Annotated in this window: 46 protein-coding genes and 2 pseudogenes (1 of these 48 running past the window's edge); 25 read left to right on the forward strand and 23 right to left on the reverse strand. The window is 60.2% G+C overall.

Going from position 1 to position 57,671, the window contains the following annotated elements; translation table 11 throughout:
- Together SE91_RS36925 and SE91_RS05825 are read left to right on the forward strand one after the other, a co-directional pair.
- The coding region (locus SE91_RS36925) for an Ig-like domain-containing protein (protein ID WP_245318347.1) at window positions 1-1,330 on the forward strand (1,330 nt) is incomplete at its 5' end.
- 640 nt (window positions 1,331-1,970) lie between these two features.
- Entirely contained in the window at window positions 1,971-2,912 is a 942-nt protein-coding gene (locus tag SE91_RS05825) for a GDP-L-fucose synthase family protein (RefSeq protein WP_061846901.1), read from the forward strand.
- A 216-nt stretch (window positions 2,913-3,128) separates the two neighbouring features.
- Here the strand turns inward: SE91_RS05825 and gmd are convergent, their stop codons facing one another.
- Complete coding sequence (gmd, locus tag SE91_RS05830; RefSeq protein WP_061846902.1) at window positions 3,129-4,220, reverse strand: GDP-mannose 4,6-dehydratase; 1,092 nt, start codon at window positions 4,218-4,220, stop codon at window positions 3,129-3,131.
- A gap of 382 nt (window positions 4,221-4,602) precedes the next feature.
- Here gmd and SE91_RS36005 point away from each other — a divergent pair, with 382 nt between their 5' ends.
- A complete protein-coding gene (locus SE91_RS36005; RefSeq protein ID WP_156489474.1) occupies window positions 4,603-4,812 on the forward strand; it encodes a hypothetical protein in 210 nt (69 codons plus the stop codon).
- Between the two features lie 869 nt (window positions 4,813-5,681).
- A complete protein-coding gene (locus SE91_RS36010; RefSeq protein ID WP_156489475.1) occupies window positions 5,682-5,849 on the forward strand; it encodes a hypothetical protein in 168 nt (55 codons plus the stop codon).
- A gap of 520 nt (window positions 5,850-6,369) precedes the next feature.
- Here the strand turns inward: SE91_RS36010 and SE91_RS35075 are convergent.
- Both SE91_RS35075 and SE91_RS05850 read right to left on the reverse strand, forming a co-directional pair.
- Window positions 6,370-7,695 carry an ERF family protein gene (locus tag SE91_RS35075; RefSeq protein ID WP_245318355.1) on the reverse strand — a complete coding sequence of 442 codons (1,326 nt, stop codon included), beginning with the start codon at window positions 7,693-7,695 and terminating at the stop codon, window positions 6,370-6,372.
- Window positions 7,679-8,503 carry a YqaJ viral recombinase family protein gene (locus SE91_RS05850; RefSeq protein ID WP_156489476.1) on the reverse strand — a complete coding sequence of 275 codons (825 nt, stop codon included), beginning with the start codon at window positions 8,501-8,503 and terminating at the stop codon, window positions 7,679-7,681. The genes SE91_RS35075 and SE91_RS05850 overlap by 17 nt, the downstream gene beginning before the upstream one ends.
- A gap of 105 nt (window positions 8,504-8,608) precedes the next feature.
- Here SE91_RS05850 and SE91_RS35080 point away from each other — a divergent pair, with 105 nt between their 5' ends.
- Together SE91_RS35080 and SE91_RS38220 are read left to right on the forward strand one after the other, a co-directional pair.
- Window positions 8,609-8,833 (forward strand): helix-turn-helix domain-containing protein, encoded by a 225-nt coding sequence (locus SE91_RS35080; RefSeq protein ID WP_349541329.1) that lies wholly within the window; start codon window positions 8,609-8,611, stop codon window positions 8,831-8,833.
- A gap of 346 nt (window positions 8,834-9,179) precedes the next feature.
- A pseudogene (locus tag SE91_RS38220) lies at window positions 9,180-9,442 on the forward strand (IS5/IS1182 family transposase); the annotation flags it as partial.
- A gap of 421 nt (window positions 9,443-9,863) precedes the next feature.
- Here SE91_RS38220 and SE91_RS37995 read toward each other — a convergent pair.
- The 3 genes and pseudogenes from SE91_RS37995 to SE91_RS05860 form a co-directional block, all read right to left on the reverse strand.
- Window positions 9,864-9,998 carry a hypothetical protein gene (locus SE91_RS37995; RefSeq protein WP_283806220.1) on the reverse strand — a complete coding sequence of 45 codons (135 nt, stop codon included), beginning with the start codon at window positions 9,996-9,998 and terminating at the stop codon, window positions 9,864-9,866.
- Window positions 9,999-10,447: 449 nt separating this feature from the next.
- Window positions 10,448-11,292, reverse strand: a pseudogene (locus SE91_RS05855) (metal-dependent phosphohydrolase).
- 760 nt (window positions 11,293-12,052) lie between these two features.
- Window positions 12,053-13,696: a winged helix-turn-helix domain-containing tetratricopeptide repeat protein gene (locus SE91_RS05860; RefSeq protein WP_156489477.1), complete on the reverse strand. Its 1,644-nt coding sequence runs from the start codon at window positions 13,694-13,696 to the stop codon at window positions 12,053-12,055.
- Window positions 13,697-13,833: 137 nt separating this feature from the next.
- Between SE91_RS05860 and SE91_RS05865 the strand changes: the two genes are divergently transcribed.
- The 3 genes from SE91_RS05865 (at window position 13,834) to SE91_RS05875 (ending at window position 16,193) form a co-directional block, all read left to right on the forward strand.
- Complete coding sequence (locus SE91_RS05865; protein ID WP_156489478.1) at window positions 13,834-14,154, forward strand: hypothetical protein; 321 nt, start codon at window positions 13,834-13,836, stop codon at window positions 14,152-14,154.
- Window positions 14,155-14,196: 42 nt separating this feature from the next.
- Window positions 14,197-14,976: a methanethiol S-methyltransferase gene (mddA, locus tag SE91_RS05870; protein WP_061850999.1), complete on the forward strand. Its 780-nt coding sequence runs from the start codon at window positions 14,197-14,199 to the stop codon at window positions 14,974-14,976.
- 1,007 nt (window positions 14,977-15,983) lie between these two features.
- Window positions 15,984-16,193, forward strand: coding sequence for a hypothetical protein (locus tag SE91_RS05875; protein WP_061846908.1), 210 nt, complete (start codon window positions 15,984-15,986; stop codon window positions 16,191-16,193).
- 555 nt (window positions 16,194-16,748) lie between these two features.
- Here the strand turns inward: SE91_RS05875 and SE91_RS36020 are convergent.
- Complete coding sequence (locus SE91_RS36020; RefSeq protein WP_156489479.1) at window positions 16,749-17,138, reverse strand: hypothetical protein; 390 nt, start codon at window positions 17,136-17,138, stop codon at window positions 16,749-16,751.
- Window positions 17,139-17,899: 761 nt separating this feature from the next.
- On the opposite strand from SE91_RS36020, the gene SE91_RS05880 reads away from it, so the two are divergent.
- From SE91_RS05880 to SE91_RS05900, 4 genes are all read left to right on the forward strand, one after another.
- Window positions 17,900-18,727: a hypothetical protein gene (locus SE91_RS05880; protein WP_061846909.1), complete on the forward strand. Its 828-nt coding sequence runs from the start codon at window positions 17,900-17,902 to the stop codon at window positions 18,725-18,727.
- A gap of 41 nt (window positions 18,728-18,768) precedes the next feature.
- Complete coding sequence (locus tag SE91_RS05885) at window positions 18,769-19,716, forward strand: hypothetical protein (protein WP_061846910.1); 948 nt, start codon at window positions 18,769-18,771, stop codon at window positions 19,714-19,716.
- A complete protein-coding gene (locus SE91_RS05890; RefSeq protein ID WP_156489480.1) occupies window positions 19,703-20,053 on the forward strand; it encodes a hypothetical protein in 351 nt (116 codons plus the stop codon). The genes SE91_RS05885 and SE91_RS05890 overlap by 14 nt, the downstream gene beginning before the upstream one ends.
- A gap of 1,148 nt (window positions 20,054-21,201) precedes the next feature.
- Entirely contained in the window at window positions 21,202-21,480 is a 279-nt protein-coding gene (locus SE91_RS05900; protein ID WP_008561304.1) for a hypothetical protein, read from the forward strand.
- Window positions 21,481-21,526: 46 nt separating this feature from the next.
- Here SE91_RS05900 and SE91_RS05905 read toward each other — a convergent pair whose 3' ends face one another.
- Complete coding sequence (locus SE91_RS05905) at window positions 21,527-22,264, reverse strand: metallophosphoesterase family protein (RefSeq protein ID WP_008561302.1); 738 nt, start codon at window positions 22,262-22,264, stop codon at window positions 21,527-21,529.
- A 615-nt stretch (window positions 22,265-22,879) separates the two neighbouring features.
- Here SE91_RS05905 and SE91_RS05910 point away from each other — a divergent pair.
- A complete protein-coding gene (locus SE91_RS05910) occupies window positions 22,880-24,310 on the forward strand; it encodes an undecaprenyl-phosphate glucose phosphotransferase (RefSeq protein ID WP_061846913.1) in 1,431 nt (476 codons plus the stop codon).
- Window positions 24,311-24,364: 54 nt separating this feature from the next.
- Here SE91_RS05910 and SE91_RS05915 read toward each other — a convergent pair whose 3' ends face one another.
- The 4 genes from SE91_RS05915 to SE91_RS36025 all read right to left on the reverse strand — a co-directional run bounded on the left by SE91_RS05915 (window position 24,365) and on the right by SE91_RS36025 (window position 28,283).
- Complete coding sequence (locus SE91_RS05915) at window positions 24,365-24,652, reverse strand: hypothetical protein (protein ID WP_008561297.1); 288 nt, start codon at window positions 24,650-24,652, stop codon at window positions 24,365-24,367.
- A gap of 403 nt (window positions 24,653-25,055) precedes the next feature.
- Window positions 25,056-27,293 (reverse strand): Wzz/FepE/Etk N-terminal domain-containing protein, encoded by a 2,238-nt coding sequence (locus SE91_RS05920; RefSeq protein ID WP_008561296.1) that lies wholly within the window; start codon window positions 27,291-27,293, stop codon window positions 25,056-25,058.
- 31 nt (window positions 27,294-27,324) lie between these two features.
- Window positions 27,325-27,738 (reverse strand): hypothetical protein, encoded by a 414-nt coding sequence (locus SE91_RS05925; protein WP_245318358.1) that lies wholly within the window; start codon window positions 27,736-27,738, stop codon window positions 27,325-27,327.
- Window positions 27,739-28,043: 305 nt separating this feature from the next.
- A complete protein-coding gene (locus SE91_RS36025; protein ID WP_156489481.1) occupies window positions 28,044-28,283 on the reverse strand; it encodes a hypothetical protein in 240 nt (79 codons plus the stop codon).
- Window positions 28,284-28,492: 209 nt separating this feature from the next.
- Here SE91_RS36025 and SE91_RS05930 point away from each other — a divergent pair, with 209 nt between their 5' ends.
- The 4 genes from SE91_RS05930 to SE91_RS05945 are packed head-to-tail and all read left to right on the forward strand — an operon-like array spanning window position 28,493 to window position 33,250.
- Window positions 28,493-29,704, forward strand: a complete 1,212-nt coding sequence (locus SE91_RS05930; RefSeq protein WP_245318360.1) for an acyltransferase family protein — start codon at window positions 28,493-28,495, stop codon at window positions 29,702-29,704.
- A 7-nt stretch (window positions 29,705-29,711) separates the two neighbouring features.
- A complete protein-coding gene (locus tag SE91_RS05935; RefSeq protein WP_008561290.1) occupies window positions 29,712-31,049 on the forward strand; it encodes a hypothetical protein in 1,338 nt (445 codons plus the stop codon).
- 9 nt (window positions 31,050-31,058) lie between these two features.
- A complete protein-coding gene (locus tag SE91_RS05940) occupies window positions 31,059-32,165 on the forward strand; it encodes an acyltransferase family protein (RefSeq protein WP_061846915.1) in 1,107 nt (368 codons plus the stop codon).
- On the forward strand, window positions 32,162-33,250 hold the full coding sequence (locus SE91_RS05945; RefSeq protein ID WP_061846916.1) for an acyltransferase family protein: 1,089 nt from the start codon (window positions 32,162-32,164) through the stop codon (window positions 33,248-33,250). Before SE91_RS05940 ends, SE91_RS05945 begins: the two co-directional genes overlap by 4 nt.
- Before the next feature lie 18 nt (window positions 33,251-33,268).
- Here SE91_RS05945 and SE91_RS05950 read toward each other — a convergent pair whose 3' ends face one another.
- Together SE91_RS05950 and SE91_RS05955 are read right to left on the reverse strand one after the other, a co-directional pair.
- A complete protein-coding gene (locus tag SE91_RS05950; protein WP_245318362.1) occupies window positions 33,269-34,384 on the reverse strand; it encodes a glycosyltransferase family 4 protein in 1,116 nt (371 codons plus the stop codon).
- A gap of 1 nt (window position 34,385) precedes the next feature.
- Window positions 34,386-35,219 carry a polysaccharide pyruvyl transferase family protein gene (locus SE91_RS05955; protein WP_082813675.1) on the reverse strand — a complete coding sequence of 278 codons (834 nt, stop codon included), beginning with the start codon at window positions 35,217-35,219 and terminating at the stop codon, window positions 34,386-34,388.
- A gap of 109 nt (window positions 35,220-35,328) precedes the next feature.
- Here SE91_RS05955 and SE91_RS05960 point away from each other — a divergent pair, with 109 nt between their 5' ends.
- Window positions 35,329-36,810, forward strand: a complete 1,482-nt coding sequence (locus SE91_RS05960) for a lipopolysaccharide biosynthesis protein (RefSeq protein WP_197489428.1) — start codon at window positions 35,329-35,331, stop codon at window positions 36,808-36,810.
- A gap of 27 nt (window positions 36,811-36,837) precedes the next feature.
- Here SE91_RS05960 and SE91_RS05965 read toward each other — a convergent pair whose 3' ends face one another.
- The 7 genes from SE91_RS05965 to SE91_RS05995 all read right to left on the reverse strand — a co-directional run bounded on the left by SE91_RS05965 (window position 36,838) and on the right by SE91_RS05995 (window position 49,215).
- Window positions 36,838-37,962, reverse strand: coding sequence for an acyltransferase family protein (locus tag SE91_RS05965; protein WP_061846919.1), 1,125 nt, complete (start codon window positions 37,960-37,962; stop codon window positions 36,838-36,840).
- 252 nt (window positions 37,963-38,214) lie between these two features.
- A complete protein-coding gene (locus SE91_RS05970) occupies window positions 38,215-42,123 on the reverse strand; it encodes a hypothetical protein (protein ID WP_061846921.1) in 3,909 nt (1,302 codons plus the stop codon).
- 571 nt (window positions 42,124-42,694) lie between these two features.
- Complete coding sequence (locus SE91_RS05975; protein WP_061846922.1) at window positions 42,695-44,086, reverse strand: hypothetical protein; 1,392 nt, start codon at window positions 44,084-44,086, stop codon at window positions 42,695-42,697.
- Window positions 44,083-45,360, reverse strand: coding sequence for a glycosyltransferase family 4 protein (locus SE91_RS05980; protein ID WP_061846923.1), 1,278 nt, complete (start codon window positions 45,358-45,360; stop codon window positions 44,083-44,085). Before SE91_RS05980 ends, SE91_RS05975 begins: the two co-directional genes overlap by 4 nt.
- A gap of 34 nt (window positions 45,361-45,394) precedes the next feature.
- Window positions 45,395-46,735: a hypothetical protein gene (locus tag SE91_RS05985; protein ID WP_061846925.1), complete on the reverse strand. Its 1,341-nt coding sequence runs from the start codon at window positions 46,733-46,735 to the stop codon at window positions 45,395-45,397.
- Window positions 46,735-47,874: a glycosyltransferase gene (locus SE91_RS05990; RefSeq protein WP_061846927.1), complete on the reverse strand. Its 1,140-nt coding sequence runs from the start codon at window positions 47,872-47,874 to the stop codon at window positions 46,735-46,737. The genes SE91_RS05985 and SE91_RS05990 overlap by 1 nt, the downstream gene beginning before the upstream one ends.
- 237 nt (window positions 47,875-48,111) lie before the next feature.
- Window positions 48,112-49,215, reverse strand: coding sequence for a glycosyltransferase family 4 protein (locus tag SE91_RS05995; RefSeq protein WP_061846929.1), 1,104 nt, complete (start codon window positions 49,213-49,215; stop codon window positions 48,112-48,114).
- Between the two features lie 184 nt (window positions 49,216-49,399).
- On the opposite strand from SE91_RS05995, the gene SE91_RS06000 reads away from it, so the two are divergent.
- Together SE91_RS06000 and SE91_RS06005 are read left to right on the forward strand one after the other, a co-directional pair.
- On the forward strand, window positions 49,400-50,290 hold the full coding sequence (locus SE91_RS06000) for an aldose 1-epimerase family protein (protein WP_061846930.1): 891 nt from the start codon (window positions 49,400-49,402) through the stop codon (window positions 50,288-50,290).
- Window positions 50,291-50,505: 215 nt separating this feature from the next.
- Window positions 50,506-51,321, forward strand: coding sequence for a response regulator transcription factor (locus SE91_RS06005; RefSeq protein ID WP_061846931.1), 816 nt, complete (start codon window positions 50,506-50,508; stop codon window positions 51,319-51,321).
- Window positions 51,322-51,343: 22 nt separating this feature from the next.
- Here the strand turns inward: SE91_RS06005 and SE91_RS06010 are convergent, their stop codons facing one another.
- Complete coding sequence (locus SE91_RS06010) at window positions 51,344-52,144, reverse strand: transglycosylase SLT domain-containing protein (protein WP_061846932.1); 801 nt, start codon at window positions 52,142-52,144, stop codon at window positions 51,344-51,346.
- 48 nt (window positions 52,145-52,192) lie between these two features.
- Entirely contained in the window at window positions 52,193-53,329 is a 1,137-nt protein-coding gene (locus SE91_RS06015) for an alpha/beta hydrolase family protein (RefSeq protein WP_061846933.1), read from the reverse strand.
- A 172-nt stretch (window positions 53,330-53,501) separates the two neighbouring features.
- On the opposite strand from SE91_RS06015, the gene pgm reads away from it, so the two are divergent.
- The 4 genes from pgm to SE91_RS06035 form a co-directional block, all read left to right on the forward strand.
- A complete protein-coding gene (gene pgm, locus SE91_RS06020) occupies window positions 53,502-55,148 on the forward strand; it encodes a phosphoglucomutase (alpha-D-glucose-1,6-bisphosphate-dependent) (protein WP_061846934.1) in 1,647 nt (548 codons plus the stop codon).
- Window positions 55,149-55,414: 266 nt separating this feature from the next.
- Window positions 55,415-56,464, forward strand: a complete 1,050-nt coding sequence (locus SE91_RS06025) for an aromatic ring-hydroxylating dioxygenase subunit alpha (protein ID WP_061846935.1) — start codon at window positions 55,415-55,417, stop codon at window positions 56,462-56,464.
- A 3-nt stretch (window positions 56,465-56,467) separates the two neighbouring features.
- Window positions 56,468-57,220 carry a GntR family transcriptional regulator gene (locus SE91_RS06030; protein WP_061846936.1) on the forward strand — a complete coding sequence of 251 codons (753 nt, stop codon included), beginning with the start codon at window positions 56,468-56,470 and terminating at the stop codon, window positions 57,218-57,220.
- Between the two features lie 10 nt (window positions 57,221-57,230).
- Window positions 57,231-57,671 carry the 5' end (the start) of a PDR/VanB family oxidoreductase gene (locus SE91_RS06035; protein WP_061846937.1) on the forward strand. The gene runs 540 nt beyond the window's last position, so 441 of the gene's 981 nt are visible here — the first part of the coding sequence; the start codon lies at window positions 57,231-57,233; its stop codon lies beyond the right edge, outside the window.

A 57,671-nucleotide genomic window follows, 5' to 3' on the forward strand; every position in this document is an offset into this window, starting at 1 on the left:
GGCCGGAGCCACGATCCAGGTGTTCGACGGGGCGAAGCAAATCGGGACTTCGACCGCGAATGCGAACGGCGCCTGGAGTTTTGCTACCAGCACGCTGGTTGATGGCAACCATGCTTTCACGAGCAAGGCGGTGGACGCGGCGGGCAACGTCAGCGCAGCGTCCAAGGCGCTGACCGTGACGGTGGACACCGTGGCGCCCTCGGCTCCGACGGTGGCGTCGTTCTCTCCGGACAGCGGAGTGGCGGGCGACGGTATCACCAATGCCAACCACGTCACACTGACGGGAATGGCGGCGGCCGGAGCCACAGTCCAGGTGTTCGACGGGTCAAAGCAAATCGGGACTTCGACCGCGAATGCGAACGGTGCCTGGAGTTTTGCTACCGGTACCCTGGCCGACGGCGTTCACGCATTTACCAGCAAAGCGATTGATGCCGCCGGCAACCACAGCGCTTTGTCTGCGGAGTTCGATTTGACGGTGAACTCAACTTGGTCCGGTTCAGTCACTTCGCTCGGTCAGGTCAATGGCCATGGTGAAGCGATGTCGACTGAACTTGTCACTCTCGAGGGAAATACCGCCAAGACAATCCGTCTCGACTCGAAGGGGTTCATGCTCGGCGCTGAGGTTTGGGCATCTGATGGAGCAAGTACCACAACCACGTATTTCGACGATGCTTGGCACCGGACAAAGGCCGATGTCACCACTGTGAGTGGCAATCAATCTCAAACCGTACATTTGGACGCCGACTGGCACGTAGTTGGTGCGGAATTGACGACGGTGAATGCGAATAGCGCCACGACTGTTCAGTTCAATGCCGCGTGGCAGCAAATTGGAGCGGAAATATCGACGATCAATGGCTCGACGAGGCAGACCCTCTATTTCGACGAAAAATGGGTCATGACCGGAGCGCAGATTACTACTGTTGAGGGCAACGCCACTACTCTCATGTCCTTCGATACGAACTGGAAAATGACTGGTGCAGTGGTGTCGACCCCGGATGCCGCCACATCTTTTGATGGAAATTGGCATCAGACACCGAGCAGTTCGTCCGCCGGACGATCGGATCTCACTGTAATGAGTGGCACCGCGGAGAACGATGTCTTTGTCTTCCACGGCGAGTTTGGAAACAACGTGATCAGAAACTTCCAGGCGCTTGGTGCAAGCCACGATGTCATCCAAATCGACCAATCGACTTTTGGCGATTTCGGCGCAGTCATGGCGAACGCTGTGCAAAGCGGCGACCATGTGGTCATCACGGCGCACGAGGGCTCCATCATTCTCGAGGGAATGCAACTCGCGGACTTACACCGCTACGATTTTCACCTGGTTTAGGAGGACGCGTTAGAGAGCCGTGGATGATCGAAACCAGATGCACGTCGACAAGTTGCGAGCTTAGGGCCGTTTGTATGGCCGATAGCTCTGGTCCGCCCGTTTGCCCTTGAACCCATTCGGCCGGATAGTTCTCGTGAACGTCGTCTTGGCACCACCCTGTCTTAGCTATGGCGATCTCGGTGATCGAGGCCAAGCCAATTTCGCCGGTTCTTCGATTGCACTCTGGGAGAACACGAACGGCTTGGATGAGCTAGCCGTGCGGATCACTGGCAATTGACAGGTCTGGACGACGAGGTAAATAGCGGAAAGAATCCCCGACAGATACCGTTCGAGTTTACCTTTTCAGCGGTCCGGGGGTTGACCGAAGCATCCGACATATTCAAAAAGGGATATATCTTAGCTCGGCGCGGTGCACTCAGCTGAATATTTCATGCTGCGATCGCTATTGTTTGAACAAGGAATGGCATGCAAAAGCAGGTCGCTTTAATCTCGCGGCTGGCGGGACAGGACGGCGCTGATCTTGCTGAACACCTGATCTCATTCTTCCATACCAAATCACGTCCCGTGTGGAACATTCGTTCGAATACCAGTCTGCGGGGGAGGCGCGGCCAGGGTTCCCACGGCGAACTGGGAGGTCACGATGGCCGCTGCTCCATTTGAACTGAAGGGTAAGACCGTCTACGTCGCTGGCCACAACGGCATGGTGGGAGCGGCATTGACGCGCCGGCTTGCGAGGGAGGACGTTCGTCTCGTTACGGTCGATCGTAGCGAGGTCGATTTACGCGACCAATCCATGGTGTTCCGCTGGTTCGCTCAGGTGCGGCCGCAGTTGATCTTTCTTGCCGCAGCCAAGGTCGGTGGCATCGTCGCCAATGATACTCTGCGCGCTGAGTACATCTACGACAACATCGCTATCGCGGCGAACGTGATTCACGCGGCGCATCTTAATGGTGCAGAAAAACTGATGTTCCTGGGTTCGTCCTGCATATATCCAAAGCTTGCTGCGCAACCCTTGCGTGAAGATTCGGTGCTGACGGGGCCCCTCGAGCCAACCAACGAGCCTTATGCAATTGCGAAGATCGCTGGGATTAAGATGGTGGAAGCTTATCGCAGCCAGTACGGTTCTGACTTTATCAGTGTAATGCCGACAAACCTTTATGGTCCCGGCGACAATTATCATCCGGAATATAGTCACGTCGTTGCTGCCTTGATTCGCCGCTTCCACGAGGCGAAGTTGGCAGGCGCAACAAACGTCACGATCTGGGGCACGGGCGCGCCGCGTCGCGAATTCCTTTACGTGGATGACATGGCAGATGCCTGCGTGCACCTGATGAAGACTTTCTCAGGTCCCGAGCTTGTCAACATTGGCGTGGGGAAGGACATCACGATTGCCGAATTCGCGCGCATCGTTGCCGCCATCGTCGGCTATCGCGGAGAGGTAACGTTCGATCATTCGCGCCCTGACGGCACGCCCCGTAAAATGCTCGATGTTACCCGCCTGGAGAAGCTCGGCTGGCGTGCCCAGACTTCACTCAAGGATGGGATCGAACTCGCCTACCGGGCCTATCTGTCGGCTGGGTAACTCCTGCTAAGCTCAGTTGCAGAAGCGGCCCGTAGGCTTCGTCCATGTCGCATGGAATGGCGCGGAATCGCAGGATTACCTCGCGCGAATCCCGCAGGCGATATCGGCCGGAGATAGTAGTTCGCTCGCAGCTCTTATCGTTGGTGTTGACAGAGCTCTCGCGTAACGCACCAACATGCTTGCCTTATAGATCTCCGTGCATCAGTGAGGCTTGGACTATTCATGCCTGGCGAAGTAGCGGAATCCGTGTTTCTTGATGATCTCGTCGCGCTTGGCGGATTCGAGGTCTTCCTTCATCATTTCTCGAACGAGGCTTTCGAACGACGTCTTGGGCTCCCAGCCGAGCTTCTGCTTGGCCTTTGATGGATCACCGAGGAGTGTCGCGACCTCGGTGGGACGGAAGTAGCGCGGATCGACCGAAACAACGCATTTTCCCGTAGCCGCGTCGTATCCCTTTTCGTCGACGCCGCTTCCTTCCCATCGAATTGTCATGCCGATTTCGTTTGCGCCGACGTTGACAAAATCTCGGACAGAGTGCTGCACGCCCGTAGCAATCACGAAATCCTCCGGCTTTTCCTGCTGCAGCATCAACCATTGCATTTCGACATAGTCACGCGCGTGTCCCCAATCGCGCAGGGCGTCCAGGTTGCCCAGATAAAGCCGCTCCTGCAGACCAAGATGGATGCGCGCCAAAGCACGCGTAATCTTTCGAGTAACGAAGGTTTCGCCCCGGACCGGAGATTCGTGGTTAAAGAGAATGCCGTTGCAGGCGTACATCTCGTAGGCCTCACGGTAGTTTACCGTGATCCAATAGGCATAAAGCTTGGCGACCGCATACGGTGAGCGGGGATAGAAGGGCGTGGTCTCCTTTTGGGGAATCTCCTGGACCAATCCGTACAGTTCAGACGTTGAGGCCTGATAGAAGCGCGCCTTCCTCTCCAGGCCGGTAATGCGCATAGCCTCAAGGATGCGCAAGGTGCCGAGGGCGTCGGAATTCGCCGTGTATTCGGGTTCCTCGAAAGAAACGGCAACGTGGCTCTGCGCCGCGAGATTGTAGATCTCGTCCGGCTGCACCTGACCAACGATCCGGATCAGACTGGAGGAATCCGTAAGATCGCCGTAGTGAAGCCGGAAAGGGGGATCGGGCTCATGCGGATCGAGATACAGATGGTCAATCCGATCGGTGTTGAAGAGGGAGGTCCGGCGCTTGATGCCGTGGACTTCGTAACCCTTCTGCAGAAGCAGTTCAGCCAAATAGGCGCCGTCTTGGCCCGTGACGCCGGTAATGAGAGCTCGTTTCTTTGTCATATTGGTCCCAAAATGGAAATTTGTGCTTACACTGAATTGCGTCGGGCAGGGAGGGCGAAACAGAGCGAAAATCAAGCTTAGATTAACAGCACCTGGCTCCATCGAAGTCTCAAAGTTCCGCGACAGCAGGGCGCAGTGACCTTAAGTCTGTCCGGTCTTTGACAGTGGCCGGACTGCCAAGCTCGGAGCCGCATCCAAGTTGTTTCATTATGGATCCGTTCCGAACCACGCGCCGCATCGACTAGCGGCCTCACTGCTAGGCTCACGAATAGAATATAGGGGTACCAGGGACCACTAAGCGACGCGAGATGAGTTTCTGCTCATAAGCTTGCTTTCTCGCTTTGATCGAGAATTGCATTTGATACAATCAGAGAGTGTGATTATGCGCGAATTTGTGGTGAATGATCCAGCAAGGAGTTGCGTACTTGAACATGAGCTCCGTGCCGAGGGCATGCCCATCGAAGCCTCCAGACTGGAAGATGTCATCGCGGACCTTGATGCTGAATTGTTTGATCGGCAGCTTGAGAGCGTCGCGAGCAGAGCAAACAACGAGCAACTCCTCGACCACCGATTCGCCGACCCCGAAGGTTAAGAACGATCATGGAAGTACTTGAACGAGACAAACACGACGTGTCCGAGCAGCGTGCACGGAAGGGCTTTCAATGGACATTGCTAAGCGCTCCGAGAACTTTCCACATTGATCAAATCTTAACGTGGTGAACCCGCTGGCGAGAACTGACCGGCTTGCCGCTTGAAAAGTATATCTACCACGATCATGCGCCGCGGTTGAATATCGCCCATCTTTTATTCGTATCTGTGATTAAACAGTAGTCATACCGTGGTGCGACGGCGGTGTCGGTCTGAACCGCTCTCACTTCCAAAACAACTCATCGCAGGGCGAGGCTGTGCCGCTTTGGGGGTTGCGTTTCGGCGCCATACACGGCAACATCGTCCTAGTCTTGGGAGCGGAAAGCTCGGGCCATTAGCATTTTTCGGAGCCCCTTGTTAGACTACTTTTTTGTTACTCATTGCGTTTTTCAGGGTGTTGATTGCCATGCGCCCAGCCCAAAGCACTTACATTGCCGCGTTGCTCAAACTACACGACCAACAAATTGAAGCCCTGCGCACTCATCCAGAGTTCGAGAAGGACTACTTGGAAATCCTCCTGCTGAGGCAGCGGTTAAACTGGGTGATCAGTGGAAGAAGGAGCTGTCGCCGCCTAAGGCGGAAAGAAGCTTGGACGCCGCGTTGACAAGCCGCTAGCTGGCCTTTTCTAGGAATCCGGTCGCGTAACCTTTTTGGTCGTACCGCTTTCGTCGGTGTGAAACGGTGACTCGGGAACTTGCGACAACATTCGGGATCATGGGCTCATCCTCGCCGGCTGCGAGAGTACGTCTCCCACGACGATGACTTCCATTGCTTGGGGTGGTTCGGTCACGATCCCCAATCGCTCGCAAGACGATGAATATCTTGATGTCGAACGGAAAGACGCTCAATGCTTATTCCGATACATGGTGGGTCGTGTATGGCGAGATTGAAGCCGAAAACGACGGACAGCTGACCCCGGAAGCTAGCGGTTTGCCGAGCGTCATCAGTCAAAACAACAAGGCGAGGGGCTCGGCCCGCTGAAGGTGATCCAGTCACCTTTGACCAGCGTTGTCGCGTCTAGATCGATTCTGCTCGATTCGCTTCTGCCGCCTCGTCTTTCGCGTCAACTCGATCCAGATGTTGCTCGCGAGCACGCACCCAACGAGCACTGCGAGCAAGACACCGATCGTTGCAACGAAGATTTTCATCGGACCTGCTGCCCGTTCCCGTTTCGCTCTTAGGTAGCATTCTTGCCGAATGTGTGACGTGGCGGAGAAGCGCGATGGTCTGAGAAGGTGAACCGGAGGTCCTGAGAAAGTTGGAAGTGTGCTCCGCTCAGAATGATTCAAACAGTGAGAGGGTCTGGCGCGCTTGAACATGCATCCCATGCTGGTCGCATGTTGATTGAGGCCGTACGATCAAAAGACGAGCTTCCATATCGAGAACAGTAGAAGCTCGAATTGCCGATGCGGGCGCCAGTAGAGGTCTAGATTCGCTACCCCTCGAACTGAGGCGGAGAGGCGCTCGCCGACTCAGGTTTGTGAGGTTGACAGGACCATTATTATCCTGGCGCTTCTATCGGACGCGATGGCGGTGCAGCAACTCTCTCTACGTTGGCCAGATGGATGGGGCTGGCATCCCATAGCTCCTTGGCGATTGGCAATGGCGCGATTCGCAGATCGGTCCACCAAGCTTTTTCATTTCCGTGCCGATGCAGGGAATGGTGATGGGATCGGCAAAGCGGCACAGTGAATTCGTCGCTGACTTTTCGTCCCAATGCGCGTGGTTGAGCGAACTTCAGGTGATGCGCATCTGCGGGTGTCTTCCGGCAGACGAGACAACCTTGGCTGCGGACGAAAGCGAGGTGATCTTTGCTTCGCCGTCGAGGCGGCTCTTTTGGGAAGGCGAGTCCGATCTGCTCTCCGGATGCGGGGTTAGGGGGCGAATGAATGTCGCGGGCTATGTCTGAAGGGGATTCCTCGCTTGGAGCGCCTTGGACCGCTGACAAGGCGTGGTGATCTTTGCTTCGTCGTGGAGACGGCTCTTTTGGGAACGCGAGTTCGACCTGCCCTCCGGATGAGGAGCTAGGGAGCGAATCAAAGTCGCCGGCTGTCTCTGAAGGGAACTCCTCACTTGGAGTGCCTCGGACCGCTGACACGGGCTTCTCGTCATCTAAATTGATGTCGGGAAGCGCGGTTTCCTCGAACCGTTTTTGGTAGGCGGTCTCAAGAATGCGGGCGTCCACCTCGACCAACGTATTCTTTAGAGGCAAGCTACTCTTGGCCCAGGCAAGCAGCCCTTCGCTACCCTGTCGAAGAGCAAGTTCACGCAAGAGCCGATTCAGGAGTTCGGTGGATTCCTTAGGAGGCAAGACCGGAGAACGGTTGGGAACATCTTTCGAGAGTTTTTCCTTCAATCCTGGTGCGGTCGGCGGCGCGGTCGCAGTTGGCGTGCTTGTCGTGACATCGGGCGCGTCCAAATCGTCTTCTCCGGCTATGCCGACTAAAGCGAAGAGGGCATACCGGCGAGCGTAGGTCAGAGCCGCTCCCAACCGATGCGGCGCTTCGACGTCCTTGCTGGCACAGACCGGCAAGTCGGACGAGATCCACTCCCCCGAGGCGTGGGCAAGTAGCGTGGTCAGGTGGATCTGTCCAGTAACCTGCTCGATCCGAGTGGTTTGGATAGTGGCGATCTCCTGCTGGCTGAGCGCTTTGCGGACGATGTCCAGCCCGGAGGCTAGCGATGCATATCGAAACGTCCTGTCTTCCTCTCGCGGAAATGGCGATCGGATGGTTGCCTCAAGAGTCTTCTCTGGATTGATGAGTTCGGCCTGAGCCTTCGCCAATGCAGCTGCGATCGCACCAATGCGTTCACTTGACTGATGCATGGGGGCCCTCCACCGCCTGAGCTTCGAAGCTTATCGCGCCTGACTTCGAGCGCTTTGCTCTGATGCCGTGGCCAACAGCCTCCTTCGCATCCTCCGGAACGAGCTTCTTCAGCTCGGCCTTTGCAAGTTCATGCTCGCCATGGGCCTCTCGTGTACGGAGATAAGATGCGGCCAGCTCAGCCCATGAATTGGAGGTCACCATGTCGACGATCCTAACTGCCTCCAGTCTCGGCCGCGGGGTCTCAATGTTAAACAGGGCGGGCGGCTCCCCGGTCTGCACGCAGCGCCAGAATTTCTTCTCCGCGGTCAGCAGTAGATGCTGGTAGAGGGGATCGGCGTGGATCGCGATCTCCACCCACTTTCCGCCGCCAGTGATAATGGAAAGCACCGCTGAACGTGCCGCTACCACCCACATGTTATGCTGCAGCTGAGCCATATGCTTTTCGGCTGCCGCCTCCTCGGAAAAATTCCACGGCAGCATGAACTTGGCCTCGTACACCGCTCCGGTCTGTTGCACCCGGCCATCTAACGTTGCGCCCATCCATTTGTGGACGGGATGGCGAACTTGCCGCTGCACATCATCCACTGTGTAACCGCTCGTGCGCTCGTACCAAGTTCGGTTAAGTTCCTCAGTGATCCTGCCCAACTGCACGATCAGGTCGTTGCTAAGGTCGATTGGAAGGGCTTCGCCCCGCTTCTCGCGCCAGAGCCTGAGCAGCTTATCTTGATCATCTCCCATGATGATGCGGGCATCGGATCCACCGATGTATTCCGAACGTGAAGTCCAAACCGGATTGGTGCGCTTCATTGTCTTCTCCATCGAAAAACGACAGTTCTGATTATAATGTACATTTTGGACAAATCAATCGCTTTTCGACATATTCGTTTGAGGAGCTTTGAAATGATTTCGCCAATGCAATGTCGAGCCGCCCGCGGTCTCTTGGACTGGAGCCAGCAGATGCTGGCTGATCGCGCAAAGGTTGGAATAGTTACCATTCGCCAACTTGAGGCTGGTACCCACGAACCTCGGCGGTCGACGTTACAAGTCGTGCGCTCTGCTTTCGAAGAGTCGGGGGTTGTGTTCATCGACGAAAACGGTGGCGGCGCTGGCGTCCGCCTAAAAAAACCTTCACGCTAATCGGCCCGCGGCTGAGGTGTGGTCCCGAAATAGCTTAGAAGCTTTCTCTCCATGCAGCGTCCGCGGGGGTAGACAGCCGAGCATCCATTGGGAAAGATGAAGTCCCGCATGGGAGCGACACACTTCCTCACCAAAACCCATCCAAGAGTAGCTGCAGACGATGACCCTCTGAGCCTGCCTTATGACGCGGGTTATGAACATCGTGGGGAGCAAGCAATTGAGCGCCCAATCGGCTCCCGGGACAGGGCGCTGTCGCTAACCCGGACCGACGCTCATCCAAGCCGTTCTTACGCGGCCATGACCCCGCGAACATCGCGCTTGCACTACGGAGTGCCTCGGGGCTCGCTACTCCAACAACTATCTCATCGATGTGAAGTTCGGCGTCATCGTTGATGTCGAGGCTTCCCACGCCGTTCGCCGGGCGGAGGTCGGCGCAGCACAGACCATAATCGACGGACCGAGGAGTGCTTCGGTTTCAAGCCAGAGCGGCATATCGGAGATACCGCTTACGGAGCGGCTCCGATGCTGAACTGGCTGGTCGAGGACAAGGGCATCGCGCCACCTATTCCTTTGTTCGATAAGTCGAAGCGGGATGATGGCACCTTCTCGGCCGCGCGACCGCCACCCGCCCGGACTCCGTGCGTCGCGTAGCATCGAAGTCGCGTAAACTACGTCAGGGCCAGCGCTTCAGAGCGCGGCTCTCAACGAATGGCCCAACGGTCAATTCCGCTGCAGCCGACTTTTGCAACAAGATCGGCCGTGGCGAACCTTGTCGCGCGGCTCACCAACGGTCTGGCTTTGATCAAAGCCGATCGTTTGCCACGCTCATTGCCGGATGAATGCTTTGGCATCTGGAGGGCGCGGCGCAACGTAAAACCGCGCGTCACACGCGAGGCATGTCAGGTGCTCCGCGATTTCGATTCGCAACCCAGCCGCCATCCCCTCTGAACGGCAATCCGGGCACTCCCGTCTGTTCAGCAGGCTAAGGGAGTCTGCTTCGCTTATTTTGAGCGCCCGAAGGCGTGCTGGATCACACACCGAAGGACTGCTTAATTTGTCTTGCCAGCCCGAAGGCAGCTTCGTTATTGCGGCCACCTGACCAGTACTGATCACAAAGTCCAAGAAACAGCAGCGCCAAAAGTGCAATGAGAACGCCCTTGAACATAGCAGACTTCTCCAAAGAAGAGACTGCCGACCGAGCAGCTATGAAGTGAGTGCAACATGTAGTTTCGAGTCGCGGCTGCGACTTCTGCAATGGTCCAAGGCTGGCAAGAAGACGTAATTTTTCGGTTAAGCTGTACCTGCGGTGACGCAGCGCGATGACCGACTCAAATAAGGACGAAGGCAAGGAAGGGGCTGCTGAGCTTCTCTCCACCCCTTGATGTCAAGATTGCGTTAGAGCCGCCTGTCTTCCCATCCGCAAAAATAGCGTTTGAGAGTGTCCGCGCATCACGCCAGAGCTGACTAGATCTGCGAACCCTGAGTTCTTGGCATTTGACCCTAAGTCCGAGAGCAACGTTCCGGTGTCAGCGACCGAATGCAGCAGGTATTCAGCGCGAGTTCGCAGCGACCGCACTCCTGGACGAGATGCAGGATAATGGCAAAAGCGTCGGCTCAGACCTGAGGGCCCGACAACCCGGGCTCACGCTCTGCCCGGAACACATTGCTGTAGAGGTTCGCTATCCATAGGCGACCGCTCGATGTAACATTTAGATAGCGTATCGCCGTTTGGACTTGAGGCGCGACTATGCTCCAGTAGAACTGTGGACACTTGTAAACCACATCGGCCGGCGTTTCGTATCCGAGCTTCTTGTTTAAGCCGATCTCTTCAAACTCATGGAATAGCGCGTTCGATTTTCTGAGGTAGTTGGGGTCTCCAAGCTGACCGATGAGATCGGCAGCACGCAACAGCATGCCCTCTTCTTCGATCAATTCGTCGTTAGAAGAAGCCGCATAGGGAACGCGCGTAAACTCTTAGCTCTGGCAATCCGTGCGGCATCGACGTCTTCGATTCCATCAAAGCGCTCCAATACGAACAGTTTCGATCGATCAACATGATAGGGAGCTAGCGCGGCGTCGGACGCGCCCCGTGGTAGGTTGATTGTTCGACCAGTCGAGTCGATGACGTAGGAAACATCGGAATCTCCCTCGACGATCCCACGAACATATCCAATGTCATGGGTCAGGCAGCCCAAGATGAAGTTCGCGTAGTCCGCCGCCGTCGTCGCCCGCACCAGGGTTCGTCCCATTAGGATATCGTGTCCCGCCTGGGTCACTAGCATCGTATGTTCAATATCATGGTAGAGCGCGTCGCTGTTGCCTATGCATTCCAAAGCGAGCCGGGCCGCAAACGGGAGGACTTCCGTCAAGCGGCTGTGTGAGCTTCCAAACCGGTCGCGCGTATCCGCAGTTAGAAAGGACGAGAGGCTATGAGCTAGAAGCTCTGGAATGGTGATCATTTCTAACCCCCGCTCAATTGACTTAAGCTAATGCCCTATTCAAATCGCCTGACCGCTCGAGGGCTCCGATCGCCTTTCGCAACTTCGGCTGCCTGGCGCGCAGCTTTTCTGGTCGCGAGAGATAGTAGCCAATTCAAATCTTCGTCGCCGAGGTCGTCGTGCTGAACGCAAATATCTAGCACCCAGGACCAAATCTACGCGTCACCAATGGCCGACATCGAGTAATCCGCCTTCTCTGGCGAGATTGCAAATGTAATACAAGTAGGCATGCCGCGGGTCTGCGGGCAAACATACGGATTGTTACTGGTCTCCCCAATTCGTCCTTCGTTGATCCAGATCAAATACAAGTCGGCGGAGAAGCGAGCTATCTTGGCCGCCGTGCTACTCTGTGGCGTGTGCTGCGATTTTAAGATCCGGAGAAGTCCTAAGTTCCAAGTGACATTGTCATTTGGGATGGCAAGAGTGGTCTGCTATTTGTTTCCGAGCGGACATTGTCGCGCAGCCGGCCAAGTGTCTCCTTTTGACGAAAAAGCAGACAAGATGATCGAGGCACATTGGCGACGCCTTGGGGTCCGGACGCTCGCGCCGTTTTCCAAAGGTCCCAAAGTCGCATTGGTCTGACGCAGAGGGCCTCAGATGGTACGACAACTGTGCATCTGGCTTTAGGCGTATTGAGGCACTGCGTGCGGCCATCTCGGGATGCGGCCCTACCCGCAATCGGAGAACCGAGCGTGCACTGGCTGCAACTACTGCGTAACGATCAGTTCTCGCGAACGCCGGCCGATCGCAATCCTTCGGTGTAATTGGTCAAGAACCTGGCGTCCTTACAGAAAAAGAGCTCTCTTTCGGCGGTTCTGGTCGTGTAATCACTCTTGCGATCCATCAAATCTGCCAAAGCGGCGCTCGCTTGCGCCTCGTCACCGAGGCGTCCCAGCGAAGCGGCCAAGGTCGCATAGGCTCGATACGTCGCGTTCGCTTGGCGCGTCGCTCTGCGGGCGAATTCCGCAGCGATGTCATATTCTCCAAGCGAGAAATGTGCCCATGAACGAGTGTGGTGGAAGCTCCACAGGTGGCTGTCGCGTGGACTCAAGATCGTGGCCTGGTCCAGCAGTGTTTCCGCTTCGATCTCGCGTCCGCACCATAGGAGGTTGAAGCCCTGCGCAAAATAGCCTTGTGCGAAGCTGGGATTGAGCTCCAACGACAAGCCGATCGCGGCAAACGCTTCCTCGTTCTGCCGCGTGAGGCATAGAGCGCGCCCCAGCGCGCAATGACAGAAGCAATCGAGTTCGTCGAGAGATAGGGCGGTTCGGGCTTGGTGCAAAGCGGTTTTCAACCGAGGGCCCCTAGCTTCAGGCGTATCGTAGAGAGAACGTTGAACATTCACGTAGCTGAGCGCGCCGTGTCCTCTCGCGAAGTTTGGATCAGCGGCGATCGATCTCTGAAAATATTCTTCCGCGGTGTCGAAACCCGGCGTCGTGAATCGCCACAAATTCCAAAGTCCGCGCTGGTAGCAGTCCCAAGCATCTAGGCTTTCCGGCGGCTTGCGAGCGGCCAACTGCTGTTCCACTTTCGACAGCTCGGGCTCTATCGTGGCGGCAATCTGTCGTGCCATCTCCTCCTGAATGTCGAAGATGTTCAGCAGCTGAAATTCGTACTTTTCGGACCAGAGCTGCTGTCCGTCCGCGGCTCTCGCGAGCTCCGCAGCGATACGCACCGAGCCGTCGCTCTTCCGCACGCTTCCCGACATGACGTAGGTCGCACCAAGTTGGGCGCCCACTTCGCGAGCGTCGACGGTGGTGCCCAGGAAGCCAATCGTGGAATGGCGGGAGATCACGGAAAGCCATCGGTTTCTGGCGAGCAGCCGGATGATGTCTTCCGTGAGCCCATAGCTGAAATATTCGTTTTCGGGATCGATCGAAATGTTCGCGAACGGAAGCACGGCAATCGAAGGTCGGGTGATCGCCTCTGCTTTGACTGCTTCCGAAACGACGTCATCCAGGCGAGAAATCTCGACCTTGACCGAATTATTCGGCGAACTTTCCAGATCGACGGCTTCGGCGGGCACAAGCCCGACGGCATCGGCGTCCGAGCTCGGCACTTCTTCGACTTCGCCTATGAAGCGAAAGCCGCGGCGATGCAAGGTCTTGATGAAGCGTTGTTCAGTACCGCTGTCTCCGAGCACGCGCCTAGCCCCGTTTATGCGACTCGAAAACGCGGCTTCCGAGATGATCCGGCCGTTCCAGATGTTGTCGATCAGCTCGTCCTTGCTGACGACCCGATCGTGGTTTCGCAGCAGATGAACGATTAGGTCGAAAACCTGCGGTTCGGCATGAACGGGCGAGCCGCGCCGGCGCAGTTCATGCAGGCCAAGATCAATTTCGAAGTCGGCAAAACGGTATTTCATTACCAGCGTCCATAGTACCAAGCGGACGAACGGCCTCTTGTAAAGGAAAAACAGGAGTTTCCTTAAGGAGTCCGCCAAGCAGTCCGGACAAGCGCAATCTACAGATCGGTGAAATGGCGTTCAACAGGAGAAGCCATATGACCGTCCTACCTCAGCTTCACATCCGTCTCTCGCACAGCGTGAAGCGACCAGACAGACTTGCCTCGTCTTTCCTTGCCTCCCGTTTCGGGGGAAAGCTCTCCCTGTCACGCCGCGTTCTGATCGTGGCCGCGCGGCTAAGGCGGGTGACAAACGAGGCGATTGCGGCCGCAATCGCCGAACATGTGAAGGTTGCGCTGAGCGAGCAGCAGCGACCTGCCGAGAACTCGCAACTCTTCGGAAGATCAACTCCCTACAGTCCTCTCGACCAGCTGATCGCTTGGGCGGCAGCGCGGCTCGACAGCAACCGACGGGTTTGAAGCGCACGTATACCGAAGATTTTGGAAGCGATGGAGATTGACATGACAATGACTTTGCATTCCGACCAGAATTCCGTTCAGGCTACTCCGACCCGCGCGGCACGATTGCTCGCCCTTGTCTACGGCATGCTCTCGTATGCCGTTTTTCTCGGCACCTTCATCTACGCGATCGGCTTCGTTTCGGGGGTCCTGGTGCCAAAGACAATCGACGACGGCACGAACGCGCCGTGGAGCACGGCCTTGGTAATCAATCTCGCGCTGATGTCGATCTTCGCCGTGCAGCATAGCGGGATGGCAAGACGTGCTTTCAAGTCGTTCTTCGCGCGTTTCTTTGCTCCGGCCGTCGAGCGCAGCACCTTCGTCTTGTTCGCGAGTCTTAGCTTGATCTTGCTGTTCTGGCAGTGGCAACCGCTATCCAGCGTATTGTGGAAAATCGATGGCCCTGTCTTCGCCGGCGCCCTCTCAGCAGGAGGCGCGATCGGCTGGATCATCGTGCTGTACAGCACGTTCCTTATCAGCCATTTCGAGCTGTTTGGATTGACCCAGGTGATCACGCAGTTCTTGGGGCGGGTTGCCCAACCCATCAAGTTCAAGACGCCGGGACTCTACCGTTTGGTTCGGCATCCGATCTATCTCGGCTTCATCATCGCCTTCTGGTCCACGCCGTTGATGACGGTCGGCCACTTCCTCTTCGCCTCGGTCACCACAGGCTACATCTTTGTCGGAATTTGGCTGGAAGAGAGGGATTTGGTCGCCTTCTTCGGAGACGAGTACCGCAAGTATCGCGATCGAGTCGCAATGCTGCTCCCCGGCATCTTTTGATCAACTGATATCGTACGCGAACGGCCCGCATATCGGCGGGCCGTTCAGCATTAACCCAGCGATCCGTGTATCTCTCATCGACTGCTTCGGTGGTCGCACCTGCATTGCAGCAGCAGAACAAGAAGCGACGCGGCGTACTGTACTTCGTGTCTGTAGACGAACGTGGCGAGTAGCGCCCTGAGGCAGTGGTTGGCGGTCTACAACCCTTTCAAGCGCTCTAAAATGTTCACCGGGACGGCGGCACAGATCAGACTGTAAGGTGCAAGTACAAAGCCTATATCGTCGATCGGGACGGGCAGGATCGATCCCGTCTGTACAGATGAACTCGATGCACGCCATCGCGACAAGCAGATTGTTGACGGTTACGCCATAGAGCCCTGGCAGGGCGCTCATAAGACCGACCGCGGCCCTGCCGCCACGATTGCCAGGGCCTCTAAGAGCGAAACCTGGGCGCGTTTCGCGACAGCCTTCACATGCTGAAGCTGCCGCTTCCCGAGACCTTCCTAGGCCGCAAGACGCAAGAGCCATTTCCTAAACAGGGCGAGATTGAGACTCCATCTTCAATTCATGCAGCAGCGCACGCAGTCCTGAGAGAATCGACCCCGGTCCCCGAGGGAGCGGAGAACAGTAAGTTTCGTGTAAGCAAGCTCTGGTTGTCTTTCGAACCGCCCTGTAGTAGTTTCCACATATTCCCGGTGGAGCTTTTTTCCGAAACTATTCTGATTGTTATTTTTTCGTACTGTGGGGGGGCATTCATGCGAAGCGCTCGCGCAATTCTTTTTGCCCAACGGTTGAATGAACTCACCTGTCAGCTCTCAGAACTAGAGGATCTTCGAGATCGGGTCGAAAAAGCGGAGCGACGCCTCCGCTCGACGTCTCGACTCCATCCCGCATCGGCCGGAGCCGTTTCTCGACGGATGGTTGGCTTCGCCCTAGAAGGCCGCTCGCGAACCAAGCGAAGGTGTTCACCGCGCCGTTAGTTGCCTGCCGACAGTTTCGGATTGGCCATGGTCCTCCTCATTGGGCCTATCCTATTCATCGCGCTGATCCTGTACGCAGTTCGGCTTCAGAAACAGGGCTTGGCTGGTTGGAAGGCTGCGCTGCTCCTTGTTCTCGGCTCTGCTTTCATCATTGCGATCATGTGCGGGTTGCTTTTCGTCGGCTTCCAGGGCTTTGACCGTCCCCCAGCTGACCAGACGCTGCCTGGACGTGAATAGACGGCAGTTGGACGGGCCGCACCTTGACCGAAGGTTGTGCTTGAACTGGCGGGCCAGCTGGGTTTCGATAGATGCATTCTTGGCACGCAATCATTTCATCGCCAGTCGGCCCCGAATTTGATGAAGGCCTTTTGCTGGCCCTCGGCAGCCGGCTGCTGCTGAATGTCCTTTTGGTTGTGGTCGTCATGCCGCCCCGGCTCGGCAAGCCATCATCCACGCTCAATCGAGCGTTCAATTCACTTCGACGCCTCATCCGAGGTCGATGGCATCCACCATCCTGACGGGGCTAGTGAACTTCGGAGGTCGGCCCATCGGCGACCTTCATCGATGTATACTGATTGTGCGCTGTTGATGGGTGAACGGACATCCGGAGTGCTGACGTACTTAACTTACGTTCCTCTGGACACGGCCCGCATGGCTATCCTCTAAGCACCTTGCTCGCGAGGAATTTGAACAGGGGAGGCTTGGTGCCTTCCGGCAACGGCAAGGGTGTATAGTTGGTGCCGACTACCTCGACCAAGCTCCGCATGCCATCGGACCACCCGAGCAACTCTATCATAGAACGGCAGTCGAGCTGCTTAGACGCGCCCACCCCTCCATGCAATCCGCCAATCCGGCCATTTCATCTCCCGACAGAACGGCGAGATGGTAGATTGAGGGGGTCGAATAATAGCTTCGTATGGCTTCAGCTTCGGACGCATTGATGGTGCGTTTGATGTCCCTCCGCCCTACAACTGAGCTCAAAATATCTCCAGGCAATTGACGTTGCCTTTTTCTTTTCACCAGTCGAGCTAGTTGGCCTCCTTGGTCGAGAAGGTCATCCATTTGCACACGGAAACGCTGCTTGAACTCGGCATCCGCGTATTGAAATGCCGCGACCAAGCACGCGTATTGTTTCGCGCAGTGTGAGATTCGTTCTTCAGAGTCAAAAGCCGGATCTGTCATTGCTTCACGAAGAATCAGTTGAGGAAACGCTGTTGCTGACGTTGCCCATATAATATGGTGGCCAGCGAAGTGATTTCCAGAATTGCTGGCAAAATTTGAGGGTGATGATCGGGCTGTTTCTAGTGGGGTGTTCACGCGAGACGAGGCCACACATCTGTGCGGGAGGTGGCTTCTCGTAAATTGACTTGGCCGACAATTACTCGACTCGAGGGGAGCGATGTCTTTAAGGGCTTCATAGGATGCTTCCATTAGGCGGAGCTCGTAAGCGCGAAGAACTGATCTGAGCACGGGTGCGCTAAGGCATGACGATGGCTGCGTGCACCTGATAATCTTACTCTGACGCCATACAACATCGCGGAGTTCGCCCGCGTCTTTGCTGAAATCGTCGGCTGCAGTGTTGGTTAAAGGTTCGACAGCCCACGCGTCGATACGCCGTGCTAGCTACTCGACGTCATCTGATACGAAATCCCTGTCGCGTGGAATGAAACCACATTCGAGGTTCGCCGCGAGGATGCTGCATCTGTCGCACTTGTAGCAGGCACCCTTCGTCATAAAGAAACCCAGAGGCGAGCTGCTAAACATCAATATTGATAGCGGCGTGTAAACTCGGGCCGAGGGTAAGGCTTGCGACGCGAGCAAGGTTGGTTCGGAGAAGGAGAGCTGGTCGCAAAACCCCTGTGGATTGCGTTGCCGGCCGCATCATTTATGTTGGCGAAAGGTGTTAAATTGGCGCTTTGCGATTCGCTCCGCGAGAGCTGGCGATGCCGACGTATCACAAAGCACAACTTAAAGAGACATGCCTGCCCTTTGTCGAGGTGTGGACGCTTATGCGCAAAGGTTTGGATCCTGTCGCGCGTCAGGTCCTGACGTTGTTTAACTTCTATAAGGAGCGAGATATCGAATCCGCCCCCGAAGAAGTGGCGCTTTCTGACGAGGAGGAAGCCGAGCTTCTCCCTGTGGTCTCGGCGTTGGCACTGGCCGCCGTCCGGAGCGAAGAAATAGGACCTGGCGCTCTCGTATCGACACTGGGTAAAGTGCGAAGGAAGCCTGACCTTTTCCATCAAGGTGACCTTCCAGCTGCCGTTGTTTGGGAGCTGGCCCAAGACCATCAACGAGGCTCGGAGCCGCCTGGCACGTTCAGCCTGGACATTTGGGGCGACGAACAAATCGCCGCTCCTTATGGCCCGGTCACTCCCGGCGGTGAAGCCATTGCAGCAGCGGCAGGTCGCGCTCAGGAGCGCATCCAGCGAAAACGATCACCGGGGCGTCCTCAGCACCCTGCACATGAGGAGCTCGCTAGACAACTCGTTCCCGTTTTTCTGAAGAGCGAAAAGGCGATAACGCGGAAGCCGATCGTTGTCGATTGCCGAGACGGTAAACCTTCCTACGCCGAAGCGGGGGACTTCCACGACTTCTTGGAGTTGATTCTCCCGCCGCTACGCGACTTCTTGCGCGAGCGGCGCTTGGCGCCGATCACGACTGAATCCATTGTGCGTGCTGCCCAAGCGCATGTCGCTGCGCGAATCGCTTCGCGTCCACCATCCACACCCGATTATTCCCACGACTTCGATGCTGATCTTTTCGACTGAGCTCTCTAGCGTGATTGGCTCCTACAACTAAGGAGCAATCTATGTTCACCGAACCAGCGCCAGACCCTGCTGCCGGGACGGCAGCGAAATCAGCCGAGATTCACCACGAATCGTCGAGTGGGCTCCAAGCGAACCCGATTGAGCAGGCTCGCGCGAGTTCTGTTGATGGCGAAGCGAGCGCCGCCTCAGCTGTGCAAGCTCCTCTCATGAGCCAGCCCGAGGAGGAACAGGAACAAGAAGCAGAGGGAGAGGGCAAAGCTGAGGAGGAGCAAGAGGAACGCATTGAAGATATCTCCGAGTCCCTTCAGGAGGACGAAGAGACCCGCAACTACATGCCCGACTTCATCAAGAAGATGTTGGACAAGCCGAACTTGCCGCCTGGCATGACTGCGGATCTCTTCCGTGCCCTCTTCGACTCCGTCGCGGGGAGCAAGGAGCCGCACCGTCCCAAGTCTGACTTGGAGTTTCTCACCGTGTTCAATGCCACGATGGCGATTGCCCGCCTGATGTGGTTCAACAGCCTGATCGCCGAAATTGTGAATATCAATCGCCGTGAGGCGGTGGAAGTCTTGGATAAGAAGCTGCACGCCGTTGTGCCATCCTGCAGGAAGGAAAAGGACGACTACGATCGCCTGGCGAAGGAAGTCGCGATGGATTACTTTGCCGATCCTGATCATTGCAAGGAGTTCAGCGCAAAACTGGTGCGTGGCGGCTTTGGCGATGATGCTGTCGACACTCAGGCGTTCCAGCTCGCCCTTCCTTCGTTGCAAAAGGTTGAGGGTATGCGCAAGTCGGCCATTAAGGAACGCGATCAGGCCCTTAAGGAGCTTGAGCGCTCCTATGCAGCCCGCTCCCCCGATCAGCGTTTGCCGCTCAGCGCGGCCGCGTTGCGTAACTTCCGCAACGAGATGCGGGAAGACAAGGAACTGGAGCGGCAAGAGCGCTTGCGCGAGGAATCCAAGGAGGCGGCTGAGGGTGGCGACGCGTAAGCAGATTGCAGCAAATCGACGTAACGCGGCCCGGAGCACCGGGCCGCGTACGCAGCAAGGCAAAATGCGTTCTCGGATGAATGCGCTTCGCCATGGGCTTGCGGCGAAGGAGCCGGAGCAAAACAAAAACTGGGATCAGAAATCCTCGACCTCAGTGACGGAAATTTGGGATCGCATCGTGCAAATCGAGGACGAGCGCTTCAAGCTGGCATGCTCAGTCAACGAATTGATAGCATCCCAATCGTCGGATTCGGTTTTTGAAGACTTAAAAAGACTCGCCGCGCTCGATCGCTATCTCGAGCGCGCCCGATCGAAACTGAAAAATATCGTTGAATGAGCTCGCCTGCTGCGAATTTCGCTGGGATTTCAGATACATCAAGGTCCTTACTTAAAGATTGGGTTCGTTCTGCGCAATGTGTGGTGAAGGATGCTTCAAGCGGGTGATGACAGTGTCGAGCCGCGCTCGCAGCGGGCCGGTCGTCCTACGTCTGAATCGTTAGCTCTGCTGTTGTGCTTTGTTCGCAGCTCAAAACAAAGCCGCCGGCCGGTTATCCCGGAACGGCGGCGGTCGTTGGGACGTCAGGTTGCGCTCAGCCAGGCGCTGCCCGCGCTTACCAGGCGTACCAATACCCCCACCAGCGTTGAGACACGGGCCGTGCCTGTGCCTTCATGGCTGCGACTTCCTGGACGGGGCGAAGCTGGGGGCCATAGATCGCGGGCGGGTAAACCGGATCCCAAAAGACGTATCCGCCTTGGACGGCGGCCGCACGATGTGCCGGAGCAACGGCGAGCTCAGCGGCCGGGGCGACGGACGCCGTCACGGTGAGGCCAAGGGCGGCCACGGCAATGGATGGAATAAGGGCGCGGAAGGTCATTGGATTGAATCCCTCTGAAATGCGATGCGAAATAATGCGACGGCTGCCTGACGGTTGCAAGGGCATCGGTCGACCGATCCGCCCGAAATCCTCGTTGCAGGTGCGCGCCGGTCTGCCCGACCACCAGAAGTCGTCGGGTCGCAGAGGCAGCTCTCTTATAAGAGTGCCTCTCTTAGAGAGTGTGGTCGCCATATAAAGAGTTCTCGGTGATCGCCGGCGATCCAGACCGAACGTGGCAGGGGGCGGCAGGCCTGGCACGCGCGCTGCTTGAACACACAAGATCGGATCTTGAACAATTTTTCGGCGCCGAGGAGTCATCGAGAATCATGATGTCGACACACTGCTCGCTCTTGATGAGCACAGGACTATCCAGGGCGACACCTATGACTTCTGCGTTTGTCTCCGCTTTCATCTTCGGCACTGGCCTCATCCTCGGATACGCTTTGCGCGCTTGGCGTGTTCAACGAAGAGATGCGAACGCGTCCTATGGCGCCTCACGGCAGAGGCCTCATCCCACCTCGACATTCGGCCACGCACGGCGAGCCTTTTAGATATCGTCCAATTCGCTGCCGGCGCCCAGCTTCACACCGCAATGACGGGGCATGACGACATGAATGAGCCCAAGAACGACGCTCCGCGACGTTATATCGTGGATGGCGCCGGACAGCGCGTGCTCGTCGGTCTGACGATCTCGGAAACCATCGAGTTCGAAGCGTTGGACAAGTCGGACACGCGCCCCGGTGCCGACTTGCTTGGCGAGGCGGCGCGCATCCGTCAGGCCAGGCATGGCGAACGTTGGGTGGAACTCTACATCAAGCACGAACGCGCCTGGAGCGACTGGATGGCGCAGACGCGTGCGCGACCGGAAAAGCCGCCTCTGCTGAACTAGCCGCGGGAAAGAACGCGGACGTCCTTCCGTCTCGCGAATCGCCACGTCACACCGCGAGCATGCGGCTTCCCTGGATGCTCATCAGCGTGAGATTGCCGGTTGCATAGGCGCCGGTGTCGATGTTGACGCGGTTCGCCAGGAATTCGGCGCTGCGAACCGGCGTATGACCGTGCACGATATATTTGCCGAACTGCTCCTCGCTCCGCAGAAACTCTTCGCGAATCCAGAGCAGATCGCGCTCCGTCTGCTCGGCCAATGGAATGCCCGGGCGAACGCCGGCGTGGACGAAGAAGAAGTCTCCGCAACTGAAGCTGAGCCGCAGGTTGTCCAGGAATTCCAGGTGTTCGGTCGGCATGGCGCGAATCAAATCGCGCATGATGGAAGCAGGTTCGTCGCGCTTCAGATCCGGCGGGGCGAGCCCGTAGGACATCAAGGTCTGAGCTCCGCCGACGGCGATCCAGTCCTCGAACAGTGAGGGGTCTTCGAACACCCTCACCAGAAATGCCTCGTGGTTGCCCTTGAGGAAGACCGCATTTCCCCGCCTGCTGCGTTCGACCAGGATGTCGAGGGTGGCACGCGTGTCCGGGCCGCGGTCGATGTAATCGCCCATGAAGACTTCGATCGCATAGGGTGGGCGGCTGCGAGCCACGTCGGCGTCGATCACCTGCAACATCGGCTGGAGCAGATGCGCACAGCCATGGATATCCGAGATCGCATAGATGCGGACGCCTTCCGGCAGGTGCGGCTTGTGGATCGGCTGACGTGGGCGGGCGAGAGGTTTCATGGCGCACAATCGATCGGGTCGTCGAAAAAAATTCCCCAAGTCGCCGGCACCGGAGGACTCCCCATCTGACGCGAACAACGTGACGTCGGCGGGGTCGCCTCGTTGTTCTCCGGCCCGATCACGCCAAAAGAAGGGCGCGGAAGTTTTTGCCTAGCTCGTTTGCGAGGAGGCGGTCGAATGTCGGTCTGTATGAATTGCATCGCTGAGGCGCAGAGTGCGGCAAAGATGCATGCCTGCCGGGAATCCAGCATACATCCGCAGATAGAATTTCACCGAAGTTCCCGCAATCGACTCGCTCGTGCTCGCGAGAAGGGATGACGCACCTCAAAGATCAGCGAAGACGCGCTCATCCGACTGCCGCAGCATCGTGTCGAATGCGGAACTTGATTCAAAATAGGGCAGCGCGTCGCTGATATGTCAGCACTGTGACGAGATTTTCAGCGTATCGATGTCGATGCGCATTTCGACATGGCGCATCATCAATGCATCGCAAAAGTTTTGCGTGCAGCGCCACAATGTCGCTGCGATCAACCAACACTTTTCGCGCGGGGAAATTGACGAGTCTTCAGCATCACGATGAGCGTCAGACACTCTCTCGATAAGGCAGAGGTTCGAATGGCTGTTGCAACTTATGGTTCTGAAAGCGCGCATACATCGGCATCCGTGCGCGGTGGCGCCCTTCAGAGGCCATTTCAGATCGTCGTCATCGCTGCTGACTTTCTGCTGATCCTGTTGAGCTACGCGGCCGGGGCCTCGCTGTATGGCGCGGCCGTCGCGTCACCTGCCGACGGCGCATCGGTGGGAGCCGGATTGTTCGTCGGCGTTGTATTCGTCGCGGTCGCCTATTTCCGGGACGTCTATGCCACGCACCGCTTGCTCAATCTCGTCTGGCAGCTTCGAAAGGCGGTCTTCATCTGGCTGACCTCGCTGACGATCCTCGCCGTGGCCGCGTTTCTGCTGAAATCGACGGATAATCTGTCGCGCGGCACGGTCATCGTCTTCGCCGTGATCGGCGGGCTCGGCCTAATCAGCCTCCGCTTCGCCTGGCAGGCAGTGTTCGGCACCAGCTTTGCGAGAAGCCGCCTGGTCGATCGCAAGGTAATTCTGCTCAGCCTGAAGCCGCTCGATTTCACCTCGAGCCGCTTCAAGGACCTGCGCCGGGCTGGCTTCGACGTCATGCGGCATTTCGTGCTTGGAGCCGATCGGGACGACGGCAATTGGGAGCGGCAGATCCGCGATGTCATCCGTCAGTCGCGCTCGGCCGATGTCGACGAATATCTGCTTGCGATCGACTGGAACGAGCTGCCCATGCTGCGAAAGTTGGGGCCATACTTACGTGCGGTTCCCCAGCCGATACGCATCCTGCCGGACGACCCGATCGCCGACCTGGTGGCTCGCCCCTATCTGCCGGTCAGCGGAACCGTCGCGGTCGAGATACAGCGGCCGCCCCTCACCATTCTGGAACGGTTGCAAAAGCGCTGCCTCGACGTCGGCGTGGCTCTGTTTGCACTGGTGCTGCTGACACCGCTGCTGCTGACCGTCGCCGTGCTGATCAAGCTGGATTCCCCGGGCTCGGTCATCTTCCGGCAGTCGCGCCGGGGCTTCAACGGCAAGCCGTTCGAGATCTGGAAGTTTCGCTCGATGACCGTCAGCGAGAATGGCGAGACGGTCACGCAGGCGACCAAGAAGGATGCCCGGGTCACGAAGATCGGTCGGTTCCTTCGCATGACCAGCATCGATGAGCTGCCGCAGCTCTGGAACGTGCTGCGTGGGGATATGTCACTGGTCGGGCCGCGTCCGCACGCGCTGGCCCACGACAATTACTATGACGAGCTCATCAGCAAATACGTCTATCGCCATCACATGAAGCCCGGCCTGACCGGCTGGGCCCAAGTCAATGGGTTCCGGGGGGAAACGCCGACCATCGATCTGATGGAGAAGCGGGTCGAGTACGATGTCTGGTACGTCAGCAACTGGAGCATCTGGCTCGACCTGAAGATCATGGCGCGTACAGCCTCCGCCGTGATGTTCCAGGAAGCCTATTAGCTGGCTGCGCCAGAGTGCCGACGATCGGCGATCCCCAATCGTCCGGGGCCGCAGCTAGGTTCCGTCTCGTGAGGATCTGCCGAAGAAGCGCACAATAGCGTCGCGCAAGGCAAGCAACGGCGGCACCAGCACGAAGAAGGCCCCCATCGCGACGGAGGCTATGACGTGGCGAACCGAAAACGGTTCGTCCTGCTCGAGTTCTCGTCTGCTCGGGTCGATAGGGGCTGGCGACAACGTCCGCGCCATCGATTGCCGGCGTGGTTTGCGCGGGGGGACCACGATCAACACGAACAGGATGTTGAGCAGGACCCAAATGGTCAAAATCGTCAGGACGATCAGCATCCAAGCCACCGAAAAAGAAACTGCAAATATGCCTCGAGGTTAACCTCTGGGAACCAAGAAGGAAAGATGCCTAAAGATGTGGCATCAAGGATCTGGACTGTTACCTACGATGGCTAGCTTGGTAGCCGGGGCAGTGTCCTAGCCCATCATATGCGCGTCAATCCTTGCTTTTGGGCTAGAGCAATAACTGCAAGTTGTGGATTCCGGACGAATACGGAGGCCGCACCGGCCCGGGCGCCATGCCCCGATGACCGGCTGCCGAGGGGCCCAGCCCGTCGCTTTGCGCCAAAGCGTCCTCGACGGCTGCGATAACAATTCTGCGAGCACGAATAAGGCCCGCTGCCAGAGGCAGCGGGCCTGAGGTCGTTGCAGTTCGGCTGGGCGTGGTGCCCCGGCCGTGGTCTTACGCGTGCTCGTGCTCGACGTAGTAGCTGTTGTGGTGCTTGCCCTTGTAGGCCTCGATGCGCTTGAGCATCTTCGGGTTCGCGCGATTGAGCACGGCGCCGATCAGCTTCTTCTGGAGGACTTCCGATCCTGAGACCGACTCCTGGAGAGCGGTTCGCGTGGTCTGGCCCCATTCGATCACGTAGACCATGGCGTCGATCAGGAAGCTGACGGCCTTCGAGTCCGCCACCGGCATCACGGGGGCAAGATCGATGACGATGTACTCGTAGTGCTCCCTCAGCACCTTGAGCAGTTCGGCCATTGCCTTGGATCCGATGACGTCGGCCGAATTGACCATGCGCGAGGCCACGACGGAGGGCAGGAAATCCAGTCCCGTCTCCTTGCTTCGCTGCACGTGGTAGCCGAGGCTCGCCGGGTCGTTGAGAGCCTCCACGAGACCGGTCTTGGCGTTGGGTGCGAGCTCCCGCGTCAGCGAGCGGGTGTGCAGATCGCCGTCGATCAGAACCGTGCGATGCCCTGTGAGGGCGATCAGCTGGGCGAAGTTGGCGGCCACCGTCGTCTTGCCTTCCTTCGGAAGCGAGGAGACGATGCCAATCACCTTGATCTCGCGGGTCAGGCGCGCGACGTCGATCGATACCTTGATGTTGCGCAGGGTCTCGGCAAAGCGCGAGAACGGATGATCGACGACGTAGCGGGAGAGATCGGGCGGGCCGGTCTTCGCGGACGTCGCGAGCAAGCCGCCGGCCTTCGTCGGCGGCCGGATGTCCGGTAGCACGCCGAGGCACTTCACGCCGAGCTCGTCCTCGACCTCGCCCGGCGTCCGCAGCACGTCGCTCAGCAGTTCACGCGCAAATGCCGCGCCGAAGCCGAGGCAGAGGCCGCCCACCAGGCCGCCTACGAGGGCGAGGACCGTCTTCGGCGAGCTCTTGCGGTCCGGCTTGGTGGCGGTGCTGATGAGGCGCGCTTCGCTGAGCGGGAAGCTCTGGTTCTGCGTCGCACTCTGCAGCTTCTCGAGGAAATTGTTGTAGAGATTGCGATAGGTGTCGGCCGCGCTTTCGAGATCGCGCAGCTTGACCTCGGCCTGGCCCTTGTTGCCGGCTTGGGCGACGAGCTCCTTGACGTTCTTCTCGAGCGAGGCCTCCCGGCTCTTTGCGATCTCGTAGTCGCTGCGATAGGCGTCTGCGATCCGACGCAACTCGTCGGCGATGTTCTTGCGCAGCTCTTCCATCTTGTTGGCCAGGTTGACCGCCGCAAGGTGGGTCTTGCCATAGCGCCTGGACCAGTCGGAATATTGGGCCTGAAGGTCGAGATATTGGGCGCGCAGGCGGGTGATCACCGAGTTGTTGAGGGCGTCCGTCACGGTTGATTGCGCAACATCCTGATCGGAGATCGTGTCGATCCGATCAAGCCGGGCCTTGGCTTCGGCGGTCGCAGCCCGCGCTTGAACCAGCTGCGTGTTCAGGTCCGACAGCTGCTGCTCGGACATCAGGCCGCGGCTGGTCCCGACGATATTGTTCTCGGCCTTGAAGGTCTGGACGGCGCGGTCGCTGGCCGATGCCTGCTCACTCAGCTCGAGGCTGCGCTGCTGCAGCCATTCGGTAGCCCGCTTGGTAGACTGATATTTGGCCTCCAGGGCGCCGACGAGGTAGGCATTGGCGATGGCGTTGGCGATCTTGGCGGCCTTGTCGGGGGTCCGTGCACGATAGTTGAGCGACAGAACATATGTCGTCAGGACGCGCTCAGTTCGCAGGTTCTTCTGAACCTGTGCGACCACGGCATGTTCGATTCGCTCCTGGCTCGCCGGCTCGCCGGAGCCGAATAGCGACGTCACCTTGCCGATGATGATGGAGAGAAGGCCGGGATTGGAGCCATTGAACTCCGGGTCTTCCGTCAGCTTCAGGCGGCGGACGACTGACAGAATCAGGTCGTCCGAGTTGATGATTTCGACCTGGCTGTCGACGTAGCCCGTGTCGATCAGGGCGCTGCTGGCGTTGCTGTCCTTGTCGAGAACCTGCGTCTGCCGCGTATCCATCATGATGCGGGCATTTGCCGTATACATGGGCTGCGCCATGGCCAGATAGACCATCACCAGCGCCAGCGACGCGCCGGTGCAGACCGCGACGATCGGCCATTGGCGGCGGAGGACGTCGGTCACGCGCTCGAAGCTGAGGACCGCCCCGCCGAATTCGATGCCGAATCGGTGCCCCGACTGGAAATGTTCCCTAGGCTGGTACATGTGCTAATTCGCTGCCTTTGACGATCATGGATCAATTCGGAAGGGGGACGGGCTTGAATGGATTGGCCAGCTTGGTCTTCCACTCGCCCTCGAGCAGGGCGCCACTTCGGGCCGGCTGTGCTGGCCCCTTGATTTGCGATTGGACCTGGACGCTGGAGCTGTCGTCTCCTGCGCCGGAATAACCGGCCTGCACGTTGAGATCACCGATCCGCTGCACGAAATCCCTGATCTTGCGCGAGGCGTCCGGCTTGGTTGACGTGCAACGTGCTTCGGCAATGCGCAGCGCAGCGCCGATGGACGAGCGGTCGGTTGAGGCCGCGGCCGAGATGAGCGTCTGCACGGAAGGCAGCACCGACGGATTCGTGGCGACATAGCGCGCGAGCCAATACCGCAACTTCTCCTTGTCATTGCGCAAACGCTCCAGGAGCGAGGAGGGCGACTTCACGAAGGTGTCGAGCTCGAGTTGCGAGGCTCGGTCCGAGAATTCGACGCACTGCGCACGGCAAGCACCGGCGCTCGAAACGATCAGCGCAGAACCGATCGAGACAATCGCTAGCCATCGCGGCTGCGCATGACGACGTGTTAGTCCGCGGCCCATCCGTGTTCCTTGCTTCTGTTGCAATAGGAGAACACACGAAACTTGGCAGGTAACTGTGTCATCTTTTTGTGCGACGCAAAAGCTGATGCAGAGACGTCGACAAAACGAATGGCGGTGCCCGCTTCGTTCGTCTTCGGTTGCAGAAGTACGATTTACAATGCCTGCGAGAGCGGCATGTCGCGCTCATGAATGTTGCAACCTGAAAACATATCGGGCAATCGCGCGTCCTCTCGTCGCAAAACCGACACAAGTGGTGAGGCGCGCTCATTGTTCCCTTCGTGAGAGAGGATTTTTTGTGCGACATCTGCACGCACATAGATCAATGTGCTGCGAAGGGCATTGATCGCAACAGCGCCGAATTTCGCGCATACTTTGCGCGCAAATACTCGCAATCATCACATCCGGATCAGCTTGCCCGGCGAAGCAGGCGCGCGTCGGATGAAAAGTGGCATGAACTTGGCGCTGGCATGTCCGAATGATCTGCAAGCTTTGAAATTATCGTCGGGCGTCATGCATCGAATGCCAGTCCGCGATTGCAGAGATTGAACACGCGCGAGACCTGATACACACTGCTGCGATGCAACAGCCACGGAATGTTGATGTGACGGAGTTGGTTCATCGTGAGAAGGCGCATGTCCAGCCGCTTGACAGTATCCGGGGGATCGCCGCGACTTCGGTGGTGATCCACCATCTGCTGCTGATGCCGACATTTCTGGCGGCATTCCCGCACAACGCCTGGATCGACTGCTCCTTCTTCAGGAGTGCATGGTTGTTGGTCGATCTGTTCTTTGTTCTCAGCGGAATGGTCATGGCATTGAGCTACATCGAGAACGATTTTACGCGCTTCTCGCTGCGCGAATTCATGATACGGCGCCTGGCGCGAGTCTACCCGCTGCATATCGTCATGTTGCTCGCAAACCTCCTCTTTCGCCTGCTGCGCATCGGTCTGGTCATGGCGGGCGTCGTGGTCGCCGCCCCGACGGCTTTCGAGGTGAACAACGCCTATTCGTTCGGCCTCAATGTTTTGCTGCTGCATTCTATGGGCTTCATCGACTATCTCAGCTGGAATGCGCCGAGTTGGAGCATCAGTGTCGAGTTCTACACCTATCTGGCGTTTGGACTGATCGTTCTGCTTGCTCTGCGCATGCGCTCGCTGTCGTGGTTTTATGTCCTCTCCGGGTTGCTCGCGGTCGGAAGTCTGGTCTTCATCATCTTCGTGCTCGAAAAGAAGAGCCTCGAGCTTCAGACGGATTTCGGTCTTCTGCGCTGCTTCGTCGGATTTTTCTTAGGCGTGTTGATGGTGAGGATCGTCGATCGCCTCCCGGCCAAACCGGCCCCAGCCGTACAGGGCGCGTTGCAATTCGTCGTCATGATCGCAAGCGTCGCTCTGGTGTCCCTGGCGGAGACCAATCCTGCGGCGACGTTCCTTGCACCAGTCATGTTCGCGATCTTCCTGGGCAGCCTGCTGGCCTTTCCGGACGCGCTGCTGGTGCCCCGGATGCTGGTGACCCAGCCGCTGGTCTGGCTCGGCCGCCGGTCCTACTCCATCTATATGGTGCACGCGCTCGTGGTGCTAATGGCCGAATATTTCGTGCGGGCCGTGGGGGCGGGCCGAATCGCCGCCCTGGATTCGAGCTGGGCAGGCCTGCCGGCTACGCTGAATCTCGTCGTCTCACTGGCCGCTGTGCTGGCGGTTTCGCACTTCACCTATCTCTATGTCGAGATTCCCGGCGGCAAGCTTCTGCGAAATGTACTTGGAAGCTCCCCGGATTTCGCGCCATCCACCGCCCGGTCGGCGCGGCTGAGCAATTGAGCCGGGCATGAGCACCTTCGCGCTGCAAACCCGACGGATCACGCTGATCAGCCTCAACATCGAGGCGATCGCGCTCGCAGCCTATCTGGTGCGGGACGCCTTCGGTGGTTTGATGCGGTACTACACCAGCATCATGCATCTGGACGCGCTTTGGTTCGTGCCAGATGGCATTGCGCTTCTGTGCCTCGCCCAGTTCATCGTGCATTGTATCTTGCGCAATCGCAGTGTCCTGGCCGCAGTTGTCCTTGTGCAGATCACGCTGTCGCTGGTGCTCGGCTACTTCATGCTGGGAACGGTCAACGCGGCGATGTCGTCGTTTAAGATGATGCTCCCGGTGTTCGTCGGATTTTGTTTCTGCGACACCAGTCTAGGCTCCTACAAGAAGTTGCTGTCGATCATCGCCGCGACGTTCTACCTCTCGCTGATCGGCGTGCTGCTGACGAAATTCTATCTCATGCCCTGGGTCGGCTACAAATATGAGTCCTTCGGCGCCGTTCGTGAGGCGGGCCGCCTATGGTGGGCCTATGGGGGTGACGATCAGCGTCTCACCGGCTTTGCTGCCGAAAGTACTATGGCGGCCTTCTTCATACTCGTGTCCTTCGCAATTACGTCGATCCGCAAGAGCACGACGTGGTGCCTTCTGTACGGCTCTCTCGCGGTCTACATTATCCGTCTGACGACCAGCAAGACGACCATGATCGTCCTCGTGATCTACTTGATTCTGCTGGTGTTCGTGCGGATGTTGCCGGAGAAGTCGCGCTTTCCCGCGATTCGGACCCTTGCGCTGTGGTCGTTTTCCGCCATCCTCGTGCCGTTCTTCATGATCGTGTTTGCCTCCGGTACCGCCGCGGTGCCGCACACGACTCTGTTCAGCATCGTCGATCGCATCAACAACAGCTGGCAGCTGCCGTTCGTCTACATGAACCAACTCATGCCCATTGGTCTGATCACCGGCTGCGGGGCGGGCTGCTTCAACTATCCGCAGAAGCTGTTCTCGCCGCTTGCGCATTTCTGGGTTCCTGTCGACAATTTCTACATCGGCACGTACCTGATGTTCGGTCTCCCGTTCGTCGCATTCATGGTGATGGTGTTCCGGGCGACGTTCGCAGCGACCGACGTCTACAAGCTGACGCTGATCTTCGTCGTCAACTTGTTCACGATCACAGTCCTGAACTACGGTCCGGCGTCCGGCCTGCTCATCATCGCGTTGAGCTTCAGCGACGTGTTCTCGCGGCGTGCGACCTTCGCGCGGGCAGGTGACGCCGTGCCAATCATTATGCGGCCACCGATGCCGCCATTGGAAGGCTTCCGCCCGGACGCACCGGCGGCGAGCGGAAGCAGGTGAGAACGGACGATGCATAAACGGCTCGCATTCATCGATACGCTGCGCGGCATTGCCGTACTGGCCGTCCTGGTCCAGCACGTCTTCGAGGTCATTCTGGAAAAGCATCCGACGGGTGTCTTTTACGGACCCCTCCATGACATATTCGGCTACTACATGAACTTTGGCCGGTTCGGCGTCGTGTTGTTCTTCTTCGTGAGCGGCTTCGTCATTCCGTTCAGCTTCCCGGACAGCGCCACGCCGGTGCGCGATTTTACGATCAGCCGCTTCTTCCGGCTCTATCCGGCTTATTGGACCTCGATGGTGGTCGGGCTCCTGTTGATGCAGCTGCTGGATTCGAAGACTTATCCGCTGGGGCAGATCATCGCGAACGTGACGATGTTGCAGACGTTCGTGAACGTTCCGAACCTCTGGGTGTTCTACTGGACGCTGGCGATCGAGCTCTTGTTCTACGTCGGATGCACCATTCTCTTTGCGATGGGACTCTTGAACCAGCGCTTCACGGCGGTGACCATCGTCGTTGCCGCCGCGCTGGTGGGAACCACAGCTGCACTGTTCGTTGAGAGTAGGGCAGTCTCCTCGGTGATGGAGGTCGGGTTGAACCTGTCGGCGATGTTCCTGGGCAAGATCATCCGCGACACCGTCATTGGTGGCAAGCTGCGATGGACCCATGTGGCCGTCTGCACGGTTCTGTATGCGATCTTCGCCGCCACCCTGTCCGACCGCCGGTTCGGCGGCGTGTATCACGAGAATTTCTTCTATAGCTACTCGATCGGATCGGCCTATATCTGCGCGGCGCTGGTCTTCATCGGCTTTGCCGTGTTCGGCGAGCGAATGGCCTGGCGCCCGATGGCGTTCGTCGGCGTGATCAGCTACTCGGTCTACCTGATGTCGCCGTTCGCGATCGTCGTCATCCATCGCTTCTTTTGGTTCGGCGACGGGCCGCTGGGATGGTCGATCTTCCTGGCCGTGATCCTGGCGTTGTCGATCCTCGTCAGCTGGATGACATTCGCCTTCATCGAGAAGCCCAGCATTTCCTTCGGGCAGAGGTTCCGCTCTGCGCGAAGAAGGCCGGTCGTGCTCGAACCGGCCCTCAGCACCCAGGGTGCCGCAGAGTGATCAAGGCACCGCACCAGCCGGGCGTCGTCTATGATGGATCGTTCGTTCCTTCGGTCCAGGGTCTTCGTGCCATCGCGGCGCTGAGCGTGCTGATGGATCATTTCTACGACATGCCGAAGGCAGGCATGTACGACATCCCCAATCCCGGCTTCCTGCCGCCGCTCTGGCTTTGGCTGCAATCGGTGATCAATGTCGGCGGCCACGGTGTCGAACTCTTCTTCATGATCAGCGGATTCCTGATCCCTGCAAGCCTGGTGCGGCACGGCTCGCTGTCGCGGTTCTTCTTCGATCGCGTCCTGCGCATCATGCCGGTGTTCGTCGTCCTGCATCTTGCGCTGTTCGCGATCGGGCCGATCGTGGCCTACAAGTTCTTCCGCGGGATCGATCTGACGAGCTATCTCGGGATCTTCGCGGCCAACCTGTTCTTCGTGCAGGACGCGCTCGGCCTGCCCATCGCCCAGCAGAATGCCTGGACGTTGACCTATGAGTGGGCTTTCTACATCTGGTTTGCGCTGACATTCTCGATGTGGCGCCTCGGGGGCCGGCTGCTGGCGGCGCCCTTGATCCTGCTGGGTGTGGCTTGCCTGATGCGCTGGCCGATCACCGCATTCTTCTGCATCGGCATGCTGTTCAGCGCGACCGGGTTTCGCATCTCCATTCCCGGACGCCTCGGGCTGCTCGCGGGCCTCGCCTGCGGCGTCGCCCTGTATGCGAGCCTCGTGCTGTTTCACCCATTCGTCGGGCTCATTCCCGGATTTTTGCTGTTCGGCATGGTGCTGGCCCCGGAATCAGGCCTCGGCAGGGCGCTGAGCACGCCGGCGCTCCAATATATCGGCAAGATCAGCTACAGCCTCTATCTCGTGCACCCCTTCGTGCTCTTCCCCCTGCAGGTGATCGGCCTGAAGCTGGTCGCCGCCGGCGTCGACCGCTGGCTGCTATGGGCTGCTTTCATCGCGCTCGGGCTGGTGATGTCACTGGTTGCGAGTGCGATCACTTATGAACTGATCGAGGTGAGGCTGAGGCGCCTGCTGGACGGCGCGATCCGCGGCATGTTCTTTCGGCCGCAGATCGAGCAATCGGTTTGAGGGACCGCCCGCTGGCGCTCAGCTCACGCTGCGTGCGGTGAGCTTGTGATAGGAGCCGAGGAGCTGTTCGGCGATACGGTCCCAGTTCAATAGGCCAGACGCAGTCTGCCGCGCGCCCTCGGTCAATGTCGCGACAAGAGGCTTCGAGGTCAGCACGCGTTCGAGTGCATCGGCGAGTGCGTTGGCATCACCCGGAGGTACCAATAGGCCATTGACGCCGTCCGTCACGACATCGGGGATGCCGCCGGTGGCGCTGGCAACGACGGGCCGGGAATTGCCATAGGCGGATGCAAGCACGCCGCTCTGCGTTGCATCCTTATAGGGCAGGGCAACCACGGTTGCGGATTGAAACAACCGCCCGGTCTCCGCAGGCGAAATATAGGCGTTGATCGTCTTGATGGTCGGCATCGCCTCCATCCGCGCGCCGAGCCGCGTCATCTCGGGGCCGCGGCCGGCGACGATCGCCTCATGCGCAACGCCGCGCCGGACCAATATGTCGATCGCATCGATGAACACGTCGAGGCCCTTGTAGGCCCACATCCGCCCAAAAAACAGGATCCGAGCTGCTTCCGGCGCGGTGGGCGCGCCCTTGGCTGGCGGAACCATGAGCACGCCGTGCATGCTGGAAACCGTGTCGCCCTTGAAGCCGGGAGAAGCGCGCCGAAAATCGGCAATACAACTCTCACCATGCGTCGTGACCACAGAAGCGGCCGCGCGCATGCGCTCGCGCCACGCATCCTCACGGGCCGAGGTGCCGGAGCCGCCCTCCGAATGTGGAATCGCATCGTGAACCGTCAGGACCAGGGGAATGCCGAGCGGGCGGAGCAGCTGGATCAGCCTATACGTGTAGATCTCCGGAACTTCGTGACAGTGAATCACGTCCGGGCGAAACGATATTATGTCGAGGAAGGACGCGGGGATGCCGATCGCGCCGCCACGGCGAAGGCTGAGGTCGCGGATCCGCGTCTCGAACGGCGCAGCCACGGCGATATCGGCAAGTTCCCATTGCTGGTTGGCGTCCTTGCGGTTGAGCACCAGGCGAACGTCGCAATGGTGCGCCAATCCCGCTGCGAGCCGGTAGGAATATTCTGCAAAATGCGGCGCGTAGATGGCCACGCGGAGGCGCTTGGCCATGTCAGCTCTTTCCGCTCCAGAGGTCGATCGGGAACGCATTCATCAAGGCACGATGGTCGAAGTTGAGGCGCGCAGCTCCACCCATCTCGCGACCTTCGTCAATGCTTGTGGCAAACTCGACGTCGAACCGGCCAGTGCCCTCGTAATAGTCACGATACTTGAACTCGGACTCCGCGCTGCTCAGTCGCACGTACCGAGCCGGTATGCCGAATGCTTCGGCGACGATGATGCCGTGGAGCGAGCTGGCCAGAACCAGTTCAGCTTCGAGAATGGCCTCAATTCGCCGGTTCCAGGATCCCAGGGGTGAGACCACTGTATCGGCGGTACGGTCGATGAGATTCAAATCGTGCAAGTTCGGAACGAACACCCAATGCTTCTTGGCAGTCGGTTGAAAGCGATTCGGAAACAGCTGAGGAAGCAGCAGTGCCGGGTCTCCGAACACTTCGGGGACTGCGATGCCCCGGCGCTGCAGAACCTCCCGTGTACGAGGGCCCCGCACCGCACGCACGTCCAGGTTCTGCACGCGATAGTTGAGGCTGTCCTGGCCGGGGCGCCCGTTTACGCCGCTTCCCCAGACCACATCGCCGTTTCGCGCGTAATGGAGCACGGAGCCGATCGCGAACAAGCGCGCTTGCCGCGGCACCTCGTCGGCGAGCGTATAGCCGAAATGCCGCAAGAGATGGTCGACGACGACGATCGAAAGATGGTCGCCGAAATTGATCGTTCCGTCGTCGGGACGCCAGAAGAACAAGTCTACGTGCGGATAGGGAAGTGGATGAATAAAGTCGCAACCGACCTCGTTGATCAGCCGTCGTAAATTGCCTCGAATATTCATGCTGCCTCGGATTGTAGCTGCTTTCTTGCCGTAGTGTCCTCGTAAACAAGGCGACTATTGGACCATTCATCCAATGGTTCCCCGACGAATGTCGGCCTAACTCGAAATCGTGACAGGCTTTCAATTGCGCCACGAGATTATCAAGCCGCGCTCGATCGTTTCGGGCGTCATCTGGTCCACACTCGATTCTGCAGTCGGGCAGGCTCTTACGCTCGCAATCTACATGATCATGGCGCGGCTCCTGTCGCCGCAGATTCTGGGCATCGTGGCAACGGGGGCGCTGGCGCTCGAATTCTGCCGGGCAGTCCTGATCGAGAGCATCGCGATCGCCGTCCAGGCGCGCCCCGAGCCGAAGGACGAGGATTACACTGCCTCGTTTTGGCTCATTGCGGGCCTCTCCTTGTTTGCAGCGCTCGCACTGTTCGCCTCGAGCGGCGCTGTCGAACGATTCTCCGGTCTTTCGGACCTTGCCATCGTTCTCAAGGGATTTTGCATCGTGGTGGCCGTGCAAGGCCTCTCACGGACGCACGAGGCCTGGCTGACGCGCAATCAACTCTTTCGATCCCTCGCCATCCGCTCGATTTCTTCAATCACGGTAGGCGGGGCCGTAGGGATCGCGCTGGCGATACAGGGGTACGGCGTCGTTGCGCTGGTCGGACAGCTCGTCACGACTTCGTTGATCTCGCTGGTCAGCCTTTGGATCCTGACGCCTTGGCGCCCTCGGCTCCGGGTCAGCCGGCGGGCTGTTATCGAGCTCCTGAGCTATGCGCGCTACGTGGCGCTGACCGGAATCACGAACTTCGCCAATGCCAATTCCGATCTGATTTTCGTCACTTGGTATACCGGCGCCGCCGGCGCGGGCTTCTATAGCCTCGCCAAGCGCCTGGTCAACGCCGTGAGTACCGTGATCGGAAATGCGTTGAACCGCGTGTTCTTTTCGACCATCGCCGGCCTGCAGCATGATCGGGAAGCGTCGCGTTCGACGCTGGTCGACTTCGTCATGTACACGTCGCTGCTGACGGCCCCGCTTTTCGCCGGCATAGCGGCTCTGGCGCCGGATCTCATCGCTAGTTTCTTCGGATCCAAGTGGGGCGAGGCCGCCCCTCTGCTCGCGATCATGTCGATCACCGGATTCCTGACCACGATCGGCCTCTACAATCACTCCCTGATCTTGGCATTCGGCAAACCGCACTGGCAGACCTGGCTGACGCTGATCTACGCGGTTTCGAACATAGCGATCTTCATCGTCGCCGCGCCGTTCGGCCTTATCGCGATTGCTGTCGGCTACGTCGTTCGCGCCTTGTTGCTGTATCCACTGTCCGCCGGAGCCTCGATGCGGATACTGTCGCTCGGAATCAAGCCCTATGCCGCCGCGCTGATGCCCGCACTTGCCGGTTCCGCGGTGATGGCATGCGCGGTGGTTGGTGCCTCCGTTACCATGCCCGCCACGTCGCCATGGCTGCGTCTCGCCGCGCTCGTGCTGCTTGGTTGTTCAGTTTATCTCGTCGTCGTTGTGGCAGTCGCCCGACCGGCCGTGATGCGGATATGCCAGGAGGTCTTGAATCGTGTGCGGCGATCACCGAGGACCTAGCTGCAAGATCCGGCCTTTGCACTCCACCTAGCCTGCCTTGGCCGCCTGTCTGGCCTCGGAAAGATCGAGCGGCTCAGCCTTCGGGATGCGGGCTGATCTTGCATCGCCGGGTGCCAGCCGATTGATCAATTTTCGAGCGGGATTTTCGACATAGCGATATGTCACGTCGGCAACGACCGTCAGAACGATGCAGCAGACCAACGCAAACACTGGAAACATGCTTGGTTGAAGTCCGAAAAAGTGCCAGGCCGGCTTGAAAAGCAGGATCAGCAGCACTTCGTGCACCATGTAGATCGCATATGATGTGTTGCCGAGGCGGCCAAGCCAGTCAGAGCCGGGAAACCGGGCGAAGGCGCTTTCTCCGGTGGCTGTGACCAAGATCGCGAGAGAGAACAGGATGATTGCAAGATCGGGCTTGGCAAAGAAGTTGAGGACCAGGATCGAGACGACAAACAGCGCTATTCCGGCGAATGCGACCGGTTTCTTGCGGTAGTCGCTCGAGAGCCTGAACAGAACCGTCAGGAGAATTCCGTTCAGGAAGCTCGGAAGGGCCCGCAGGATCCCGAAATCGAAGGTTGCCCCGTACATCTGCGAGCGTTCCTGCCAGATCGGCAGGTGCGCATGGGCGAGGATTCCATAAGACAGCGCCACGACGATCGCGAGCATCAGCGGCGAGATCCGGCCGGCCAGCAGCATGAACAATGGGAATAGAAGGTAACAGAACAGCTCGGCGCTGATGGACCAGGCCGGCGAGTTGAAGCTGAGATGATCTGTGATGCCCCACGCCTGCACGAGGAAGAGGTTGTGAATGAAATCCGTCCAGCTCGCGTGCGAGGTCGGGCCGGATATGCCCATGAGAGCAAGGACCGCGAATATCAACAACGTGAGCAGATGCAGGGGGTAGATTCGCGCGATCCGCCTCACCAGGAAGCGCGCATAGGAGCGCAGGCCTGTCGAGTTTGAAGGGTAGGAATAGGAGATCACGAAGCCGGACAGGATGAAGAACATGTCCACGAACAGGCCGTAGGACCCGTTCCAGGCCGGCGAGATACCCTTGTCGATCAGCTTCAGGTGGAAGATGAAGACCCCGAGCGCGGCGACGAAGCGGTAGAAGTCGAGAACGACGAAACGTCTAGCTTCACTGGCTTCCATCGGGTCTCGGTATCCTTGCGCGGTTCGTCGCCCTTCTAGGGGCGAATTGTGACGCAAGTTCGCAAACGCGCTGGCTGATGCAGGCGCAATCGCGGCAACCCGCTCGAATTCATAGGACCCATCCAATTGTGGATGGCAGTCAGGCCTCTGCTCATCCATGAGGCAGGCGCCCGACAACGAACAGGGCCGGGACCTTGCAGGGTCCCGGCCCCCTTAGCGCTGTTGGCGCCCGTTTGGTCAGATTCGCCGTGCTCAGACGAACAGGAAGTCGTGGCTCGTCAGGCTGGAGGCATAGACGTTCTTCAGCAGGATCGTGTCGTTGGCCGAGAACGTGATGAGCGCGTTCATGCCGGACTGCGTGATCTGCAGGTGGCTGTAGTCCGCGGCCAACAATTTTGAGATCGCGATCGTGTCGTGCGTCGTGCCACTGCCGGCCTGGAAGTTGAGGATCTGGTCCTGGCCATGATCGTAGGCGATGGTGGTCGAGTTCGGCGCCGCCGAGAATATGTCGTTGCCGGCCCCGCCCTCGATCGTCACTCCGCTTGCGACGGCCGTGACATTGTGAGTCCCGTCGGTCTTGGTCTGATCGATGAACTGGAGCGCGTTGGCGGGGTTGTAGTTCTCGTGCTGCGTCGTGCCGGCCTGTCCGTTGAAGTTGAATAGGAAGACGTCCTTCGAGCCGTCGGCGTTGTTGGCGATTTCCTGGGTCTTGACGCCGGCGCTGTTGTAGATGTCGGTCAGCTTGCTGCCGTCGTTGTGGACGACCTGGGTATAGTCCAGCGTGCCGTCGGCGTGAGTCCGGGTGAGCTCGACCAGCTTGCCCGAGGCATCGAGATGCTGATGCTGGGTGGTGTAGGACTGCCCGGTGACGTTGTAGTTCCAATTGTCCGACGTACCATCGGCGTTCTTGATGTAAGCCGCGGACTTCACGCCGGCGGTATAAACGGTCGTGGAGTTGTAACCATCGCTCTTGGTCGTCACCTCGCTGGTGATGACCCCCTTGGCGTCGTACCAGTCCGAGGTCTTGGTACCGTCGGCCGTCTGCGTCAGCGTGAAAGCCAGGCTGTTGTCGGCGTGGGTGCGCACGATGTGAGTGAGGAAGCCGGTGGAATCGTAAGTGTCGTGCTCCGTCGTGTAGTTCTGACCGACGACGTTGAACAGATGGACATCCCTCGAGCCGTCGGCGTGGTAGTCGGTCTCCATCTTCTTGACGCCTGCCGCATCGTAGGTCGCAACAACGCTGCTGCCGTCGTCGTTGACGACCTGGGTATAATCGAGCGAGCCGTCGGCATGCCAGCGGGTCACCTCGGTCGTCTTGCCGGCCGGATCGAGGTGCTGGTACTGCGTGGTATAGCTCTGACCGGTGATGTTGTAGCTGTAATTGTCCCGGCTCATGTCAGCGTTGGTGATGTAGACCGCGGTCTTCACGCCATTGGTGTACACCGTGGTCGAGTTGTACCCGCTTGGCTTCTGAAGCACCTCGCTGGTGAGAACGCCGTTGGCGTCGTACCAGTCCGTCGTCTTGGTTCCATCCTTGCTCTGCAGCAGCTTGAACGCCATGCTGCCATCCGCGTGCTTCCGGATCAGCGTCGTGAGGAAGCCGGCTGCATCGTAGACGTCGTGTTCGGTCGTGTAGTTCTGGCCCTTGATGTTGAAGAGGAAGACGTCCTTGCTGCCATCAGCGTGATGCTCGGACTGTTTCGTCTTTACTCCCTTCAAATCATAGGTGGTGACGACGCTGCTTCCATCGTTGTTGACGACCTGGGTATAGTCGAGCGTGCCATCCGCGTGCTTGCGGGTCACGGCCGTCACCTTGCCGGACGGATCGATATGCTGGATCAGCGTGGTGTAGCTCTGGCCGGTGATGCCGTAGGCATAGTTGTCCAGGCTGCCGTCGGCGTTCTTGATATAGGCTTTGGTCTTGACGCCGTTGCTGTAGAGCGTTGTCGAGGTGAAGCCGTCGGCCTTTTGGACCACCTCGCTGGTGAGGCTGCCGGCGGCATTGTACCAGTTGGTCGTCTTGGTGCCGTTGGCCGTCTGCTTCAGCTCGAAAGCCATGCTGCCGTCCGCATGCAGGCGCGTCAGGGTTGTGAGGAATCCGGTCGAATCGTAGACATCGTGCTCGGTCGTATAGTTCTGACCCTTGATGTTGTAGGTCCAGACATCCTTGCTGCGATCGGCATGGTAGGCGGTCTCGACCAGCTTCACTCCCGTGGCGCTGTACAACGTGATCACGCTGCTGCCGTCGCCCTTATAGACCTGTGTCGAATCCAGCGAGCCGTCGGCATGGCTGCGGATCACCGAAGTGACCTTCCCCGTGGCGTCGAGATGCTGCACCTGGCTGGTGAAGCTCTTGCCCTGAACGTTGTAGGTGTAGTTGTCCTGCGAGCCGTCCGCGTTCTTGACATAAGCGGCGGTCTTCACTCCGTTCGTATAAAGCGTGGTGGAGTAATAGCCGTCCGTCTTCTGCACGATCTGGCTCAGCAGAGTTCCGGCCGTATTGTAGGTGTCTGTGGTCCGGACCGCGTCGGTGCCGACGTGAACGAATTTCGTCTTCACGCCGCCGGTGTAGCTGATCAGGTCCTGGGAGCCGTCGCTGTAGACGACGGTGGTCGAGGTCGGCTGGCCGCTTGAATTGAGGCCTGTGTCGGACCTCGAAAGAAGCTTTCCGCTCGAATCGTAGGTCTTCGTGTTGGTCCAGGTCGCGGCCGAGTTCGTCACCGAGAACGAATATCCGCCCTGGATCTTGGACAGCGCGCTGCCGTAATGGGCGATCATGTAGTCCATGGTCGCCTTCGAGGCGACCTGCAGGACGTGGGAGTCGGTCAGCGTGATGGTCTGCAGTGCCGTCGAGTCGCTCAGGTCGGACAGTTGCGGCACGATCTCTGCAGCCGTCCCGGTGACGCTGGTCCTTGTGTCTGACGCGGGCGGCGTGGTCGGAGGCGCGTCGATCTCGATGATCACGGGGTGATCGCTGACCGGAATGGTGATAGTGCTGACGTCGGTATAGCTGGCGATCGCCGTGGTTCCCGCCAGCGTGTCGTACACCTTCACCGTATGATGTACGCCGCCGAGGTTCACCGTGACGGTCTTGGTCGGATTGGAAATCTCGGTATCGTTGGCGTCCTTCCAGAGCTTTGGCTCCGCCCATACGACGAGCTCGTAGGCGCCGTTGCTCTTGCCGAGCACCATGCTGTTGCCCGAGTCCGGCATGTTGCTCAGGGTGTAGTTCAGCGGATCAGTCGGCTGCTGGCCGCCCTTGCCGTCATCGGCCAGAATGGTCGTCAAGTTGTGGATCGCCGTCGCGGCGAGCTTGGGCGTTCCGTCGGAGTTGAACAGGCCGAAATTGGCTTCGGGATTGGTATTGGCCGCGGACGAGTCGCGGTCGAACAGCTCGTAGAGGTAAGTCGAGCTCACGCCGGCCTTGTAGGCATCAACCAGCGTGTTCAGGATCGACTTGGCCTGCACCGTCTCGTTGACGCCGAGATATTGGGTGTTGGCCTGCGTGGTGTAGCCGGTCTCCGTGATGACGACGGGCTTTCCCGGCGCCGCGTGCATGACGGCGCTTAGCGTCGCCGCAATGGAGCTGCTCGGTGTCAGGCTGGTGCTGACATAGGCGTGGGCGTTGGCATAATCGACCGAGCCCGACATGTTGCCGAGCTGGCTGTAGCCCTGGGGATCGTTGTAGGCCAGTGACAGATTGAAGACGGGAATGTTGGCGAGCGTGGCGTTGGCATTGACGGCCTGGTAGAGCGCGCTCTGGAATTGGGCCGCGGCGCTGAGGCTCGAGCTGCCATTATAGCTGAAGGGCTGGTGATTGGCCTCGTTGAGCCCTTCGATGGCGATGATGCTGCCCGAATAGCTGGTCGCGAACTTCTGGAGCGAAGCGATGTAGTTCTGCAGCCCGGCCGCGCCGGATTGGGGCAGCGCGGACGACACCAGGAAATCGAACTTGTAGCCGGCGGCCGCCAGGCCCTCGACGACCGGTTGCGCAGCGGGGCTGGTTCCCATTGCGTCGCGGAGATGGGTGACACCGAGATATTCGAGGCTGTCGGCCATCAGCGCGAGATTGTTGTAGCCGGTCCATCCGAAACCGGCATGCGTGTTGACGCCGATGGAATTGGTGAAGCCGCTGGCGGAGAGGATGGTTTGATCAGGCATTGCACACTCGAGTTCTTCAGCGCGAGCAAAATTGCTCGCAGGATTTGCGTTCAAGCTTCACTGTCGAGTGTGAATTTCAGATAAAAATAGAAGCTACAAATCGTGAGTGAAACGCTGTTCCTTGTGATGGAACAGCTCGACTCGTGTTGCAGCAGAATGTTGATGCGATGCCGGTGCAGGATGGCGCGAGGAAGGCGCTTTCAAGATTTTCACGGTTTGCACTGCTGAATATGTGCGCATGCCGCACGCATTCGATCGAAGCTTCGGCTTGAGAGCGTGTCATGCGGACGCGGCGCTGGGAGTCGCGACCAAGTGCAGCGGCTCGTTGCCGAGTCCGGTGCCGACTCTTTCGTCTACATCATCGGATTGCACAGGGAGTCGGCAGATGCCATTTTCATGGGCGAGCAATCCGATGGAATTGCCCGAACTGGTTGTGCCGTATTTTCCCGGATATGGCCCTTCGGTTGATCGGGAAAGGCGTAATGGTTCCGTCCAGGAAACTGAATTGGCGCCGTGGCCCACGGCTCAGTTGCTGGCCTGCTGTGTTTGGATTCGTGCCGCGTGCTGCGAATTAGCCGCGGCGGGCCAGCATCAGGAAATCTCCACGCCATCCGACGAGGGCCGTCGCGATTGCGGCGATCACGATCTTGCCGGCAAGCCATGCCGGAGGCTCGGTCGGCATCGTCCCGAGTGATCCGATCAGGACGGCGGCCACGAGCGCCTGCGCGACCAGTGACCAGCGCGGGAATGCCTCGAACCGCAGGGTCGGACCGAGCGCGACCAAAATCGTTGCCAGCGTGGCGAGCGAAGCGCAGCCGACCGCTTGTCGCGGCGACAGGCCGGCCCAAACCGCGGCTAGCGCGATGGCCGCGACGATGGCGAGCTGGCCGGCCGCAACGACCACGAGCCTGGTTGCGAGCTTCTCCAGGTGCGGAACGACCGCGACGGTCGCCTGCAGATGCGTGTGCAGGAAATAGAAGGCGGCCACCATGGGCGCGGTCGTCAGGAAGCCGTCCAGGCTCTCCCGCGGCACCAGGATGCGCGCGGCGTCCGGAATGAAGCCGACCAGTCCGCCGAGCAGCACGAGGGTGGTGCAGATCATGAACTCGAACATGCGCCGCGCCGACTGGACGGACTTCGTGACGGTCCCGCGCTCGAAGTCCTTGACCACTTCGGGGTAGCTCACAGTGTGGATCGCTGCATTGAGGACCCAGAACGGACGTTGCAGAAGGTCGAGCGCGATCGAAAATCCGGCACCTGCTCCGGTCGCGCCCAGCCGGCCAATGACGATGAAACGGAGCAGCACTGGCACCGACAGATGAATGACGGATGCGCCCGCCGCGAGCATGCCGTAGCGGGCAAAGGTCTTCCAGTCGGCGAGCATCGCCTGCCAGGAGGCGCGCTCCAGCGGCGTGCGGTATGCGACGAGGCCGGCGACGAGCCCCAGCGTGTGTCCCAACGCGATCCCGAGCAGCGCGGCCTCAGCCGTTCCTGAAATCCTTCCTCCCACCGCGGCTCCGGCCAGAAGCGCGGTGGCGCGCAGTGCGAGAAGAGAGGAGGCGACCCCCAGCCGGTCGGACAGACGTACCGTCAGGAAATACAGATCCGTCACTCCCTGGAGCACGGATATGCCGAGGCCGAGCGCGATGATCCCTGCCGGCAGCGTGCTGGCCAGGAATGCGCAGCTTCCGACCGCCAGCAGCGCGCCCGCACTCGACACGCCGGCTGCAAAAAGCGACCACCTCAGCCGCGCGGCCTCGTCCTCCCCGGCTGCTGCCAGAAAACGCAATCCGGCGAGTTGCAGCCACTCGAACATCAGGACGCAGAGCAATTGGCTCGAGGCCAACGCGAGGGAAAAGCTGGTGTAGTCGGCAGCGGGCAGGAGATGGCTCACCGCGAAGATCAGGATGATCGCCGCGGCGCTTTGATAGACGTAGCCTGCCATCGCGAACAGGCGTGTCATCGCGGAAAGAGGCGCTCCTTGCCGACGATGGCCGGTGCTTTCGATGCTTCAGTCGTTGCCGCGCGCAAGTGCGACATCCGCTGCTCTCGCAATTGTTCATACAGGTTCTTGTATGCAGACAGCACGTCGGAAAATATCCACTTGTTGGTATCCGCAATGAGACGCCGGCTGATCTCGTCGATCTTGTGGGGGTCCGCCGCGACGTCCAGCATGCTCTTGGCAAGAGATTTCGGATCGGGTTCGGTCAGCCAGCCGGTTACGCCGTGCTCGATCACCTCGGGCATGCCGCCAAAGCGCGTTCCGAGCAGCGGCCTGCCGGCCGCCTTGGCGTCGGCGACGACGAGCGGACCAGGGTCGTGCCAGATCGACGGGGCAATCACCACGTCGACCTGCTTGTAGAAGTCGTCCGGCACCACGAATCCCATGAACTCGATACGCGCATCCGGCGCCAGCGCCTTGAGGCGCCGTTGTTCCTCGTCGCTGACGCGACCGGCGATCATCATCCGGATGCGATCACGGGGCAGCATGGCAAGCGCCCGCATCAGATTGTCGATGCCCTTTTCCTCCGTGAGGCGACCGATAAATCCGAACGTCACCTCGGTGGTGCAGACCGGACGTGGATAGGGTTCACGCGGCGGCTCGGTCGAGGCGTTGCGGATCACGGTACGGATCGGCGTCTCTGCGAACATGCCCATGTCGGTGTGGATCGACAGCACGCGCTCGCTCACGCCGACCACGGCGCTGAGCCAATGCGTGGCCCGCTTGCGATGAAAGGTCAGGATTCCGCAGCTCGTGCAGGTGTGCTCGCAAGACCTTCCCTTGTCGAAGCGCGAGCAGCGCGGGCAGGTCAGATAATAGTCGTGCAGCGTATGAAGCACGGGAACGCCGAGCTGGGCGGCGACGCGCCAGATCGCGGTGGTGAGGCCCGACAAATTGTTGGAGTGCAAGACGTCCGGCTTGAAAGCCCGGATGCGCTCGGCGACCAAGGGAGCCTGCATCTGCCAGTCGTCGACGGCGTGCCAAATGCTGCGCAAGGCGACGTTCTTCTGCTCGGTGAAGGGCGCGTAGACGTTCTGCACCGGCGCGGAATAGACGTTGATGCCGTTGCAGGTTTCGCGCACCTGATCGGGCGTGGATGCGGCCCGGATCACCTCCACCTCGTCGCCGCGCTGCGCCAGGCCTTCGGCGAAACGTCGCGCGAAGATCTCTGCGCCGCCGACGATCTTTGGGGCTTGAGGCGTCGGATAAAGCGTGGACGTCAAAAGAACTTTCATCGCGTCAACCTCATCTTTGCAAAAAAAATCGCGTCTACCGCGCCGGCCTTATCTCCAGGGCGGGAACGGCACTGTCATTGGCTGCAATCAGGACCGGTGTGCTCGAGACGGGGATCCAGACCCCGGACGCAGGCTTTGCCGTCTGGTCGCACGGCATGGCAAAGCTCGCGCCTTGCTGATCGCCCTTGAGCCGGATTTCGTAGCGGCGGTCCGGAGCCTCGGACCAGACCGCTATTCTGCCGCCGGACGTCGTCGATGCATTGATCGACACGACGCCGCTGGCGAGTTCGCGTCGCTCGGCACTCAGGCTGGAGCGAATGAAGGCCCAGGCGCCCTGAGCCGCGCAGGCGACCGGCTTTGGTGAGTTGTCGAAATGATAGAGTCCGAAATTGTGCTCCAGGTCCGCTGGGTCCTTTCCACTGTCCTTGAGCTCGTAGAACCACATTCCTTTGAGCCAGCGCGCCGCGGTCGATGTCCACAGAATGAGTTGCGCCGTATTGTCGGCCTGGGCCTGTTCGCTGACGCCGCATTTATTGGAAGCGGCCGTGGTCCAGCCGGTCTCGGTGACATAGATCGGGAAGTCGGGGTTTCCGCTCGCCTGGCCGACCAGGCGGTGAAACGCCGTCAGCCTCTCGATGATTTCCGCCGACGTGCGTTTGCTCGGGCCCATGCAGAAATTGTAGAGATGGATCGATGCTCCGTCCGCATATTGAAGAATGCCGGTCCGCAGCATCTTCTCGGTCCACGTCCAGCCCAGATCGTCGCCGAGCGCCCCGACAAGGAAAGGCGCATGCGGTGCAACGCGCTTGACCGCCGGGCGAGCGACTTGCGCGAGCGCCAGATAGTTTTCCGGCGAGAACGCAGGATCTTTCTTTGCCGCCAGGTTCCATTCGTTCCAGAGCTCGAAGAGCGGATGCTGCGCCACGACCGATTGCGCCGCCGCCGCCGCATAATCGGCGAACCGCTGCCGCGCCTCGTCGGTCGTCGGTGGCGAGGAATTCGGAACGAGATGATGGCCGAAGGCGAGGATCAGGAGAGGACGGGCGACGCCGGACTTGACCTGCGCTTCGAGCCTGCCGAGGCGGGGCGTGAAACCCATCCGGCGTCCCCCAATCTCGAAATCGGACCAGGGAAAATCATCGCGAAAGGCGTTGAGGCCGAGTTGCTTGATCTGCGCGATGTTCTCAGATGGCACGTATCCGCGCGCGCTCACCGGGCCGCCCAGCCCCTGATGCGTGCCGACCCCGAGCAGGAATCGGGCATCGAGCGGTTGCGCCTGCTGTGCGCAGACGGAGACCGGCAGGAGAACGGATGCGATGAGGCTTGCGAGGCGGAGACTGTCGCGAACCAAGGTGCGTGGGAGCCGTGGAGCCATCAGAAATTCTTGGAGAGATCCGATTGCAGTCCCGCCTTGGCCTCGACCGGCGTCCGCTCGCCCTGGAGGAGGTCGGCATAGACCTGCTGCAATTGTCCATGCGTCTTCTGAACGTCATAATACTGCTTGAACCGGTCGTAGCCGCGCTGTCCGAGTACCTTGAGATCGAGATCGAGTGCGCGCCGGAAACCATCCACGAGCGGCTGGACCGCGACGGGCTCGCAAAGCACGCCGGTCACGCCATCGACGACGATCTCGGGCAATGCTCCGCTGCGGAACGCCAGGATGGGCTTGGCCGCGCGCATCGCTTCCAGCGCGACGAGGCCGAAGGCTTCCCATCGTGACGGAATCACGACGAGGTCGGCGGCCTCGAGCTGGGTCTCGATGGTCGGGCGATCGAGCCAGCCCAGCAGGGACACGTTGGTCGGGACCTCCGGACCTTCGTATTTGTTGACGACGGAGGCGCCGATCATACGGATGTCCAGCACATCCTCGAGCGAGCGCGCTGCTTCGATCAGCAGATCGAAGCCCTTCTGACGGTCCAGGCGTCCGATGAAAAGGACCTTGACCTTCTTGGAGGTCCAGTCAGCCGCGACGGGCTGCGGGGTGCGGCTCTTCGAGATGCCGTTGTGGACGAGGGTGAGGCGCTCGGCAGGAATGCCGGCGCGCACCGCTTCGTTGAACTCGTCGCCGGAGATGCAGATGATTCGGTCCGACGTTCGTGCAAGGAGATTTTCCGCCGCCTTGGTCAGGAGATGACTGAAGCGACCGGTCTCGCGCGAAAACGCCCAGCCATGCGGACAATAGACGACGCGCGGTCCGTCCGAGCGGGCCGCCAGCGCGGGGCGGAGCACGAGTCCGGCAAACGAGGAATGCAGATGCACCACGTCGGGCCGAAAGGCGTCCAGCGCCTGCATGCTCGCGCGCAACATCTGGAAGAGCCCGGAGACACCGCGGCCCGATCGCTCGAACATCGTGATCTGGCTGTCATCGATGGCGCCGAGGTCGCTGCGATGGTCGGAAGGCACGACATAGTGCACGTTCTCGGCGCCGAAGCTCGCTTGTTGCTCGGGGTGCAACTCGTTCAGGTAGCTCGCAATCCCGCCACGGATCGTCTCGGCGATGTGCAGCACTTTCATCGTTTGCCTTCCATAAGGCCGCGTGGGAGAGCCGGACATCTATATCCCTGTTCTGTGTTCGCTAGTGCGAAACACAGTTCCTCGAATACGTAGCGATAATGGGGCAGCGATGTGGTGATGTTGCGCCAAGCTACGCGCGTGGCGATTGGAAAAGTTTCATGGAACCACGCGGGAGGCAGCGAGTTGCAAAACGTTTGAGCAACACCAATGCGCGCGAGAGGCGAGCTGTGTCGAATTTCAAGCAGCGCTGGCGACGTTCGCCGGCCCCGCGAGATGATCGAGCAAGGCCTTTCCCGATTTTTTCCACGAGTAGAATGCAACGCGATCCTGTTGCTTCATGCGTTCCTGATCGGAAATGGCTCCGGCTGCCAATCTTTCGAGCATGAGTTGCTTCAAAGCTTCGGCATCGCTGGCGCGAAAATACGCAGCCGCATCACCACACGTCTCCACGACGGCATCGGCCGTCGAGGCGATGACCGGGCAACCGAACAGCATGGCTTCGAGCGGCGGCACACCGAACCCTTCATAGAGCGAGGGAAACACGAATGCCGATGCCTGCGCATAGAGCGCTGCGATCTCGCTGTCCGTCAGACGCCCGGCCAGCAGCAGGCCGGCGGCGCCTTCCGCCGAATTATCCTGAAATACCTTGCTGTTGTCGCCGCCGACGATGACCAGGGGAACGTCAGGGCGATCCAGCAGCTGGATGGCGCGGATCGCAACGGCAAGATTCTTGTTCTTGGTCCTCGATCCCACGTAGAGAAAGAACCTCTGCGGCTGAAGTCCAAGTCTGGCGATGATGCCGGGATCCGGCTTGGTCGTGGCGAAATGTTCTGCACTGTTCGGGAAGATCGGGATCCCCGAGGCCGGCAAATGCAGCACTTCCGCAAGCTCCTTGCGCGAAAAAGCCGATACGGTTGCGATGCTTGCGTGCCGGGCCAGCAGCCGGCCCATGGTGCGGTGAACTGCCAGATAGCGCCAGCTGAAGAAGTCCGGCCTGCGAAAGACCTGTGCGTCGTGGATCACGACAATGTGGTCGCGATGGAACACCGGGCCTGCATTGGCAAGACTGATCAAGCGGCCGCCCGCAGCGGCGCGCGCCAGCTCGACTTGATCCCAGGCATGTCCGCGCAAGCGGCCGACGGTGCGCATCTTGATTCGCTCGAGCTGGAGCTCCTCGCTCGCGTCCACCGGCGTCAGCAACTGCCAATCTGCATTCCGCAGCGAGGCGGGCGTTTGCTCCGACGCCAGCTGCGCGTCGATCGCCTTGACGATTTCGGCGGCATAGCGCTGAACTCCTGTGAGCTTTTGCGACAGAAAGCGGCCGTTGATGAAGAATTTCAATTGGCTACCACGATGGTTGATCGGAGTCCGCGCCGGACACGCTGGTGGCGGACGGGGTCGACGAGGGGCACAGGAGCAACCGTTAGGTACAGAAATATGACGCAGCTCCGCAGGTGCCGAGGCCACGCCTGCATGGCTGGCGCCGCCTTGCTGCATATGAGGTCGCGGTGTAGATGTCGCGCGCATGAACGATGACACCTATACGCTTCGAAGCGGCCGGCTCGCCGCGACCGTCAAGGCGCACGGCGCCGAGCTGTGCTCGCTGAAGGACGGAGGCGGTTTCGAGTTCGTCTGGCAGGCCGGTCCGGAATGGCCGCGCCACGCACCGCTGCTGTTTCCGATCGTCGGGCGTCTTGCCAATGACGAATTGCGGCACCGGGGCAAGTCCTATCGGATGACCCAGCACGGCTTTGCGCGGGACAGCCGCTTTGCGTGGACGGAGCGCGGTGAGAGCCGCTGCACGCTGGTGCTTGAAGACAGCGCGGCGACGCGCGCGCTCTATCCGTTCGCGTTCCGCCTGTCGGCGGCCTATGCCATCGACGAGTCCGGCCTCGACCTTACGCTCACCATCGCCAACACCGGCGAGGAGACATTGCCGGCTTCGATCGGCGGCCATCCCGCCTTCAACTGGCCGCTCCAATCCGGATTGGCAAAAGAGAGCTACGCTCTGACTTTTGCGCAGGCGGAATCGTCTCCGGTCCGCCGTCTCGATGGTGGATTGCTGCGGCCCGCAACGGAGCCGAGCCCGGTCAAAGGGGCCGTGCTTCCCTTGTCCGAGTCCCTGTTCGCGGACGACGCCATCATCTTCGAGCGCATCGACAGCAATTCGGTTCGCTATGCCGCGGGCCAGGGCGCATCGACCGGGCCATGGCTGACAATGTCATGGCGCGGCTTTCGCGAGCTCGGCGTCTGGTCGAAGCCGGCGGGCGCGCCGTTCCTCTGCATCGAACCCTGGCGCGGCTATGCCAGCCCAGCCGGCTTTGCCGGCGAGTTCAGCGACAAGCCCGGACTGATGCACATCGCGCCGGGCGCGGAAGAGTCCTTGTCGTTCCGGATCGAGATCGGATCGTCCTGAGGCTGGGTGACGCGCCAAGGTCTCCATCCTCCCAAAGCGCTACCGATAACACGAAATCGGTCATTCCGAAGTGGCGGGTGGTCCTGCGCGATGGTGCGCGGGATGAGAATTGTGGGGCAATTCATACTTAATGTGACAAGACCATGAGCAATATTGTTTGGGCATCACAACACGCCTAGTATCGCGGCAGGCAATTTCGGGGGCTCGAACAGGTCGTGAATGGTCGTTCACATGGCGGCGCATTGCGCGACGACCTGAATCTTCAGGCGGGGCCGCAAGCACACAGGGCATCCAACATCGTGGCTGATTCCGCACGTCAGGAATTGCGTCCTAGCGGCCGCGAGCGGCTGATCGTCGTCGAAGACGATCCGGTGACACGGACGATGCTGGTCGGCTATTTCAACGACAACAATTTCGACGTGGTCGGCGCCGGCTCCTGCGCGGAATGCCGCCAGGCCCTGCGCGCGCGCACCGATCTCGTCTTCCTCGACGTGCAGCTGCCCGACGGCGACGGCTTCGAGCTCGCCAAGGAGATCCAGGCCACCAGCAACGCCGGCATCATCTTCGTGACGCGACGCGACACCGACGTCGATCGCATCCTCGGCCTCGAGATCGCCGGCGATCACTACGTCACCAAGCCGATCAATCTGCGCGACCTGCTCGCGCGCGCGCGCAGCGTGCTGCGGCGGCGCTCGATCGACCGCAAGGCGGCACGCAACCACAATTCGATCGCGTTCGGCGACTGGATCATCGACCTGACCCGCCGCGAGCTGCTCGGCGGCGACGGCAAGCCGGTGGCATTGACCCGCGCCGAATTCGATCTGCTCGCCGCGCTGGTCGGCGCCGACGGCCGGCCGCTCAGCCGCGATTATCTGATCGAGGTGGTCAGCAACCGTCAGGCCGAGGTCGACATCCGCACGGTCGATGCGCTGGTGGCGCGGCTGCGTCGCAAGCTCGTCGGCAGCGGCACGCCCGTGATCGCGACCGTCACCGGCGTCGGCTACAAGCTCGCATTGAGCGAACGGCTCTAATCGCACATCCTCGCAACATCGATCAGCGCGATGCGACGCGCTTCCACTTTGCTCCGATGCGGGCCTTGATCCGGCTGACGCGGGCCTCATGAGCGGCCCAATAGGCGCGGCTGGCGGCGGCCGTGCCCTGACGATAGCGGGCATAGACGGCCTTGGGCGGCGTCGACACCTTCGAGGAGTTCGCCTGTGGGGCCGGCGCAGGCGCTGCGGGAGCTGGCTGCGGCGCCGGATCCGGAACGGCCGCGGCCTCGGCATCAAGTGCCTTCGAATTCATGGCCGCAAGACGGTTGCGGGCCCGGTTGCAATAGACTTGCGACCGCGGCGTCATCGCTTCCTCGCCGTGACCGGCCCGATATTTCATGAGCGCGCGGCAGAGGTCCCCGCCGGCAAGACGCCAGGCGCGGCTGAGATAAAGAACGCCGTAATGGATGTTGATGTCAGGCTCCGCCAGCTCCGCGTGGCTTCCCCGGAATCCCAGCATCGCCGCGGTCTCGGGCCGCACCTGCATCAGCCCGATTTCGCCGACGCTGCCGATCACGGCGGGGTTGTAGCCGCTTTCGACGAAGACGACCGCTTCGGCGATATCGGCAGGCAAGTTTGTCTGCGCGGTCTCCCGCTCGATGATCTTTCGGATCGCGGCGCGGGAGGCCGGCGTTTCGCCGGCGCCGAGCTCGGTCCCGCCGTCGGGGAGCGCCGCCGTCGTGCGCGGCTCGTCCGGGCCGCCGTCCTCGGCATGCGCACAGATCGGGGCCCACAGGAGCACGGCGAGCGCCAATCGTCTCCACGTCGCGTTCAGATTGAAGACTGTCCGATCCCCCGGCATGGGCCTCTAATAGAGCTTTGGAGTTAACAAACCGGCCTTGCAGCAAAGCTATCGCGCGCGGGCGCTCTGGTCCGTCGCAGGTCCCAGCGCGGGTTCGGCCAGGCGGTGATTGACCGCATAAATCGTGCAGGTGGGCGACCATTTCATGCAGGCCGCGAGCGAGTCGCGCCGGGCCTCCTCGACCGTCGCGCGTCCCGCACGCCAGCCGTAGCCGCCGCTCGGCGACACCGCAAAAGCCTTGTGCGGCAGCAGGCTGGCGAGATAGCGCGCGAACTCGGCGCGCGCGGTCTCGCTGAGCTGGCGCGGCGGCGGCAGGGGATCGGGTGGTCCCAGGATGTCGCGGCCGACGAGGCCGCGCTCGCGCAGGAATGTGTCGACATAGGGCGTCCATTGCGGGCGGCCGGCGAGCGAATAGAGGTAATGGCCGTCCTCGCCATAAGGCGGCGCCGCGACGAATGTCGCGTTGCCGCCACCGCTGCGAAACCCGTCATGAAGACGGCGCGCGAGATCGGGGCCGAAATACGAATCGTTGCTGGCATAGACCCACAGCATCGGCACGCGCGAGGTCCTGCCGAAGGTGGCGAAGGCCTGCACCAGCCCATCCGGATTGCAGACGTCGTCGTCCTCCCGCGAGCCGCGGCCGCCGGCAAAGCTGATCGCGGCGACTAGGCCGGGCGGCGCCTGCGCGGCGAGCGCGACCGTGGCCAGCCCGCCGGCGGAATGGCCGGCCGCGACCATGCCCGTCGTCGTGACATCAGGCCGGCGCGCCATCGCGTCGATCGCGGCACGCAAATCGGCGACCGCGACCGCGCTCGCCGGCAGATAGGCGGCCTTCGTGCATCCGCCCAGACTATCGACGCGCCCGCCCGGCGAGGTGCCGTAGCCGCGCCGCATCACCACGAGCGCGGCGAAGCCACGCCGGGCATATTCGAGCGCGACGCCGTAATATTTGTGCGCCGACATGGCCGCGCGGTCGTCGAATTTGCGCGGCGAGCCGTGGCTGAGCAGCGCGAGCGGATAGCGCTTCGTCCCGGCCGGCCGCACCAGAAATGCCTCCAGCCCCTGCGGCCCCGCCTCCGCCATGGGGATGCGCAGGTCCTCTGTGTAGAATTCCGCGGCACGTGCAGGTGCGCCGGCCATGAGGAGGCTTGCGATCAGCAGAAGCAGCTTGCGCGAAAGAGCCATGGCACCATTCGAACGCCTCGATGGCGAACCATAGCATGATCCCGTTAATGGGGAGGAAGCACAGCTGGCTCAAGGAACGCCTGCTCCCTCGCGCGTGTTGTGCTCTTGGCGGGGTCTGGGCCGATGCTATGGTATCCCCCCGCGATCTCTTGCGACAGGACGAGGTACTTCAGTGGCTGATGTTCATCCCGCGGCGGGCAAGCAGGCCTCGCCGGACGCGCTCACCAACATTCCGCGGCTGGTGACGGCCTATTTCGCCGGCAAGCCCGATGTGGCCGATCCCGGGCAGCGGGTGGCGTTCGGCACCTCCGGCCATCGCGGCACCTCGTTCAAGAACACCTTCAACGAGGGCCACATCCTCGCGACCACGCAGGCCATCTGTGATTACCGACAGGAGAAGGGGCTGACCGGTCCGCTCTTCATCGGCATCGACACCCATGCGCTGGCCGAGCCCGCGCTGGTCAGCGCCGTCGAAGTGTTCGCGGCCAACGGCATCGAGGTCATGATCGACAAGGATGGCGGCTACACGCCGACGCCGGTGATCTCGCATGCGATCCTGACCTACAACAAGGGGCGGACCAGCGGCCTTGCGGACGGCGTCGTGATCACGCCCTCGCACAATCCGCCCGAGGACGGCGGCTACAAATACAATCCGCCGCATGGCGGCCCGGCCGATACCGACGCGACGTCCGTGATCGAGAAGCTCGCCAATGCGTATCTCGCCGACGCGCTCAAGGGCGTGAAGCGCATCGACTACGCCAGGGCCAAGAAGGCCGCGAACGTCCACGCCTACGATTTCGTGACGCCCTATGTCGCCGATCTCGGCAATGTCGTCGACCTCGACCTCGTCAAATCCGCCGGCGTCAACATCGGCATCGATCCGCTCGGCGGCGCCGCCGTGCATTATTGGCATCCGATCATCGAGCGTTACGGCCTGAAGGCCACGGTGGTGAACGAGGCGATCGACCCGACCTTCCGCTTCATGACGGTCGACTGGGACGGCAAGATCCGCATGGACTGCTCTTCGCCATACGCGATGGCGAGCCTGATCGCGATGCGCGACCGCTTCGACGTCGCGTTTGCCAACGATACCGATGCCGACCGCCACGGCATCGTGACGCGCACCGGCGGCCTGATGAATCCGAACCACTATCTGGCGACCGCGATCTCCTATCTGTTCGCGCACCGCCCGAATTGGGGCAGGGACGCCGCGATCGGCAAGACCGTGGTGTCGAGCTCCATCATTGACCGTGTCGCGAAAAAGCTCGGCCGCAAGCTGGTCGAGACGCCGGTCGGCTTCAAATGGTTCGTCGACGGTCTCCTCAGCGGCTCCTTCGGCTTCGGCGGCGAGGAGAGCGCCGGCGCCTCGTTCCTCCGCCGCGACGGCACGGTGTGGACCACCGACAAGGACGGACTCATCCTCGGCCTGCTCGCCGCCGAGATCACGGCGAAGACCGGCCGCGATCCCAGCCAGATCTTCAATGATCTCACCGCAGAGTTCGGCATGCCGCATTACGCGCGCATCGATGTCGCCGCCACCGGGCCGCAGAAGAACATCCTGAAATCCGTCACGCCGGAGCAGCTCGGCCTGAAGGACCTCGCCGGCGATCCTGTCCGCGCGACGCTGAGCAAGGCGCCCGGCAACGGCCAGTCCTTCGGCGGCATCAAGGTCGAGACCGATTTCGGCTGGTTCGCCGCGCGGCCGTCAGGCACCGAGGACGTCTACAAGATCTACGCGGAAAGCTTCCGCAGCACGGATCACCTGAAGCGGATTCAGGAAGAGGCGCAGGCCGGGCTGGCGAAGGTGTTTGCGGCGTAGCGCCTGCGCGCCGGAAATTTCATTTCGAGCATTGACGCAAGGTCGTCATGCCCGGGCTTGTCCCGGGCATCCACGTCCTTGATGCCGGCGGCAGCACGTGGATGGCCGGAACAAGCCCGGCCATGACGCTCATCGGCCGGTCGAGCTGACTATGTATACACGACGCGCGGTTGAGGTACTATAATACAAGAACTTTGAGATTGAAACTCTTCTTGCGTCGCGCTATTGTATACATAACGTATCCATAAGGCGTGGGAGTGAGACTGATGACAAAACCCTTCCCCATGAATGCCTGGTACGCCGCTGCCTGGGACGCCGAGGTGAAGCCGGCGCTGCTGCCGCGGACGATCTGCGGCAAGCACATCGTGATGTACCGGAAGGCGGACGGCTCGGTTGCCGCGCTCGAAGATGCCTGCTGGCATCGCCTGGTGCCGTTGTCCAAGGGCCGGCTCGAGGGCGACACCGTGGTCTGTGGCTATCACGGCTTGAAATACAATGCGCAGGGCCGCTGCACCTTCATGCCCTCGCAGGAGACCATCAATCCGTCCGCCTGCGTGCGCGCCTATCCCGTGGTCGAGCGTCACCGCTACATCTGGCTCTGGATGGGCGATCCCGCCTTAGCTGATCCGGCGCTCGTTCCGGACATGCACTGGAATCACGATCCGGCCTGGGCCGGCGACGGCAAAACCATCCACGTCAAATGCGACTATCGCCTCGTGCTCGACAATCTCATGGATCTCACGCACGAGACCTTCGTGCACGGCTCCTCGATCGGCAACGAGGCGGTAGCCGAAGCCCCGTTTGACGTCACCCATGGTGAGAAGACGGTGACGGTGACGCGCTGGATGCGCGGCATCGAGCCGCCGCCGTTCTGGGCCAAGCAGCTCGGCAAGCCCGGTCTCGTCGATCGCTGGCAGATCATCCGCTTCGAAGCCCCGTGCACCATCGCCATCGACGTCGGCGTGGCGCCGACCGGTACCGGCGCGCCGGAAGGCGACCGCTCGCAGGGCGTCAACGGCTTCGTGCTCAACACCATCACGCCGGAGACCGAGAAGACCTGTCATTATTTCTGGGCCTTCGTGCGCAACTATCAGCTCGGCGAGCAGCGCATCACCACCGAGATCCGCGAGGGCGTCTCCGGCATCTTCCACGAGGACGAGCTGATCCTGGAAGCGCAGCAGCGCGCGATGGACGAGAACCCCGACCGCATCTTCTACAATCTCAACATCGACGCCGGCGCGATGTGGACGCGCAGGCTGATCGACAAGATGGTGGCGAAGGAAATCCCGCCGACGCACCTTCAGGCTGCGGAGTAGGACATGGCCGAACGTGAGGTCGACCGTTCCGTCTCGCAGACCGTGAAGGCGCAGCTCGCGCTGCGCGACCAGATCCTGTCGGGCGCCCTGCGCCCTGGCGAGCGCATCTCCGAGCTGCAGGCGGTGGAGACGACCGGCGCCTCGCGCACCCCGGTGCGCATGGCGCTGGTGCGGCTGGAGGAGGAGGGGCTGCTGGAAGCGATCCCCTCCGGCGGCTTCATGGTGAAAGCGTTCTCGGAGCGCGACATCTCCGATTCCATCGAGCTGCGCGGCACGCTGGAAGGGCTCGCCGCGCGCTTCGCCGCCGAACGCGGCGTTTCCGCGCGCGATCTCGAGCCGCTGAAGGAATGCCTGGCCGCCATCGACGAATTGCTGCGGCAGGTGCCGATCTCGGTCGACGCCTTCTCGTCCTATGTCACGCTGAACGCGCGCTTCCATGCGCTGCTCACTGAATTGTCGCGCAGCCCACCCCTGATCCGCCAGATCGACCGCGCCTCGGCGCTGCCGTTCGCGTCCCCAAGCGGCTTCGTGATGGCGCAATCGGCATTGCCCGAGGCGCAACAGATCCTGATCATCGGCCAGGAGCACCATCGCGTCGTGATCGACGCCATCGAGAACCGCGAGGGCGCCCGCGCCGAAGCCATCATGCGCGAGCATGCGCGGCTCGCCGTGCGAAACCTGCGCCTTGCGCTGCGCAACCGGACCCATCTCGACCTCTTGCCGGCGCTCGCGCTGATCAAGACCGCAACCGATTGAGGGCAGTTACATGCGCTTCATCGAAACCTGGATTCCGGCAACGCTGGTCTCGACCCGCGACCTCGCCCCCGGCATCCGCGAATTCCTGATCAAGCCGGATCATTTCGATGGCGCCGCCTATCCGGTCGGCAGCCATATCAATATCAGCGTCACCATCGACGGCCCGCCGGAGACGCGATCCTATTCGCTGGTCGGCGAAGCCTCGTCCGCCGGCTTCAAGATTGCGGTGCGCCGCACTGATGATTCCCGCGGCGGCTCGCGCTACATGTGGCAGCTCAAGCCGGGCGCGCGGCTCGACATCACCCAGCCGGCCTCGCTGCTCGCGGTGGACTGGGCCCGCGACAATTATTGCCTGATCGCCGGCGGCATCGGCATCACGCCGATCTTCGGCGCCGCGCAGGCGCTGGCCCGCCGCGGCGCCGAGGTCGCGCTGCACTATGCCGTGCGCTCG

Origin of the sequence: Bradyrhizobium sp. DOA1, from assembly GCF_001593325.1 — a bacterium.
GTDB lineage: Bacteria > Pseudomonadota > Alphaproteobacteria > Rhizobiales > Xanthobacteraceae > Bradyrhizobium.

Coding starts and splice junctions, on each gene's coding strand:
- SE91_RS05825 (WP_061846901.1), top strand. CDS start 1,971: ATGGCCGCTGCTCCATTTGAACTGAAGGGTAAGACCGTCTACGTCGCT.
- gmd (WP_061846902.1), bottom strand. CDS start 4,220: ATGACAAAGAAACGAGCTCTCATTACCGGCGTCACGGGCCAAGACGGC.
- SE91_RS36005 (WP_156489474.1), top strand. CDS start 4,603: ATGCGCGAATTTGTGGTGAATGATCCAGCAAGGAGTTGCGTACTTGAA.
- SE91_RS36010 (WP_156489475.1), top strand. CDS start 5,682: ATGAATATCTTGATGTCGAACGGAAAGACGCTCAATGCTTATTCCGAT.
- SE91_RS35075 (WP_245318355.1), bottom strand. CDS start 7,695: ATGCATCAGTCAAGTGAACGCATTGGTGCGATCGCAGCTGCATTGGCG.
- SE91_RS05850 (WP_156489476.1), bottom strand. CDS start 8,503: ATGAAGCGCACCAATCCGGTTTGGACTTCACGTTCGGAATACATCGGT.
- SE91_RS35080 (WP_349541329.1), top strand. CDS start 8,609: ATGCAATGTCGAGCCGCCCGCGGTCTCTTGGACTGGAGCCAGCAGATG.
- SE91_RS37995 (WP_283806220.1), bottom strand. CDS start 9,998: ATGTTCAAGGGCGTTCTCATTGCACTTTTGGCGCTGCTGTTTCTTGGA.
- SE91_RS05860 (WP_156489477.1), bottom strand. CDS start 13,696: ATGAAATACCGTTTTGCCGACTTCGAAATTGATCTTGGCCTGCATGAA.
- SE91_RS05865 (WP_156489478.1), top strand. CDS start 13,834: ATGACCGTCCTACCTCAGCTTCACATCCGTCTCTCGCACAGCGTGAAG.
- mddA (WP_061850999.1), top strand. CDS start 14,197: ATGACAATGACTTTGCATTCCGACCAGAATTCCGTTCAGGCTACTCCG.
- SE91_RS05875 (WP_061846908.1), top strand. CDS start 15,984: ATGGTCCTCCTCATTGGGCCTATCCTATTCATCGCGCTGATCCTGTAC.
- SE91_RS36020 (WP_156489479.1), bottom strand. CDS start 17,138: ATGACAGATCCGGCTTTTGACTCTGAAGAACGAATCTCACACTGCGCG.
- SE91_RS05880 (WP_061846909.1), top strand. CDS start 17,900: ATGCCGACGTATCACAAAGCACAACTTAAAGAGACATGCCTGCCCTTT.
- SE91_RS05885 (WP_061846910.1), top strand. CDS start 18,769: ATGTTCACCGAACCAGCGCCAGACCCTGCTGCCGGGACGGCAGCGAAA.
- SE91_RS05900 (WP_008561304.1), top strand. CDS start 21,202: ATGAATGAGCCCAAGAACGACGCTCCGCGACGTTATATCGTGGATGGC.
- SE91_RS05905 (WP_008561302.1), bottom strand. CDS start 22,264: ATGAAACCTCTCGCCCGCCCACGTCAGCCGATCCACAAGCCGCACCTG.
- SE91_RS05910 (WP_061846913.1), top strand. CDS start 22,880: ATGGCTGTTGCAACTTATGGTTCTGAAAGCGCGCATACATCGGCATCC.
- SE91_RS05915 (WP_008561297.1), bottom strand. CDS start 24,652: ATGCTGATCGTCCTGACGATTTTGACCATTTGGGTCCTGCTCAACATC.
- SE91_RS05920 (WP_008561296.1), bottom strand. CDS start 27,293: ATGTACCAGCCTAGGGAACATTTCCAGTCGGGGCACCGATTCGGCATC.
- SE91_RS05935 (WP_008561290.1), top strand. CDS start 29,712: ATGAGCACCTTCGCGCTGCAAACCCGACGGATCACGCTGATCAGCCTC.
- SE91_RS05940 (WP_061846915.1), top strand. CDS start 31,059: ATGCATAAACGGCTCGCATTCATCGATACGCTGCGCGGCATTGCCGTA.
- SE91_RS05950 (WP_245318362.1), bottom strand. CDS start 34,384: ATGGCCAAGCGCCTCCGCGTGGCCATCTACGCGCCGCATTTTGCAGAA.
- SE91_RS05955 (WP_082813675.1), bottom strand. CDS start 35,219: ATGAATATTCGAGGCAATTTACGACGGCTGATCAACGAGGTCGGTTGC.
- SE91_RS05965 (WP_061846919.1), bottom strand. CDS start 37,962: ATGGAAGCCAGTGAAGCTAGACGTTTCGTCGTTCTCGACTTCTACCGC.
- SE91_RS05970 (WP_061846921.1), bottom strand. CDS start 42,123: ATGCCTGATCAAACCATCCTCTCCGCCAGCGGCTTCACCAATTCCATC.
- SE91_RS05975 (WP_061846922.1), bottom strand. CDS start 44,086: ATGACACGCCTGTTCGCGATGGCAGGCTACGTCTATCAAAGCGCCGCG.
- SE91_RS05980 (WP_061846923.1), bottom strand. CDS start 45,360: ATGAAAGTTCTTTTGACGTCCACGCTTTATCCGACGCCTCAAGCCCCA.
- SE91_RS05985 (WP_061846925.1), bottom strand. CDS start 46,735: ATGGCTCCACGGCTCCCACGCACCTTGGTTCGCGACAGTCTCCGCCTC.
- SE91_RS05990 (WP_061846927.1), bottom strand. CDS start 47,874: ATGAAAGTGCTGCACATCGCCGAGACGATCCGTGGCGGGATTGCGAGC.
- SE91_RS06000 (WP_061846930.1), top strand. CDS start 49,400: ATGAACGATGACACCTATACGCTTCGAAGCGGCCGGCTCGCCGCGACC.
- SE91_RS06010 (WP_061846932.1), bottom strand. CDS start 52,144: ATGCCGGGGGATCGGACAGTCTTCAATCTGAACGCGACGTGGAGACGA.
- SE91_RS06015 (WP_061846933.1), bottom strand. CDS start 53,329: ATGGCTCTTTCGCGCAAGCTGCTTCTGCTGATCGCAAGCCTCCTCATG.
- SE91_RS06025 (WP_061846935.1), top strand. CDS start 55,415: ATGACAAAACCCTTCCCCATGAATGCCTGGTACGCCGCTGCCTGGGAC.
- SE91_RS06030 (WP_061846936.1), top strand. CDS start 56,468: ATGGCCGAACGTGAGGTCGACCGTTCCGTCTCGCAGACCGTGAAGGCG.